The sequence below is a fragment of the Pantoea sp. C8B4 genome, from assembly GCF_051336905.1.
Lineage (GTDB): Bacteria > Pseudomonadota > Gammaproteobacteria > Enterobacterales > Enterobacteriaceae > Pantoea > Pantoea rwandensis_B.
Map to the genome: position 1 here is coordinate 1 of NZ_JBGMNK010000013.1, position 56,524 is coordinate 56,524.

Below are 56,524 nucleotides of genomic sequence, written 5' to 3' on the forward strand. Positions count from 1 at the left end.
GAGAAGGATTCGAACCTTCGAAGTCGATGACGGCAGATTTACAGTCTGCTCCCTTTGGCCGCTCGGGAATCCCGCCAGGGATATAAAGCTCTTAACGATTCAGGCGGGGAGATTATTCAGATGGTGGCGGGAGAAGGATTCGAACCTTCGAAGTCGATGACGGCAGATTTACAGTCTGCTCCCTTTGGCCGCTCGGGAATCCCGCCACTGGCCTGAATAATGTGCCTGAAAGCGGGGCGCATCATACCAAATGCGCTCTGACTGTAAAGTGCTGAAAACAAAAATATGAATCGTTTGTCCACTTTTCATCCGTGGCGCTGAAGAGTTGCACAATTCAGCGCCAGGAAGCTTACAGAATGATGGTGCGGTTACCGTAAACGAACACGCGCTGGCCAAGCACTTTATACAGCGCACGGCTCAGGACATTCTTCTCGACATCACGCCCGGCACGCATCATCTCTTCTGCGGTGTAGCTATGGTCGACGTTGATCACGTCCTGCATGATGATTGGACCTTCATCCAGGTTGTCATTCACGTAGTGCGCGGTGGCACCGATAATTTTAACGCCACGCTCGTAAGCCTGATGGTAAGGGCGCGCGCCGATAAAGGCAGGCAGGAACGAGTGGTGAATGTTGATGATTTGATTAGGGTAACGCTGCACGAAGGCCGGTGTCAGCACACGCATGTATTTTGCCAAAACCACATAATCCGGCTGGTAACGATCAATTTCGTCACCCATGCGATTGTCATGCTCTTCGCGCGTCAGGCCTTCATGGCTGACCAGCACAAATGGAATATCGAAACGTTCAACCAGCGAGCGCAGTGTTTCATGGTTACCGATGACGGCAGCAATCTCCATATCGAGACCACCAAACGCGCATTTCATCAGTAAATCGCCCAGGCAGTGCGCCTCTTTAGTCACCAAAATCACCACGCGACGACGGCCGGCACTCTGCAATTCACGGACCGAACCTACTGGCAATGCGCTGTCGAGATCAGCCAGCAGGGTATTGTCGTTGAAAATTCCCTCCAGCTCTGTGCGCATGAAAAAGCGCCCGGTACGGTGATCGACAAACTCGTTGTTTTGCACAATGTTGAGTTCATGCTTGTAGCAAATGTTGGTGATCTTGGCGATCAGACCTTTCGCGTCTGGGCAAATGGTCCGTAAAACTTTTCGTTGCGTGTTTTGCGCTTGCATCTCGATCAGAGTCCTGTCAAAGCGATGAATGGTAAAGCCGTTGTGCATCTGTCCAGATTAACCACAACATTTTTTGTATTTTTTATCGGAGCCACAAGGACAGCGATCGTTGCGCCCCAGCTCGGGCACCGTTCCGTCGATATAGTACCAGCGTTGATCCTCACGAAGAAAGCGTGAACATTCATAGATGGCCGAAGTGCGCTCTTTTTCGCGGTAACGCGCAAAAAAGGTCACAAAGGCTTCATTCTCGTGGCTTCCATGATTACAACGGGTTACATTCAAGCCCAGCCATTCAGTGCCGGAAAAACTTTCAGATAATAACGTCTCAAGGTCGGCCACACGCTTACTGGAGTGCCAGGTCGCAGCCAGATAGTCCGCGTTCTTTTCAACATAGGCGGTATAGCGTGAACGCATTAATTGTTCAGCGCTGGCAGGGAATGCCTGACCGCTCAGAAAGGGCTGGCAACATAAGCTATACTGCTTTCCGCTGCAGCAGGGGCACTTTTCAGACACGTCATCTCCTGTGAGTGATTAAAGTTAATTAAAGTGTGCGCTATGGTAGCCGACTGCTGAGCGGGATGCTACGTACCAGACTAATCACGAGGTGCGATGAGAAAGGTGAGGATTGGGCTGGCCCTGGGTTCAGGTGCCGCCAAAGGTTGGGCGCACATTGGTGTGATTAATGCGCTGGAGCGTGCCGGCATTGAAATTGATGTGGTTGCAGGCTGCTCAGTCGGCGCGCTGGTGGGATCGGCGTACGTCAATGGGCGGCTGGGCGTAATGGAAAAGTGGGTGAGCGCATTTCGCTATTGGGACGTGATCCGCCTCATGGATCTGTCGTGGCAGCGTGGTGGTCTGCTTCGCGGTGATCGCGTGTTCAGCCACATCCGTCAGTTGATCCCCAATGAATTTATTGAGGGGTGCAATAAACCTTTTGGCGTGGTGGCCTCGAATTTAAGTACCGGCCGTGAGTTGTGGTTAACCGAAGGTGATTTGCATCAGGCAGTACGCGCGTCCTGTAGTATGCCAGGCTTATTACCACCTGTTGGCTACAATGGTTACTGGCTGGTGGATGGTGCCGTGGTCAATCCGGTACCGATATCTCTGACACGCGCCCTTGGCGCCGACATTGTCATCGCGGTGGACTTACAGCATGACGCGCATTTAATGCAGCAGGATTTATTGTCGGTGACACCACAGAGCGGCGAAGAAGAGGCCGCGGCTGAAGCATTAAGCTGGGGCAAAAAATTGCGCCAGCGCATACTGGGTCTGACGCACCGCCGGGCCAATCAAACGCCGGGCGCCATGGAGATCATGTCCACATCCATCCAGATTCTGGAAAACCGCCTTAAACGTAATCGTATGGCGGGCGATCCACCGGATGTGCTGATTCAACCGTTTTGTCCGCAGATATCCACACTGGATTTTCATCGTGCAGAAGAAGCCATTGCGGCAGGTAAAGCCGCCGTCGAGAAAAAAATGGATGAACTATTACCGCTGGTCCGTGGCAGATAATCAGGTTGTTCATTCACAGGCAGTGCGACTTCAGTCAATTCTGAAAGGCGCAACTGCGTTTTATGAACCACTATTGAAATATCTGGTACGCAGGGGGAGAGAATGGAAAAACCACTAATCGGCAAAAAGATACTCATTGTCGAAGATGAGGTCGTTTTCCGTTCGATGTTAGACACTATGTTGGTAGGGCTGGGAGCCAGCACGCTGGAAGCGGGAGATGGCCTCGATGGCTTAACCTTACTGTCGGCTCAAGCCGTGGATCTGGTGATTTGCGATCTGGAGATGCCGCGCATGGGGGGGCTTCAGTTCGTCGAACGTATTCGCAGTCGCGGCAATAGCGTGCCAATTTTGATCATCTCCGCCACGCAGAACATGGCAGATATTGCGCATGTCCTGCGCCTTGGGGTTCAGGATGTTCTGCTTAAGCCGCTCAGAAACCTCGAGCGTTTTCGTGAAGCTGTATATGAGTGTCTTTATCCTTCGATGTTCACTTCTAAAGTTGAGGAAGATGAACAGCTGTTTCAGGACTGGGATGCACTGGTTCGCGATCCTTTAGCTGCGTCTAAGCTATTGAAGCAGTTGCAACCGCCGGTTCAGCAAACCATCGCCAATTGCCGCATTAACTATCGCCAACTGACCATGGCTGAACAGCCGGGGCTGGTGCTGGATATTGCCGCGTTGTCCGACAAGGATTTGGCCTTCTACTGTCTTGATGTGACCCGAGCAGGCGATAATGGCGTGTTGGCCGCCTTACTGTTGCGCGCGCTGTTCAACGGCCTGTTACAGGAACAACTTTCCGGACAGAAACAACGCTTGCCTGAGTTAAACGGCCTGCTGCGCCAGGTCAATATGCTGTTACGCCAGGCCAATCTCAGTGGCCAGTTCCCCTTGCTGGTGGGGTACTACCATCGTCAGTTGAAAAACCTGATTCTGGTCTCCGCTGGCCTCAACGCCACATTGCACATTAACACCCATCAGATTCAACTCAGTAATGGCGTGCCGCTTGGTACTATGGGCAGTACGCACCTCAATCAGATCAGTCAACGCGCGGATGCCTGGCAGTGCCATGTGTGGGGCGCGGGTGGCAGGCTACGGCTGATGTTATCGGCTGAAGAATAAGCGATTGGATTTATATTTTTTGCGGGCTGGAGACAGGACCAGGGGTAAGCTTTACACTTGGGTAATAGTCTTAAATTCCGCGGATTAGCTCCATCCAGGATAAATCCGTCTGATAGTAACTGATATACTCATTTCGTTTTTAAACCGACATATCAAGTATTAACTTGAACGGCCTATTAAGAGAGGTATTTAGATGTCTGCCTATAAGTCTAAAGTAAAAAAAGCGGTAATCCCGGTTGCAGGTCTGGGTACGCGTATGCTGCCTGCTACTAAAGCTATTCCAAAAGAGATGTTACCGCTGGTCGATAAGCCGCTGATCCAATATGTCGTGAATGAGTGTATCGCTGCGGGCATTAACGAAATCGTGTTGGTTACACACTCTTCTAAAAACGCCATCGAAAACCATTTTGATACCAGTTTTGAACTGGAATCCATGCTGGAAAAACGCGTTAAGCGTCAGCTGTTGGACGAAATCCAGTCTATCTGTCCTCCACACGTGACCATCATGCAGGTGCGTCAGGGTATTGCGAAAGGCCTTGGCCACGCAGTGATGTGTGCACATCCACTGGTCGGTGATGAGCCGGTTGCCGTGATTCTGCCGGATGTGATCATCGACGAGTACGAATCTGATCCGACCAAAGACAACCTGGCAGAAATGCTGGCGCGTTACGAAGAAAGCGGCCGCAGCCAGATTATGGTAGAGCCGGTTGCTGATGTGACCGCTTACGGTGTCGTTGACTGCAAAGGTGCTGACCTGGCGCCAGGCCAGAGCGCGCCGATGGTGGGTGTGGTTGAGAAGCCTAAAGCTTCTGAAGCGCCATCTAACCTCGCGGTTGTGGGTCGTTACGTGCTGTCTGCTGACATCTGGCCTCTGCTGGCGAAAACCCCTCCAGGTGCTGGCGGCGAAGTTCAGCTGACTGACTCCATCGCCATGCTGATGGAAAAAGAGACCGTTGAAGCCTATCACCTGACCGGTGTAAGCCATGACTGCGGTAACAAACTGGGTTATATGCAGGCTTTCGTTGAGTATGGCGTTCGTCATCCAGTACTGGGTAAAGACTTTACTCAATGGCTGGAAGGCGCTGTAGGCAACAAAAAGTAATTCATTAAACACAGGATAATTCAATGAAAGTCACTGTATTTGGTATCGGCTATGTCGGTCTGGTTCAGGCTGCGGTGTTAGCCGAAGTCGGACATGACGTTCTCTGTATTGATGTCGATGAAAAGAAAGTCGAAAACCTGAAAAAAGGCCATATTCCGATTTTCGAACCGGGTTTGACGCCGCTGGTGATGTCTAACTATGAAGCGGGTCGCCTGAAGTTCAGCACCAATGCAGAAGAGGGTGTTAACCACGGTGTAATGCAATTTATTGCTGTGGGTACGCCGCCGGATGAAGACGGTTCTGCCGATCTGAAATATGTGACTGCGGTTGCGCGGACAATTGCAGCGCACATGAACGATCATAAAGTGGTGATCGATAAATCTACCGTCCCTGTGGGAACGGCTGATCGTGTGCGTGCAGTAATGGCCGAGACGCTGCAAAAACGTGATGTGAACATCCCGTTTGATGTGGTTTCTAACCCTGAATTCCTCAAGGAAGGGGCTGCAGTAAGCGACTGTATGCGTCCTGAGCGCATCGTAGTGGGTACCGATAACGACGAAGTGGTTGAGTTGTTGCGTGAGCTTTATGAGCCATTCAATCGCAATCACGATCGTATGATTCTGATGGATATTCGCAGTGCAGAGCTGACCAAGTACGCAGCGAACTGCATGCTGGCGACCAAAATCAGCTTCATGAACGAAATCTCTAACCTGGCAGAACGTTTGGGAGCCGACGTTGAGAAAGTCCGCCAGGGGATTGGTTCAGATTCACGTATTGGTTATCACTTCATCTACCCTGGCTGTGGCTACGGTGGTTCGTGCTTCCCGAAAGACGTGCAGGCGCTGATTCGCACTGCTGAGTCGATTGGTTACACGCCGCGTCTGTTGCAGGCGGTAGAAGATGTGAATGATTCACAGAAGAACAAACTGCCGAGCTTCATCAAGCGTCATTTTGGCGACGATCTGCGTGGCAAAACCTTTGCTCTCTGGGGCCTGGCGTTTAAACCTAATACCGACGATATGCGTGAAGCCTCCAGCCGTGTGCTGATGGAAACGCTGTGGGAAGCGGGTGCGACCATTCAGGCATTTGACCCGGAAGCAATGGAAGAAGCGCAGCGTATTTATGGCCACCGCGACGATCTGAAGCTGACCGGTACCAAAGAAGCGGCGTTGCAGGGTGCTGATGGCCTGGTCATTTGTACTGAATGGCAGAACTTCCGTGCGCCAGATTTCGACGTTATCAAAACCGCGTTAAAACAACCCGTGATTTTTGATGGTCGTAACCTGTATGATCCGGAACGTATCAGCAAACGCGGCTTTACGTATTACGCTATCGGCCGCGGAGCATCAATTCAAATTGTGTAATAAATGAGGGATGTATGAAGTTTTTGGTTACCGGTGCGGCAGGTTTTATTGGATTTCACGTGAGTCAGCGTTTGCTGGCCGCCGGTCACCAGGTCGTCGGTATCGATAACCTGAATGACTATTACGATGTCAGCCTGAAACAAGCGCGCTTAGACCAGATCCTTCAGCATCCCGAGTTTATTTTCCTGAAAATGGACCTGGCAGATCGCCAGGCCATTTCTTCATTATTTGATGATCATGCATTTGATCGCGTGATCCATCTGGGTGCGCAAGCGGGCGTTCGTTATTCAATTGATAACCCACACGCTTACGCCGATGCCAATCTCATTGGCCACCTCAATATTCTCGAAGGGTGCCGCCATCATAAAGTTGGCCACCTGCTGTATGCGTCATCCAGCTCAGTGTATGGGCTTAACCGCAAAATGCCTTTCTCAACGGATGATTCTGTTGACCATCCTATTTCTCTGTATGCGGCCACCAAAAAAGCCAACGAATTGATGTCGCATACTTATTCCCATTTGTACCAGTTGCCCACCACCGGTCTGCGCTTCTTTACTGTTTACGGTCCGTGGGGACGTCCGGATATGGCGTTGTTCAAATTCACCCGCGCAATGCTGGCTGGTGAGCAAATTGACGTCTATAACCGTGGGCAAATGACCCGAGATTTCACTTACATTGATGATATTGCTGAAGCTATCGTGCGCATGCAGGATGTGATTCCGCAGGCTGATGAAAACTGGACCGTGGAAGCAGGATCGCCGGCCACCAGTTCTGCGCCATACCGTGTTTACAATATCGGCAACAGCCAGCCGACCAGCCTGATGACCTATATCGAGTCACTGGAAAAAGCGTTGGGCATTGAAGCGAAGAAAAATATGCTGCCGATGCAGCCGGGAGATGTGCTCAATACCAGTGCGGATACCCAGCCGTTATATGACGCGATTCAGTTCCGTCCGCATACCCGGGTTGAGCAGGGCGTGCAGAACTTTGTTGATTGGTATCGTCGCTTCTATCAGCAATAACGACGCATTAAAAAAGGAAGCCAGCGGCTTCCTTTTTCTTACCCGGTGTAAAGTGAACTCACGTTAGCGTTATTCACAATTCGAAGCACTGGAAAATTACAGCAGGAAATCGTCCAGTTGTTTACCTTGTTCTTCAATCGCTTTTTTAATCACTGCTGGTGTACGACCCTGACCTGTCCAGGTACGATTTTCACCATTTTCATCAACGTAAGAATACTTGGCAGGACGTGCAGCACGCTTGGTTTTACCCGGTGCTTTGGTCTCAGAAAGTGCCTGTAACAGTTCGTTTGGATCGATACCATCCGCAATCAGCATTTCACGGTATTGTTCCAGTTTGCGGTTACGTTCAGCATTTTCAGCCTGCGCGTGAGTTTCTTCTTCACGACGCTCATTGACGACAACCTCGAGTTTTTCCAGCATCTCTTCCAGTGTTTCCAGAGTGCATTCCCGAGCTTGCGCGCGCAATGTACGGATATTATTAAGAATTTTAAGTGCTTCGCTCATTGTCCTAATCTCAAAATATAATAAATGGGAGTTGTTCTGCCGACTCATAATAGTGGGGCTAAAAAATAACTGCAATAGTCAGATTAAAAAGTAAAACGTAAAGTAAAAACCAGAAATCACATTGTATAACGGTTTACAAATATATTTACCATTAGCGCTTAGATCTGAAGCCTTGATTATCCGCGTGTGCCACCGTGACGTTGTGCTAATCCTTACACTTTGGCGGTAATAATGCTGAATAAATTCTCAGCATAGATTGTTCTTTGCCAAAAAGTGCTGTTTTAACTTCGATGATGAATCACGTACCTGCCATTGTCGTTAATTTGAGCAAATGATAAAAATAATGCATCGCTACAGGTTTACTTGTTTATGGTAAACTGCGCGCCATCAGATTTGTGCTGCGATGAGATTCTGCATATGGCCCAACTTTATTTTTATTACTCCGCGATGAACGCGGGTAAATCCACTGCTTTGCTTCAGTCCTCCTATAACTATCAGGAGCGCGGCATGCGCACTCTGGTGTATACCGCCGAGATTGATGATCGCTTTGGTGCGGGCAAGGTAAGCTCGCGGATTGGTCTTTCGTCTCCTGCTTTTTTATATAACGCTGCGACACAATTAAATCAGGAAATAGCCAGGGAGCATGCGAAGCAACCGGTTCATTGTGTGCTGGTGGATGAGAGTCAGTTCCTGACACGTGAGCAAGTCAGAGCGTTATCGGATGTGGTCGACAATATGGATATTCCCGTATTGTGTTATGGATTACGCACTGATTTTCGCGGCGAGCTCTTTACCGGCAGTCAATATTTGCTGGCATGGGCAGATAAACTGGTCGAGCTTAAAACCATCTGCCATTGTGGCCGTAAAGCCAGCATGGTATTGCGCCTTGATGCCAACGGTAAACCGTTCAGCGAAGGAGAGCAGGTGGTGATTGGCGGCAATGAGCGATATATTTCTGTCTGCCGTAAACACTATAAACAGGCGATTGATGAAGGATCGTTAAAAGCTATCTATGGTGCGCAATCTCCGCACGCTTGATTATTTAGTGATAAAAAAACCCGCCGCAGCGGGTTTTTTGTTTTTTAGCCGGTTAGGCTTTTTTGGTCTTTTTCTCGATTTTCACCGTTTTATCATCGGCGGCTTCAGCAACTGGGCCTTCAGCTTCAGAGAATTCGCGGCCGTAGAAGGTATCCAGCATGATTTGCTTCAATTCAGCAATCAGCGGATAACGTGGGTTCGCACCGGTACACTGGTCATCAAACGCGTCGTCTGCCAGCTTATCGACTTTCGCCAGGAAATCGGCTTCCTGCACGCCTGCTTCACGGATAGAGGTTGGGATGCCCAGCTGAGTTTTCATCTCTTCCAGCCATGCCAGCAGTTTTTCAATTTTCTGGGCAGTGCGGTCACCCTGTGCACTCAATCCAAGATGGTCGGCAATTTCAGCGTAGCGACGACGTGCCTGTGGGCGATCGTACTGGCTGAAAGCCGTCTGCTTGGTTGGGTTATCATTCGCGTTGTAACGGATGACGTTGCAAATCAGCAGGGCGTTGGCTAAACCGTGCGGAATGTGGAACTCCGAGCCCAGCTTATGCGCCATGGAGTGACACACACCGAGGAAGGCGTTGGCGAAGGCGATACCGGCGATGGTTGCCGCATTATGCACACGTTCACGCGCCACGGGATTCTTCGCACCCTCACGATAGCTGGCAGGCAGGTTCTCTTTCAGCAGTTTCAGTGCCTGCAGCGCCTGGCCATCAGAGTACTCATTTGCAAGGACAGAGACATAGGCTTCCAGAGAGTGAGTCACCGCATCCAGACCACCAAATGCACAGAGCGAGCGTGGCATATCCATCACCAGATTGGCATCCACAATCGCCATATCAGGCGTCAGTGCATAGTCCGCTAACGGATATTTCTGGCCGGTCGCATCGTCAGTGACCACCGCAAACGGCGTGACTTCAGAACCGGTACCGGAAGTGGTGGTGATGGCCACCATACGCGCTTTCACACCCATTTTCGGGAACTTGTAGATACGTTTACGGATATCCATGAAACGCAGCGCCAGCTCTTCGAAGTGAGTTTCAGGATGTTCGTACATTACCCACATGATTTTCGCGGCATCCATTGGCGAACCGCCACCAAGGGCGATAATCACATCAGGTTTGAAGCTATTCATCTGCTCAGCACCTTTACGTACGATGCTCAGCGTTGGGTCCGCTTCAACTTCAAAGAACACTTCGGTTTCAATGCCGTGGGCTTTCAGCACGCGAGTGACTTGATCGGCGTAGCCATTGTTAAACAGGAAACGGTCGGTGACGATAAAGGCGCGTTTAGCTCCGTCGGTGGCGACTTCCTCCAGGGCAATCGGCAGTGAACCACGACGGAAGTAGATAGACTTCGGAAGTTTATGCCACAACATATTTTCTGCTCGCTTGGCCACGGTTTTCTTGTTGATCAGGTGTTTAGGTCCGACGTTCTCAGAAATTGAGTTACCGCCCCAGGAACCACAACCCAGCGTCAACGATGGCGCAAGTTTGAAGTTATACAGGTCGCCAATACCGCCTTGCGAAGCGGGTGTGTTAATCAGAATACGGGCGGTCTTCATTTTGTCGCCAAAGAAGTGCACGCGCTCGTGTTGGTTATCCTGGTCAGTGTAGAGACAAGAGGTATGGCCGATACCGCCCATAGCCACCAGTTTTTCTGCTTTATCTACCGCGTCGTAATAATCTTTTGCACGATACATCGCCAGGGTTGGCGACAGTTTTTCGTGGGCAAACGGTTCAGACTCATCCACCAGCTTCACTTCGCCGATGAGAATTTTAGTGGTCGCAGGGACGCTGATACCGGCCAGTTCAGCAATTTTTGCCGCAGGCTGACCAACGATAGCGGCATTCAGCGCGCCATTTTTCAGGATGATATCCTGAATGGCTTTCAACTCTTTGCCCTGCAGCAGATAGCCGCCGTGGCTGGCGAAGCGTTCGCGAACCGCATCGTACACCGAGTCCACCACGATGACTGACTGCTCGGACGCACAAATGACGCCGTTATCGAAGGTTTTGGACATCAGGATAGAAGCGACTGCGCGTTTGATATCGGCGGTTTCATCGATAACCACAGGCGTATTACCGGCACCGACACCAATCGCCGGTTTACCGGAACTGTATGCGGCTTTTACCATGCCTGGGCCACCGGTGGCCAGTATCAGGTTGATATCAGGGTGATGCATTAACTGGTTAGACAGTTCTACTGAAGGGACATCGATCCAGCCAATAATGTCTTTCGGCGCACCGGCAGCAATGGCGGCCTGCAACACAATGTCGGCTGCTTTGTTGGTGGCATCTTTGGCGCGTGGATGTGGTGAGAAGATGATGCCGTTACGGGTTTTAAGGCTGATCAATGCTTTAAAAATGGCGGTTGAGGTCGGGTTAGTGGTCGGGACGATACCGCAAATCAGGCCAATCGGCTCAGCGATGGTGATAGTACCGAAGGTGTCATCCGTATCCAGCACACCGCAGGTTTTCTCATCTTTATAGGCGTTGTAGATATATTCAGAAGCGAAGTGGTTTTTGATCACTTTATCTTCAACGATACCCATGCCCGATTCGGCGACGGCCATTTTGGCGAGGGGGATACGGGCATCAGCAGCGGCGAGTGCAGCAGCGCGGAAAATGGTATCAACTTGTTCCTGACTAAAGTTGGCGTATTCACGCTGTGCCTTTTTAACACGCTCTACCAGTGCATTAAGTTCGGCAACATTTGTAACGGCCATAGTGCTCTCCTGAAGGAAGTTAAACTCTTTTAGTAAGCAAGCCTGAGTCCGAAAGTATAGTCGCGCTATGCTTATACGTTGTTCAGAGTGGCGAGTAGATTGCCGTTGCTTACTAAAAGGGTTTCCAGGATAAGATGCTTACGCCTATTTCAATAGTTTCGATGGGGTAAGATTACCCCTGATGAGGTAGGCAAATTTTGATGTGGATCAATCTGGCGCCAAGCTGACACCTTTCAGCACCGACTTTAGCAACTAAAGTAACTCATTAAGCGGTTTTGGCTGGTTGAGATGACGTGAGGTGGGTGACGACCCCTTGTTCGCAGAGGAATAAACTGGAAGTAAGTGGAAATAGCAGCATATATTTCCGCTTACCCCACTGGTTTTCCGTCCGGCTTATGCACTACATTAAGCGCGATTTGAAACACTACCTTCGTGGAGCTCACCGTGAACCCCGTGCTACTTGATTTTTCCGGCTACGTTAAGTTTTTTGTCGGTTTATTTGCCCTGGTTAATCCCGTAGGGATCATCCCCGTGTTTATCAGCATGACCAGCTACCAGGCGGTCGCTGAGCGGAATAAAACCAACTTTACGGCAAATCTTGCTGTGGCGATCATTCTCTGGACCTCACTGTTCCTGGGGGATGCCATTCTCCATTTGTTTGGCATTTCCATTGACTCATTCCGTATCGCCGGGGGCATTCTGGTGGTAACAATCGCGATGTCGATGATCAGCGGCAAGCTGGGCGAGGATAAGCAAAACAAGCAAGAAAAGTCAGAAACCGCGATTCGTGAAAGTATTGGTGTGGTGCCACTGGCCTTGCCCTTGATGGCCGGCCCGGGTGCGATCAGTTCGACCATCGTCTGGAGCACGCGTTACCACAGCTGGATAAACCTGATCGGTTTCACTATCGCCATTGCGATTTTCGCTTTCTGCTGTTGGTTGCTGTTTCGGGCTGCCCCTTTAATGGTGCGCGTTTTAGGGCAAACAGGCATTAACGTGATTACCCGAATCATGGGATTACTATTAATGGCACTGGGGATTGAGTTTGTTGTCACCGGAATGAAAGCGATATTTCCGGGTTTGCTGAATTAAATTGTCGGTGTTTTCAGTTAAAAAATAACTTTCGTGATCCATGTTGGTGCAATAGGCCAGTATTTTGCACCAATAGGGTGAAATTATTCGGCTGGCTTAATATGATTTGCCTATTATCACTTTTGCTACTACTTTTCCTTCCTGCGCCAGTTCATCAATAAATATATGTGATAATTATCACAGTATATTTCACTGCCATATTCATTTTAATTAGTCACTATTCGGATGTTTTATCGTCTCAAATAACGTTTCATATTGTTAGTCGAGGGTTTGGCAGCGTTAACAGTAAAATGGCGGGTTGCAGAGCTTTATTGGCGAGAAAATCGACTGAATGATGGCTTATTGCTTATAAAACATTTACTTAAACAATATTTCAGGGTAAAAATTAACACTTCTCCTGTCGCGGACTCCATGATAAAAGAGAATTAGCTAACATTTTTGCTGTTTAGCTTTGGCGTGCGGGCATCGGTTCTGATAATTTTCGGCTCATCACAAATTTTTTCCCTGTTCGCGACAAATGTGTACGCTTCTTGCTTACTCGCTATCAGGTTTTTATTTAAGGTTGATATTTGTTGATGAAAAGCATGGTAGCGAAAAAGGTTGCGCGCACGTCTTTGGCGCTTTGTCTGGCAGGTGCAGGTTTTGTCTCTCACAGTCAGGCAGCTGACATCCCGGCTGGGACGCAATTATCCGCAACACAGCGCATCGTCATCAACAACGGCAGTGAAGTGTCTTCTCTCGATCCGCAAAAAACGGAAGGGGTGCCTGAATCCAACGTTATCCGCAATTTGCTCGAAGGGCTGGTTGAGACCGATAACAACGGTCAGATTGTGCCCGGCGTTGCAACGCAGTGGAGCAACCAGCAAGGGCGTATCTGGACCTTCACCCTGCGTCAAGATGCGCGCTGGAGCAACGGTGAACCCGTCACCGCGCAAGATTTCGTCTACAGCTGGCAGCGTCTGGCCGATCCGAAAACAGCTTCACCCTATGCCAGTTATTTGCAAGCCGCCCATATCGCCAACATCGACGCCATTTTGGCGGGCAAAGCCTCGCCGGATTCACTGGGCGTGAAAGCGATTGATGCGCATCACCTCGAAGTGACACTCACTGAGCCTGTTCCCTATTTTGTCGATATGCTGGCCCACACCGCGATGAAGCCGGTGTATCGCGCGGCGATTGAAAAATTCGGCGAGCAGTGGACCCAACCGCAGAACTATGTGGGAAATGGTGCCTACACGCTGGCTGACTGGGTAGTGAATGAAAAGATTGTCCTGAAGCGTAATCCGCAATATTGGGATAACGCGCACAGCGTGATTGATGAGGGCGTTTTTCTGCCGCTCTCTTCCGAAAACAGTGACATCAACCGCTATCGCAGCGGCGGCACGGACATGACCAATAGCGTGGTGCCTCCTGATTTGTTCAAGAAGTTGCAGCAGGATTTGGGCGATCAAGTCAAAGTCAGCCCTGTGCTCTGCACCTTCTACTATGAGATGAATAACAAAAAAGCCCCGTTCGATGATGCCAGGGTACGAACAGCGCTGAAGCTGACGCTCGATCGTGACATCATCGCCGACAAGATCATGGGGCAAGGTCAGATCCCCGCCTATGCGCTGACGCCGCCATTTACGCACGGCATCTCGCCTGAAGCGCCGGCATGGTCGAAGCAAACTCAGGCCGAGCGCAACGCCAGTGCGAAGCAACTGCTGGCAGAAGCAGGCTTCAATGCTCAGCATCCGCTGCGTTTCACGCTGCTCTATAACACCTCTGAACAGAACAAACGGCAGGCCATCGCTGCCGCCTCAATGTGGCAAAAGAATCTCGGTGCCGAAGTGACGCTACAAAACCAGGAGTGGAAAACGCTGCTGGAGACACGCCATCAGGCACAATACGATGTGGTGCGTGCGACATGGTGCTCGGATTATAACGAGCCCTCAACCTTCCTTAACATGCTGTTGAGCGGATCGTCCATTAACACCGCATTTTATCACAGCGATGCTTTCGATAAATTGATGGCGCAAACCCTGACGGTTGCCGATAACACTCAACGGGCATCTTTGTATCAGCAGGCCGAAGCGCAGCTGGATAAGGACTCGCCCATCGTGCCGGTTTACTATCGCGTCAGCGTTCGTCTGGTGAAACCCTGGGTAGGCGGTTTTACCGGCAAGGATCCGCAAGATATGCTGGCATTGAAATACTATTACATAAAGAAACATTGAGTAATATGTGGAACCGGCGCTACAGTCGGACGGCACATTAACGTGGTAAACCCTGAAGGGTGATAGTGGTCTCTGTTCAGACAGGCAGAGATCTCCCGGAAACGGGGTACGCCGGGCAGTTCACTGACCCGGTGACGATAATAAAACTGGAGCTAAGTAATGAACAACATCACGAAAAAAAGCCTGATTGCCGCAGGCGTTCTTGCAGCAATCGGCGCACTGGCAGGGAATGCCGCTTTGGCCGCAGTGCCAGCAGGCGTTGAATTGGCAGCAAAACAGGAGCTGGTACGTGGTAACGGTGATGAAGTGCAATCACTCGACCCACATAAAATTGAAGGCGTGCCGGAAGATAACATCGCACGCGATCTGTACGAAGGTCTGATCATCAGCGACAGCGATGGCAAACCGGTTCCGGGCGTAGCGGAAAGCTGGGAAAACAAAGATTTTAAAGTCTGGACTTTCCATCTGCGTAAAAATGCCAAATGGTCCAATGGTGAGCCGGTAACGGCACAAGATTTCGTGTACAGCTGGGAGCGTTTAGTCGATCCTAAAACTGCATCTCCTTACGCCAGCTATCCACAGTACGGCCACATCCTGAATGTCGATGACATCATTGCCGGTAAAAAACCGATCACCGATCTCGGTGTGAAAGCCATTGACGATCATACGCTGGAAGTGACCCTCAGCGAGCCGGTTCCTTACTTCTACAAGCTGCTGATCAACTCCGTGATGTCTCCGGTGTATAAACCAGCCATCGATAAGTTTGGCGATCAGTGGACGCAGCCGCAAAACTGGGTCGGCAACGGTGCCTTCAAGCTGGAATCACACGTCATCAACGAACGTGTCACCATCGTGCGTAACCCAGAATACTGGGATAACGCGCATACCGTGCTGAATAAGGTGACCTTCCTGCCAATTAACTCAGAAGTCAGTGACGTGAACCGTTACTTCTCTGAAAATGGCAGCGACATCACTTATAACAACATGCCGATCGAGCTGTTCAAAAAACTGCAGCGTGATAACGGCAAAGAGTTGATGGTGAAGCCGTATCTCTGCACCTATTACTATGAAATCAACAACCAGAAAGCGCCATTCACCGATCCGCGCGTGCGTACTGCGCTGAAACTGGGTCTGGATCGCGACATCATGGTGAACAAGGTGCTGGCGCAGGGTCAGTTACCCGCCTACAGCTTCACCCCACCAGCCACCGATGGTATGGAATTGCTGCCGCCAGACTGGTTCAAGTGGGATCAGAACAAGCGTAACGAAGAAGCGAAAAAACTGCTGGCTGAAGCCGGTTATACCGCTGATAAGCCATTGACCTTCAACCTGCTGTATAACACCTCGGATCTGCATAAGAAACTGGCTATCGCCGCTTCTTCGATCTGGAAAAAGAACATCGGCGTCAACATCAAGCTGGAAAACCAGGAGTGGAAAACCTTCCTGGATACCCGCCATCAGGGCAACTTCGATGTTTCCCGTGCGGCCTGGTGTGCAGACTATAACGAGCCAACCTCGTTCCTGAACATCATGCTGTCTGACAGCAGCAGTAACACCTCGCACTATAAGAGCGCGGACTTCGATAAAGTGATCCACGATGCGGTGAAAGCGGTTGACGATAAAGCCCGTGTCGCGGATTACCAGAAAGCTGAGCAGATTCTGGATAAAGACAGCACCATCGTGCCGGTTTACTACTACGTGAATGCGCGTCTGGTGAAACCGTACGTTGGCGGTTACACCGGCAATGACCCGCTGGATAAAACCCTCGATAAAAACCTGTATATCATTAAACATTAATAGCACTCAGGCTATCGACAGTGGCGGCGCTGTAGCGCCGCCTTTTTGACTTTGTGAAGCAACAGCCTGGTAGGTACGGCAATGTTAAAATTCATCCTGCGTCGGCTTCTGGAAGCGATCCCGACGCTCTTCATCCTGATCACCATCTCCTTCTTTATGATGCGACTGGCACCCGGCAGTCCGTTTACCGGCGAACGTACGCTCTCGCCTGAAGTGATGGCGAACATCGAAGCCAAATATCACCTGAACGATCCGATCGGCAAACAGTACGTCAGTTATTTAGTGCAACTGGCGCACGGCGACTTTGGTCCATCGTTTAAGTACAAAGATTACTCCGTAAACTATCTGGTCGGCCACGCCTTCCCGGTTTCGGCCAAACTCGGCCTCGCCGCCTTCTTCCTTGCTGTCATCCTCGGCGTGACGGCCGGCGTTATTGCCGCGCTTAAGCAAAACAGTTTGTGGGATTACGCGGTGATGGGGGTCGCCATGACGGGCGTCGTGATACCCAGCTTTGTCGTTGCGCCGCTGCTGGTGCTGGTCTTCGCCATCACCTTGCGCTGGTTGCCGGGCGGTGGCTGGAACGGCGGGCAGTGGAATTACATGCTGCTGCCGATGGTGGCGCTGTCTCTGGCCTATATCGCCAGCATCGCACGTATCACCCGTGGCTCGATGATTGAAGTGATGCACTCCAACTTTATCCGCACTGCGCGCGCCAAAGGGTTGCCGCTGCGTCGTATCGTACTGCGCCATGCATTGAAACCTGCCATGTTACCCGTGCTCTCGTATATGGGGCCGGCATTCGTCGGCATCATCACCGGTTCAATGGTGATCGAATCGATTTACGGTCTGCCGGGTATTGGCCAACTGTTTGTCAACGGCGCCCTGAACCGTGACTATTCTTTGGTGATGAGTCTGACCATTTTGGTCGGCGTGTTGACCATTCTGTTTAACGCGATTGTTGATGTGCTGTATGCCGTCATCGATCCGAAAATTCGTTACTGATTCTGGAGTTCGCCCATGATGTTAAGTAAGAAAAACAGCGAAGCTCTGGATGCCTTCAGTGAAAAACTGGAAGTCGAAGGGCGCAGCCTGTGGCAGGATGCGCGTCGCCGCTTCATCCATAACCGCGCTGCGCTGATCAGTTTGCTGGTGTTGTTAGCGATTACCTTGTTCGTGATCTTTGCGCCGGTATTGTCGCAGTTTAAATTTGATGATACCGACTGGGGCATGATGTCTGCGGCACCGGATACGGTATCAGGACACTGGTTTGGTACCGACTCATCGGGACGTGACTTGCTGGTGCGCGTGGCGATTGGCGGTCGTATCTCATTAATGGTCGGCATTGCCTCCGCGTTGATCGCGGTGCTGGTGGGCACGCTGTATGGTTCGCTGGCGGGCTATCTCGGCGGCAAAATCGACTCCGTGATGATGCGTATTCTGGAAATCCTCAACTCCTTCCCGTTCATGTTCTTCGTGATCCTGCTGGTGACCTTCTTCGGCCGTAATATCCTGCTGATCTTTGTGGCGATCGGCATGGTGTCGTGGCTGGATATGGCGCGTATCGTGCGTGGCCAGACGCTGGGCCTGAAGCGCAAAGAGTTTATTGAAGCGGCTCAGGTGGGTGGGGTGTCGACCTTCAACATCGTGCTGCGTCACATCGTGCCAAACGTGCTGGGTGTGGTCGTGGTCTATGCCTCATTGCTGGTACCCAGCATGATTCTGTTTGAATCCTTCCTCAGTTTCCTTGGGTTGGGTACGCAAGAGCCGCTAAGCAGTTGGGGCGCACTCCTGAGTGACGGCGCCAACTCCATGGAAGTCTCGCCCTGGTTGCTGATGTTCCCGGCGGGTTTCCTCGTGGTTACGCTGTTCTGTTTCAACTTTATCGGCGATGGCCTGCGTGATGCCCTCGACCCGAAAGATCGTTAAGGAGTTTCCCGATGACCATACATGAATTTCAGCCAGCAATGGCTGCACGTGCGGGAAACAGTAACCTGCTGCTGGATGTTAAAGACCTGCGCGTGACCTTTGGCACCCACGATGGTGATGTCACCGCAGTCAACGACCTGAACTTTTCACTGCGTGCCGGCGAAACCTTGGGTATCGTCGGTGAATCGGGATCGGGCAAGTCGCAAACCGCTTTCGCCCTGATGGGCCTGTTGGCAAAAAACGGACGCATTGGCGGTTCGGCAAAATTCAATGGCGATGAGATTCTCAATCTGCCGGAGAACAAACTGAACAAGCTGCGCGCCGAGCAGATTGCGATGATTTTCCAGGACCCGATGACCTCGCTTAATCCGTACATGCGCGTCGGCGAGCAGCTGATGGAAGTGCTGAAACTGCATAAAGGGATGAGCAGCGCGCAGGCGTTTGAAGAGTCCGTACGCATGCTGGATGCGGTGAAAATGCCTGAAGCACGCAAGCGCATGAAAATGTTCCCGCATGAGTTCTCTGGCGGCATGCGTCAGCGTGTGATGATTGCCATGGCACTGCTGTGCCGTCCTAAATTGCTGATTGCCGATGAACCAACCACGGCACTGGATGTGACGGTGCAGGCACAAATCATGACGCTGCTGAACGAGCTGAAACGCGAATTCAACACTGCGATCATCATGATCACGCACGATCTCGGCGTGGTTGCCGGTATCTGTGACAAAGTGCTGGTGATGTACGCTGGTCGTACCATGGAGTATGGCCGCGCACGCGATGTGTTTTATCAGCCTGCACATCCTTACTCCATTGGCTTGCTAAGTGCGGTGCCGCGCCTGGATGCGGAAGAGGGGGATTCACTCACCACGATTCCTGGCAACCCGCCTAACCTGTTGCGCTTGCCGCAGGGCTGCCCGTTCCAGCCACGTTGCGCCTTTGCGATGGACGTCTGTGCCAAGTCACCGCCGCTGGAGCCTTTCGCGGAAGGGCGTTTGCGTGCCTGCTTCAAACCGGTAGAGGAATTAGCATGAGCACCGTCATCGAAGAGAAGAAAGTCTTACTGGAAATCGCCGATCTTAAGGTGCATTTCGATATTAAAGACGGCAAACAGTGGTTCTGGCAGCCGCCAAAAACATTGAAAGCAGTGGATGGCGTCAGCCTGCGCTTGTATGAGGGGGAAACCCTCGGCGTAGTGGGCGAATCGGGCTGTGGTAAATCAACCCTGGCACGCGCCATCATCGGCCTGGTGAAAGCCACCGATGGTCGTGTGGCCTGGCTGGGACGTGATTTATTGGGACAGAGTCAGGATGAGTGGCGCCAGGCGCGCAGCGATATCCAGATGATTTTCCAGGATCCGCTGGCCTCGCTGAACCCGCGCATGACCATTGGCGACATCATTGCCGAGCCGCTGCGCACCTACTATCCGAAGATGCCAAAGCAGGAAGTGAAGGATAAGGTGAAGAACATGATGATGAAGGTTGGGCTGCTGCCAAACCTCATCAACCGTTATCCACACGAGTTTTCCGGTGGTCAGTGTCAGCGTATCGGTATTGCGCGTGCGCTTATCCTCGAACCCAAGCTGATTATTTGCGATGAACCGGTTTCGGCGCTGGATGTGTCGATTCAGGCGCAGGTAGTGAATTTGCTGCAGCAGCTGCAAAGTGAAATGGGATTATCGCTCATCTTTATTGCGCACGATCTGGCGGTGGTGAAGCACATCTCTGACCGTGTGCTGGTGATGTATCTCGGTCATGCGGTCGAGTTGGGCACCTATGACTCGGTGTACAACAATCCGCAGCATCCTTATACCCGTGCACTGATGTCTGCGGTGCCGATCCCGGATCCGGATCTGGAAAAAAACAAACAGATCCAGCTGCTGGAGGGTGAACTGCCTTCACCGATCAATCCGCCATCGGGCTGCGTATTCCGCACCCGTTGTCCGATTGCCGGACCTGAGTGTGCGAAAACGCGTCCGTTGCTGGAGGGCAGTTTCCGCCATGCAGTATCCTGTTTGAAGGTCGATCCTTTATAAGGTCGAAAAGAAAACGCCGGGCAATTGCCCGGCGTTGTTTTATGCATCAGCGATTATTCACGCCAGAGAATGTGGCACAGCTTATGGTCTTTCTCGCGGCACAGTAGCACGCGGGCAAACACATCGGTAATCGGCTCGCCGTCCGCTTCACCCAAACCAATCACCACTTCCGCAAAGAAGTCCGGGTTGAGATCGAAATCGACGTGCTCCTGCCAGTCTTCCGACGGGTCAAACAACTCTGCACCGCCGCGCTCTTCAAACTGCAGATTGAACAGAATGATGTCAGCCGGATCGAGGTTATCACCTGCCAGTTCTAGAAAAATGTCGTAGGCCTGTTCCAGCGTTTCATCTTCGGTAAGGCGATTATTTAAATCCATGGTCATTCCTGCTTACTCTGAGGCGGTAATCTTGTCGCTCGTTTTACAGTAAAGGGCTAAAGAAGTAAAACAGTCGTTCAACGATGCGTTGCCACCACGCACGTTTAGCCCAGCGCGCACCATCCAGTAAGCGTGAGCGGGCGATATAGTCATCCTGCACCGTGGCCAAATCGCTGCCAAATCCATCATCATCCACCACCAGCGTGATTTCAAAATTAAGCCACAGGCTGCGCATATCAAGGTTTACGGTTCCGACCAGACTCAGCTGTCCATCGACCAGCACGCTTTTGGTATGCAGCAAACCGTCTTCAAACTGATAAATTTTTACGCCTGCTTCCAGCAACTCGGTGAAGAACGCGCGGCTGGCCCAACCCACCAACAGCGAATCATTGTGGCGTGGCACCACAATACTGACTTCCACACCGCGTTGCGCAGCGGTGCAGATGGCGTGCAGCAGGTCGTCACTGGGGACGAAATAGGGCGTCGTCATGATCAGCTGTTCACGTGCGGAATAGACCGCCGTCAACAGCGCCTGGTGAATCATATCTTCCGGGAAGCCCGGCCCCGAAGCGATCACCTGGATGATATGACCGCTTTCCTGCTCAAAGGGCATGATGTTGGCATCCGGCGCGGGCGGCAGAATGCGTTTGCCGGTTTCGATCTCCCAGTCACAGGCATAAACGATGCCCATCGTGGTCGCGACCGGCCCTTCCATACGCGCCATCAGATCGATCCATTGACCCACGCCTGCATCCTGCTTGAAGTAGCGAGGATCGACCAGGTTCATGCTGCCGGTGTAGGCAATATAGTTATCGATGAGCACCACTTTACGATGCTGTCGCAAATCCATCCGGCGCAGGAATACACGCAGCAGGCTCACTTGTAACGCCTCAACCACGTCGATACCGGCATTGCGCATCATATTCGCCCAGGGGCTGCGGAAAAATGCCACGCTGCCCGCGGAGTCCAGCATCAAGCGACAATGCACACCCCGGCGTGAAGCCGCCATCAGCGACTCCGCGACCTCATCCGCCAGGCCGCCCGGATGCCAGATGTAAAACACCATCTCGATGTTGTGACGAGCCAGTTGGATATCACGGATCAACGCATGCATCACATCATCAGAGTTAGTGAGCAGCTGCAGCTGATTGCCTTTTACACCCGGAATGCCCTGACGATGGTGACAGAGTTCAAATAATGAACGTGCCACGTCACTGTGCTCGGTGGCAAAGATATGGCGGCACTGTTTGAGGTCGTTAAGCCACTTGGCGGTGGAGGGCCACATGGTGCGTGCGCGCTCCGCCCGGCGTTTGCCCAGATGAAGTTCACCAAACGACAGATACGCGATAATACCCACCAGCGGCAGAATATAGATGATCAGCAACCAGGCCATGGCGGACGTCACTGCGCGGCGTTTCATCAGGATACGCAGCGTGACACCCGCAATCAGCAACCAGTAGCCGAACAGCAGCAACCAACTGATTAGGGTATAAAATGTAGTCATTAAGTGGACATCCTGTTCGCGCTTTGATGAGGAAAGTTTACGTGCTGAATAGCACTAGTGAAACCTTTAATCGTGAATGACAGTTCAATGAAGCTTTCGATTTGGCATTTTCAATCAGATCTTTATAATGCCTGGCGAGTTTAGCCTGTGTGATGAGGATGTGATGAGACGAAGCAGAAATGAAGTGGCACGCTGGAGAATGTTACGTCAGGTACACCGCCGTCGTGCACGTTGGCTGGAAGGACAGTCACGTCGCTATAAACGTATCCATGCTATTCGTCATCAGGTGGCGCAGCAGCATCGCCGATCCATCCTGTTCATCACGCAGAATATGTAAATGGCTTACGCGGCCGTTAAGCGCCGCGTAACACCAGAGAGACATTGACGATCTGTAATGCGGCCGCCAGCACGACTAACATCACAATGTGCTGCCGGGCCTGGCGCCAGCCTTGCTGACGCCAAATCCAGAGTGCTCTGCCAATCAGCGTTAACACCGCTACCAGCAGTAAAACAGACTGCCACATCGATTAAAATACGCGTTTAAACGGTTTGACCGCCACTTTCTCATACACGCCAGCGGCAATGTACGGATCGTCATTAGCCCAGGATTGTGCGGTTTCCAGCGAGGAAAACTCGGCAATGATCACTGAACCGGTAAAACCTGCTGGACCCGGATCGTTGCTATCGACAGCGGGCATTGGGCCAGCGGCGATCAGTCGACCTTCATCCTGCAGTAACTGCAAGCGCGCGAGATGCGCAGGGCGTACGGAATTGCGTTTTTCCAGTGAATCTGCGGTATCTTCCGCATAAATGACGTAAAGCACGATGGGGTACTCCCGTTAGACTTGCCGAAATTGCGAGACACGTTAAGTGATCGTTAATCAGAGTGCAAATGAAAGATAAATCCACCGTCATATAGCGCAATCCCCGCTAAAAAACGCCTTTCTGCGAGTGGCTTACACATCGCTTATTGAAACTGATTGCTATTTGCATTTAAAATCTGCGCTTCACTCAATGAATATGACTGATATGACGACGTTGACTACGCCTCTTCCTACACGTACCCCCGTAGCTATGATCTTGTCCGTGGTACTCCACGGCTCGCTGATTGCGGGCATTCTCTATGCATCGTTTCATCAGACCATTGAGGTTCCGAAAGCATCCCAGCCAATCAGCGTGACCATGGTGGCGCCTGAAGTGCAGCCAGAACCGGCTCCCGCCGTGGTGACTCCGCCACCGCCAGAGCCCGAACCTGAGCCGGAAGTCGCACCAGAGCCGCCTAAAGTTGAGCCCGTGCCGATTCCGAAACCTGAACCGAAGCCCAAGCCAAAACCGAAGCCCAAGGTAGAGAAAAAGGTCGAGCCGAAGCCGCGTAAAGAAGTGAAGCCGCAGGAGAATCCGGTTAAGCAGGATATCCCGACCACCCAGACGCGTCCGACCACGGCACCGAAAAGCAATCCAGCACCAACGCAGACCGTCTCTGACGGGCCGAAAGCGATGAACGTGAGCAAACCTGCCTACCCAGCGCGCGCGTTTGCGTTACGCGTGGAAGGGCGTGTACGCGTACAGTTTGATGTGGATAGCGATGGTCGTGTCGATAACGTGGAAATTCTCTCTGCCGAACCGCGCAATATGTTTGAGCGTGAAGTGAAGCAGGCCATGAAGAAGTGGCGTTATCAGCCAGGTCGTCCTGGCAAAGGCCTGACCATGAACATTGTGTTCCGCATTAACGGCGGCGCTAACATCGAGTAAGCCTGGGTTCGAGGCAAAGAAAAAGCGGTCATTGACCGCTTTTTTTATCGCTGTTAATCGGCAAGATTGGCTTTGCCAGGTGGCAGCGGACGGGATTTTCCGGTGTTATCCACGGCGACGTAAACAAAAACCGCTTCAGTGGCGCAATACGTTTGACCGATTGGCTCAGACGAAACCTTCTTGATCCACACTTCTACATTGATGGTCATCGAACTGTTGCCGGTACGTATGCAACGCGCATAGCAGCTCACGACATCGCCCACGGCTACCGGTTTCAGGAACGACATGCCATCAACACGTACGGTGACCACACGACCTTCGGCGATCTCCTTGGCCATGATGGCACCGCCCATATCCATCTGTGACATCAACCAGCCGCCAAAAATATCCCCATTGGCATTGGTATCCGCTGGCATCGCCAGGGTGCGCGACACCATTTCGCCTTGCGGCAATTTATGTTTTTCGTCCATTGCTCAGTTCTTCTGCAGGTGAAGAGAAGCCCGACAGTGTCGGGCGGAGTGGCTTATTTTTGTTCTTGTTGCGGCATCTGTCGCCAGATGTACACGCCGCTAAACAGAGTAAACAGTAGGGTCAGGCCGGTCAGACCAAACACTTTAAAGTTAACCCAAAACTCTTGTGATAACCAAAACGCAACATAGATATTTACCAGGCCGCAGACGAAGAAGAAGATGGCCCAGGCAATATTCAATCGACGCCACACAACGCCGGGCAGCTGCAGTTCTTTGCCGAGCATGCGTTGAATCAGCGGCTGTTCCATAAAGAACTGGCTATAAAGCAGGGCCAATGCGAACAGGGAATAGATCACGGTGACTTTCCATTTGATGAACTCATCGTTATGGAACACCAGCGTCAATGCGCCAAACACCGTCACCAGTGCGAAGGTGAACAGCGTCATCTTTTCCAGTTTGCGATACAGCACCCAACTGACGACCAGCGCCAGGCCCGTAGCAACAATCAGGGCGCCAGAGGCGACAAAGATGTCGTACAGCTTGTAGAAGATGAAGAAAACTACCAGGGGAAGAAAATCAAGTAACTGCTTCATAGTGTTTCCAGTTAGGGCAGGAGCATTCAATTAAGGCGCTCCGCAGAGCGCCACTGCTGTTAACGTAACAGCATATACAGTCGGTACAAATAGATAATCAGAATCGCGGAGACCAGATTACCCAGCGCATTCATCACCACCGATGCGATGTTCACCGGTAGCACCGTGAGTGATGAAATAAGGAACATCAGCACAATCTTCGCCAGTAACCACAACACGATGGCGGGGGCGATGACTTTCATGTTCTTCCATGCCAGTTTCATACTGGCGCGCATCGCGCCAATCACGCCCATTTTCTCGCTGACCAGCATCACCGGTGCCAGTGACAGCAGAATCGCCAGAATCACGCCAGGCACCATCAATACCATAAAGCCGATTTGCACCAGCAGGGTAATCAGGAAGGTCTGCAGCAGCAGTTTCGGCAGCAGTGGCGCGGAGGCACCGATCGCTCGCAGCGCACTCACACGTTGGCCATTCGAAACCAGTGGGATCAGGCACAGCATACCGCCCAGCAGCAGCGTGTTGCCGATCAGGGCAGCGAAGGTGCCGGCAGCTGAAGCACGCAGCAAGATGCGTTGCTGATCCGGTGACATATTCTGTACCAGTTCAAACAGTGAAGTTGCACTGTCGTCAGCCTGACTAAGAAGCGATAACTGGTCTTCGCCTGGGGTTAATGCATGACCGACAATCACCGTAATGAACGACGTCAGCAACGCCATCAGCACAATAGTAACCAGCTGATGACGCAGAAAATTTCCTGTGTCACGGTATAACGAGCTTGCCGTGATAGACATGTACTCTCCTTGATGGAACCGGGTTAATTAACCCGGCGATTGTACATGTTCTGTGGGCTGGCGGGCACCCGGAAGACCATAACTTTGTGTCATCTCTGGTAAAGAATAGGAAATTGTCACTCGCAACCGGTTCATAAAATGTGCAAACCCACTTGATCTGCGTTCAAGCCCTCCTCAGCGGTTTTTCTTCATGACGTGCAATGCGGGAAATTGATCTGAATCAATCCATTGTTTTTTAAGTGATTAATTTGAATTGATGCAGATGATCTTTTACCAAAAAAGGGTTAGATCTTGTGCCGCAAACCCGATTAAGACCTTACTTTTCTGCAAAGGAGTGATTATGAAACTGGCAAAATGCGCATTGCTCATGGCTCTGGCTATTCCTCAACTGGCACTGGCCCATCAGGCGGGTGATTTCTTCATGCGTGCCGGCAGCGCGACTGTTCGTCCAACCGAAGGCTCTGACAATGTGCTGGGTATGGGCGGCTTTAGCGTGAGCAACGACACCCAGCTTGGCTTGACCTTCACCTACATGGCGACGGACAACATCGGTGTTGAGCTGCTGGCGGCGACACCGTTCCGCCACAAAGTTGGCCTTGGTGCCACCGGAAATCTCGCTACCGTGCGCCAGCTGCCGCCAACGCTAATGGCACAGTACTATTTCTTCGATAGCAGAAGCCCGGTGCGTCCGTATGTTGGGGTGGGTATCAACTACACCACGTTCTACGATGCCAAATTTAATCAAACCGGCCAGGACGCAGGCTTAAGCGATCTCAGCGTCAAAGATTCATGGGGTGTGGCGGGTCAGGTGGGGATGGATTATCAAATCAACCGTGACTGGATGCTAAACGCATCCCTGTGGTACATGGACATTGATACTACCGTGAAATTTAAAGCCAACGGTGAGCAGCAGAACATTAACACGCGCATCGATCCGTGGGTGTTCTTCTTTGGTGTGGGCTACCGTTTCTGAGGCAACAACCGAAACACAACGGGCGACCCAAAGGCCGCCCGCTGAATGATGGGTTCGCTGTTACTTAATCTGCATATTGTTAACCACAGATTTAACGCCTGCCACACTGCGGGTCACCGTCACTGCACGGTTCGCCATCTGCGGAGAACTGACAAAGCCGCTTAACTGCACTTTTCCTTTAAAGGTTTCGACGTTGATCTCGGTGGATTTCAGCGAGTCGTCATTCAACAACTGTGCCTTAACCTTGGTGGTGATCACCGTATCATCGATATAGCCCCCGGTCCCTTCCTTTGTTGCTGTTGGTGCACAGGCGCTCAGTGTGATCGCCATTACCGCAGCCATTAATAATCCTGCAACGACTTTGAAAAAATTCATTGGTTATCTCCCTGTCTTAGATGGTGTTTCACCGCAACGAGACGGTGCGATTAATTGTGGTATGCGCTTTTCAAATCGGCAAATCGCCTGGGGTGAAAAAGATGGAAATACGCGATTTTTACCACTTATTGATCCAATGAAGGCAGCAAGGCAAACGGTAAGCTGGAAGAGCAGGGCAAAACTAATAATAAAACAACAAGACGATAAGCCGACAGGTGCAAATTGAAGCATCAGGCAGGGAAAAAAATAATGAAAAAGTGTGCCATTCTGGCGATAGCGACGATCAGCTATCTGTCCTACCTCCAGCTATTTGCTTCACAAATTTTGCCGGTGCCCAGCGCACAGGCAGAACCGTTGATCAATCCACACCTTGGTACCCTGTGCAAGGCGGCTACCGCGCTGAGTTTTGGCCGCAACTTCAAAATTATGCAGCTGGACAAGGTGGATGAGCAGGGCGTGGCGTGGGTGCACTATATCCGGCCGTCCGACCAATCACGCTGGGCCGTGCGCTGCCGGATCCAGGGCGAGAGAGTTATCTTGATGTCAGATAATCCAGATAGCAGCGGACGCTGGCGTGAGGGGCCAGAAGACGAGAAGCTGACGTGGCAAATCAGAAACGACATGCTGACGATGAAGCTGAGATATCCTGATGGTTCGGGAGATGAGCAAACGTTCAGGCTGGAATAATCAAGAGAAGACCTTATTCGCAACCGCGAATAAGGTCTTAAAGATTTAGCGCGTACCGGCTTTCAGATCACTGACAAACGCTTTGAGTTCAGCTAACAGCGTGTCGGGATCGTTCTGGTTACGTTCGATGATCTTCACAATCGCTGATCCCGAAATTGCACCCGCCGCGCCCGCCGCGATGGCTTCTCTCACCTGACTTGCTTCTGAGATACCAAATCCCTGCAACGAGGGGGCAGCGTGATATTCGCTCAGCTTCTCAATCAAATGATTCAGCGGTTGGCTGGCACGATTCTCTGCACCCGTCACGCCCGCGCGCGACAACAGATAGGTATAACCGCGGCCGTGTGAGGCAATCTCCCGCAGCAAATCATCATCTGCATTCGGCGGGCAGATGAAGATTGGCGCAACGTTATGACGCATCGCAGCCTGACGGAACGGCGCAGACTCTTCAACCGGTACATCCGCCACCAGCACGGAATCAACGCCGACGGCTTCACACTGCGCGTAGAAGTTGTCGATACCTTTACTGAACACCAGATTAGCGTACATCAACAGCCCAATCGGCAGTTCAGGATACTTCTGGCGCACGGCGGCAAGGATCTCGAAACACTGCGCGACAGTGGTACCCGCCGCAAAGGCACGTAAGGTTGCCCCCTGAATTGTTGGGCCGTCCGCCAGCGGATCGGAGAATGGAATGCCCAGCTCTAACGCATCGGCGCCACCTGCTACCAGGGTATCGATGATCTTCAGTGACAGTTCAGGGGTCGGATCGCCAAGGGTGACGAAAGGAACAAAAGCGCCTTCTTTCTTCGCCGACAGACGTTGAAACAGCTGATTATAACGTTCCATCAAATCTCTCCCTTAGCTTTCAAAATATCGTGAACGGTGAAGATGTCTTTGTCGCCGCGACCGGACAAGTTAACCACCAGCAACTGCTCTTTCTCCGGATTCTCGCGGATCATTTTCAGCGCGTGCGCCAGAGCATGAGAGGATTCCAGAGCCGGAATAATGCCTTCTGCACGACACAACTCTTTGAACGCTGACAGCGCTTCATCATCGGTAATTGACACATACTCGGCGCGACCAATGCTGTTGAGATGGGCGTGCTGTGGGCCGACAGAAGGGAAGTCGAGGCCAGCAGAAATGGAATAGGACTCCTCTATCTGGCCTTCCTCGGTCTGCATCATTGGCGCTTTCATGCCGAAGTAGATACCGACGCGACCGTGCTTAAGTGGCGCGCCGTGTTCGCCGGTTTCGATGCCGTGACCCGCGGGCTCAACGCCGATCAGACCGACGTTGGTGTCATCAATAAAGTCAGCGAACATGCCGATGGCATTGGAACCGCCACCCACACAGGCCAGCACCGCATCCGGCAGACGGCCTTCACGCTCCAGAATCTGCGCTTTGGTCTCTTCGCCAATCATGCGCTGGAATTCACGCACAATGGTCGGGAAGGGATGCGGACCGGCTGCTGTGCCGAGCATGTAGTGCGCGGTTTCATAGCTACCAGACCAGTCGCGCAGCGCTTCATTACAGGCATCTTTCAACGTAGCCGAACCACTGTGCACCGGAATCACTTCTGCGCCCATTAAACGCATACGGAACACGTTGGGTGACTGGCGCTCAACATCTTTTGCGCCCATGTAAATGCGACACTTCATGCCCAGCAGCGCGCACGCCAGCGCTGAAGCCACGCCATGCTGACCGGCGCCGGTCTCAGCGATAATTTCATTTTTGCCCATGCGCTTAGCGAGTAGCGCCTGGCCCAACACCTGGTTGGTTTTGTGTGCACCACCGTGCAGCAAATCTTCACGCTTCAGATACAGGCGGGTTTTCGTGCCTTTGGTCAGATTGCTGCAAAGCGTTAATGCGGTGGGACGGCCAGCATAGTTTTTCAACAGATCGGTAAATTCAGCCTGAAATTCGGGATCGCGCTGCGCCTCAACAAAGGCGCTTTCTAACTGGCGCAGAGCGGGCATTAAAATCTGTGGAACATATTGACCGCCAAACTCGCCAAAGTAGGGATTCAATAACGTAGTCATCTTTCATCTTCCTTATGCGGCCCGCACATCGGCGGGCGAGCGAAATTAATAGGCGCGCAGCGTGCGGAATACCGCCGCGACTTTACTGGCATCTTTGATGCCGGGCGCGGATTCTACGCCAGAGTTAAAGTCCAGTCCGGCGCAGCCCAGTTGTGCAGCCTCTACACAGTTGTCGGCGCTTAATCCGCCGGCCAGCAGCACGTTGCTCAGGTCTTCACCCTGCAGCAGTGACCAGTCAAATCGCTGTCCGCTGCCGCCCTGGCCGTTATCGAACACGTAACGATCCACATGCGGCCAATCGCGGGCTGGAAGGCTGCCGCTAATACTCAGCGCCTTCCAAATTTTTACCTCTTCTGGCAGGGCGCTGCGCAGTTCTGCGACGAACGCCTGATCTTCATCGCCATGCAATTGCACAGCAGAAAGTTTAAGTGACGTGGCGTGCGTGACAACGTCACTTACAGTGTTATTGCGGAATACGCCGACATACTTCAGTGGTGCAGCCGCTATCACATTTTGCGCTTGTTCGGCGCTGACTTTACGCGGTGAACCCTCAGCAAAGATCACCCCGCCATAAATCGCTCCCGCTTCGTGCGCAATACGCGCATCTTCAGGTCGGGTCAGGCCGCAGACTTTGTTGTCACCGAGCAATACGCGACGCACGCCAGCATTTAGATCGGCTTCTTCCATCAGCGCGGAACCAATCAGGAAACCGTTGGCGAAGTGGCTCAGCTCACGCACTTGTGCGTAGTTATGAATGCCCGATTCGCTGATGACCGTGACACCGTGGCTTAAACGTGGTGCCAGTTGGCGGGTGCGATTCAAATCGATGGACAGATCGCGCAAGTCGCGGTTGTTGATGCCCACGACCTTCGCCTCCAGCGCAATGGCACGCTCCAGTTCTTCTTCATTGCTGACTTCAGTCAGTACGCCCATTTTCAGGCTATGCGCCACGGCGGCGAGCTGACGATATTGCTCATCATCCAGCACGGACAGCATCAGCAGGATGGCATCGGCCTGATAGTGGCGCGCCAGATAGATTTGATAGGGGTCGATAATGAAGTCTTTGCACAGCACCGGTTGAGTAATCGCGGCGCTGACGATGGGCAGAAAGTCAAAATCACCCTGGAAATACTTCTCGTCAGTTAAGACGGAAACAGCCGAGGCGTGATGACGATAAACCCCGGCAATGGTCGCAGGATCAAAATCTTCACGGATCAAACCCTTCGACGGTGACGCTTTTTTGCATTCCAGGATGAACACCGTGCGCGTGCCGCGCAGCGCATCGTAAAAGTGGCGTCCTGCAGGCTGCAAGCTGTTCTGGAAGGTCGCCAGCGGCTGCTGTACCTTGCGCGCTTCAACCCAGACGGCTTTATCCTGAACAATTTTCTCTAAAACGGTGCCCTTGATACTCATCTCATCCTCTCGCTGCCAGAGCAACAACGCGCTCGTAAGCCTGACCACTGCGAATTGCGGTGATGGCGCGCTGAGCGTTGTCGCGCAAATCTTCATTTCCGAATACTTTCAGCAACATTGCGACGTTCACCGCAACGGCCTGCTCATGGGCCGGCTGGCCTTTACCCTGGAGTAAACGCGCCAGAATGTCACGGTTTTCTTCCGGCGTGCCGCCCGCCAGTGCTTCTTTATCATGGAAGCCAAAGCCGAAGTCTTCTGGTGTTAACTGATAACCGGTGATTTCACCGTCACGAAGCTCAGCAACCTGGGTCGGACTGTGTAGCGCCACTTCATCCATCCCGCCGCCATGCACCACCGCCGCACGCTGATAACCGAGCACTTTCAACGTTTGAGCAATCGGCAGCACCAGTTCCGGGCTGTAAACGCCGATGACCGCGAGAGGAGGCCGTGCCGGGTTAATTAAAGGGCCCAGCACGTTAAATAAGGTGCGGGTTTTTAACTGTTGACGCACCGGCATCGCATGGCGGAATCCGCTGTGATATTGCGGGGCGAACAGGAAGCAGACGTTCAGATCGTCCAGTGCCTTACGCGCTTTTTCCGCCGGCATATCCAGATCGATCCCAAAAGCGGCCAGCAGATCGGAAGAGCCGGATTTGCTCGAGACGCTGCGATTGCCGTGTTTTGCCACTTTCAAGCCGCAAGTTGCCGCGACAAAGGCGCTGGCGGTGGAGATGTTAATGCTGTTGCTGCCGTCACCGCCGGTGCCAACGATATCGGCAAAGGTGTAATTCGGACGCGGGAACGGTTTCGCGTCTTCCAGCAGTGCCGTAGCGGCACCCGCAATCTCTTCCGGGCGCTCGCCACGGACTTTCATGGCAATCAGCGCGGCGGCTAATTGGGTTGGCTCCAGCTGCCCTTTAATAATGGCGCTAAAAAGCTGGTGGCTTTCCGCCTGGCTCAGGGTTTGTGCCTGATAGAGTTTTTCCAGAATAGTTTGCATCATAATCTCCCTATTATTTCGCCAGCGCCCAGGCCAGCGTTTGCTCTAACAAACGTGCACCCTGGGTGGTGAGAATCGATTCGGGGTGGAACTGGAAGCCACACACACGGTCGGCATCATGGCGAACGGCCATGACCATGCCGTTGTAGCTGGCGTTAACGGTCAATTCGGCAGGCGTATTGCTGCCCACTAGCGAGTGGTAACGGGCCACCGGCAACGGATTGCTCAGTCCGCTAAACATCGCTTCACCATCATGATTAATCGAAGAGGCTTTGCCGTGCAGAATCTCACCGGCCTGGCCTACATGACCACCATAAGCCTCAACAATCGCCTGATGACCGAGGCAAATGCCAATAATCGGCAGGCGACCTCGCAGGGCTTGCAGCAGCGCAGGCATGCAGCCGGCATCTTTCGGTGCACCGGGGCCAGGGGACAGCATCAGCACAGGGTTCTCCATCTGCTGCAGGCGTTCAATCAGTACGTCAGCAGGGACGTTATTGCGGTAAATCATCACGTTGTGGCCAAAGGTACGCAGCTGATCAACGAGGTTATAGGTAAAGGAGTCGATATTATCGAGCAACAGGATATCGGCCATCAGAAAATCTCCTTGCAATGATGGGCTGTGGCGATGGCACGTAATACCGCGCGCGCTTTATTGCGGCTTTCATCCGCTTCAGCCTGAGGCTGAGAATCCAGCACCACACCGGCACCGGCCTGCACGGTGGCAACACCGTCTTCTACCCACGCGGAGCGAATCACGATGCAGGTATCCAAATCGCCGTGTGCGGTGAAATAGCCGACCGCACCGCCATAGCTGCCACGACGCGTACCTTCTTTCTCAGCGATTAACTGCATGGCACGCACTTTGGGTGCGCCGCTTAAGGTGCCCATGTTCATGCAGGCGCGATAGGCGTGCAGGACGTCAAGATCGTTACGCAGCGTGCCGACCACGCGAGAGACCAGATGCATCACGAAAGAGTAACGGTCGACTTTGGTCAGGTCTGCCACATAGCGGCTACCGGGAACGCAGATGCGAGCCAGATCATTACGCGCCAGATCCACCAGCATGAGATGTTCTGCCAGCTCTTTATGGTCGGTGCGCATTTCCAGTTCGATACGGCTGTCGAGATCGCGATCCAGTGAACCATCGGCATGACGGCCACGTGGACGTGTACCGGCAATCGGGTAGATCTCAATCTGACGTGAAGTAGCGTCATACTTGAGTGAGCTTTCTGGTGAAGCGCCAAACAGCGCAAAGTCCTGATCCTGCATAAAGAACATATATGGGCTGGGATTGCTGTGCTTCAGCGTGTCATAAGCGGCCAGTGGAGAAGGGCACGGCAGCGAGAAGCGGCGCGATGGCACCACCTGGAAGATTTCGCCGATGCGAATCGCTTCCTGCATTTCACGCACCACGTTGCAATACTCTTCATCGCTCTGGTTGGTGCTCAGTGCCATTTGCTCAACGCGCTGAACTGGCAAGGCCGGGGCAGGCTGCGTCATTTGACCGCGCAGTTGCTCAACACGACTCTGCAAGCGCTGGAATTCGCTGGTGGACGGGCTGAACAAACTCGCCTGCAGACGAGCGCTGCGCGTCTGGTGATCAATCACCAGCAGGGTTTCAGCCAGGTAGAAGCAGTAATCCGGGCAGCTATGCTCGTTACGCAGTTCAGGTAAATCTTCGAAACCGGCCACCAGGTCATAAGCAAAAAGGCCGCCGAGGAACATCGCCTCACGCTCTTCCTCCGGGCTGTTCACCAACTGCGGAATCAGGCGCAGTGCGTCGAAAACAGATAATGCTTTCAGACGTGAATCTTCATCATGCAGGCCCTGAGGCAGCGGGAAATGCAGCACGCGGCCATCCGGGCGCGCTTCAATTCTGACATCCTGCGGCAGTGCTTCATCCAGCAGTGGCAGAATGGTGCGGCCGTTTTCTGACAGCGCCTGTAATGTCACCACGTTGCCCAGTGCGCTGATGCGCAGGGCGCTATCCACAATCAGTAAGCTTTTCAGATTCTTTTTGCTGTCGATATCGGCCGATTCAAGCAGCAGAGTTGCCGGACGTGCGCCGCAAATTTGATGGAACACTGCGGCCGGATCTTCGCGGTAGGGCGCGGTACCGGTAATCAACTTCAATGTAGGTTTCGCATTAGCCATTATTGTCATCTCTGAATTTCGCTCAAAAAAAAGCCCGCTCGGTGGCGGGCTCAGGTATCTGCACAGTGGTTACGCATGTTGTGCACGACGACGTCGCCCCTTTAAAGGATTATCGCGCCACCAACCTTTTGCATGCGTACCAAAATTAGCCATGATGAGATACCCGTTACGTGTGAACTTGTGTACTAGTTAACTGGTTCAGGTGAAAAAAGTCAATACCCTTTTTCAGTCAGGGTCAAAATCGTTATCATGCCAGCCGAGTTAAGTTGCTGCTGGAGTTACCTTGTCGGATATTGCCCGTTTTCCCCTTTACGATTTACACAGCCATACCCAGGCGTCTGACGGTTTGCTGACCCCTACCGAGTTGGTGCAACGTGCCGTCGAAATGAAAGTAGGGGTACTGGCGATTACCGATCACGACACCATTGCTGGCGTGGCAGAAGCGCAAGCCGCCGTGCTGCAACAGAATCTACCGATTCGTATTCTGGCCGGATTAGAAGCCTCTACATTGTGGGAAAACCACGAAATTCATATCGTAGGTTTGAATGTGGATTGCCAGCACCCGGCGCTGACTTCGTTTCTTGAGCAACAGCATCAATGCCGTGTTGAACGGGCGCAGCTGATCGCAGAACGCCTCGAACGTGCCCGCATTCCTGACGCGTGGGTTGGCGCGCAACGCCTGGCGCAGGGCGGTGTCATCACCCGTGGTCATTTCGCCCGTTATCTGGTCGAGATCGGTAAAGCCGATAACATGGCGCAAGTGTTCAAGAACTATCTTGCCCGTGGGAAAACCGGCTATGTGCCGCCGCAATGGTGTACAATTAAACAAGCTATTGATGCCATTCATCATTCTGGCGGCGTTGCGGTACTCGCACATCCGGGTCGCTATGGATTGTCTGCAAAGTGGCTTAAACGACTGATTGCACATTTCGCCGAGGTCGGTGGTGATGCAATGGAAGTGGCGCAGTGTCAGCAGGCACCCAACGAGCGCACGCAGCTCGCGACATATGCGCGCGACAATAAGCTGGCGGGATCGCAGGGATCAGATTTTCACCAACCCTGTCCGTGGATAGAACTGGGGCGCAAATTATGGTTGCCAGGCGGCGTTGAACCCATCTGGGAGCGCTTTCCTGCGCTAGCGCCCGCCGTAACTCTTGCAGACAGGTGACATGAGGTTTTTATGAGTCAATTTTTTCACATTCATCCAGATAACCCGCAACCGCGCCTCGTCAATCAGGCGGTCGATTATCTCAATAAAGGTGGCGTGATTGTCTATCCCACTGATTCGGGTTATGCGCTGGGCTGCCGACTGGAAGAGAAGAACGCCATGGAGCGTATCTGCCGTATCCGGCAGTTAGATGGCAACCACAACTTTACTTTGATGTGTCGCGATCTGTCTGAGCTCTCGACGTATTCGCAGGTGGACAATACCGCGTTTCGTATTCTGAAAAATAATACGCCGGGCAGTTACACCTTCATTCTTAAAGCGACCAAAGAAGTGCCGCGTCGTTTGATGAATGACAAGCGTAAAACCATTGGTTTGCGCGTACCTTCTAACCCGGTGGCGCTGGCGTTACTGGAGAGATTGAATGAGCCGATGATGTCTACTTCGCTGATGTTGCCCGGTAATGACTTCACGGAATCGGATCCGGAAGAGATTCAGCACAGCATCGGTAAGCTGGTGGATCTGATCATTGATGGCGGCACGTTAGGGCAGCAGCCGACGACGGTGATCGATCTCACCAGCGATGTCCCGGTTGTGGTTCGTGAAGGGGTCGGCGACACGCGCCCGTTCCTCTAATCACGCGTGGTCAGGCGGCGTTAACGTCGTCTGGCCAATATTTTTTTCTAACCAATGTTTAAAATCACCGTACGGAATATACAGTGAAACATCTTTGAGGATGACTTGTTTGCTGCGCACATTGGAAATTTCATGGCTGTAGCCCACAATCACTCCGCCAATTGTCTGGTCAGCATTATATACCGCGCCCCCCGACATTCCCTGCACAACGCCAGCATTTGATGCCATTGCCATGCACGGTTTTTTATTCCATTTATTGGTAATCGCTGTGCGCGCTAAATTAACGCCACTTGATTCCACGGGCATAGCAGAAATAAAGCTGTAACCGTACATCTTAATGGGCTCACCCACTTTACTGGTGCGGAATTTTGCCAGCGTTTCCGGGCTATTCTTATGATAAATAATCGCGACGTCGCAATAAGGATGATAAGCCTTAACACGCTGCACGGCAGTGGTGGCGACGTGCGCAGCTGTCAGGCTGTACTCTGGCGTTAAAGGGATGGTTGTACCAAGGATACCCAGACCCAGTACCGTCGGGATGCCTGTCACGCTCATATCCACATGATCAAGCGCCGCGCGACTATACTCAGTATGGCCCACGGAACAGCCGCTCAGTGCCAGCGCCGCGAGGGCAGGCCAAAGCAGAGAGGTTTTCATGATAGTCATCTTCTTTTAAGCATGTCAGGAAAATCCCTGGTGAAGACTTTCGACATGCAAATTAAATTCATTCCGTGAATGAATAAACGCGCCAATTCCTGCGTGCGCCGGTTTATATTATCAACAATGCCACAGTGATTTCGTTAATGGCTTGTTAGAGAAACGAGTGTAAATAGTAAAGGTTACGCTTTTATAAATACGGCACACTCTGTTTCAGGCTTAAATTTTACACAATTTTTTAATCAGAACAATTCATCAAATTTAATCTGAATCAAATAATGCGAAAATACAGACTTAATCCAACCTGCAGTGCCAATTAACTGGTAATTTAAATTTACTGGATTAATGAGCCTAATTTATCCCGGTTAATTGGTGTTTTATCCCGTTTTACAGTTTGGGTTTAGATTTTATGTTTGGGATTATCCTTAAGCGTGGTGCGCAATGCTAGCAGACCAGTCTTGAAAAGCGCTAATGTATCACGGGTCTAAAGTGGGGGTAATAACCAGGCTTATAGTGCCAGCAGCAAATGATAAAAATTCAGTCACTTGGCGCATGAAGAAGAGAAGTGCGGTTGGTGTATCTATCAGCAGCGTAAATGTATAGGCATATGGCACTAAACGAGTGACGCAGCCTTTGGCCTTTATTATCGGCAGCAAAGGAAAAGGTGTTAACGAAACTTGCGTTAGTGTAAAATCGCGGGCCGCCTGAGATGGCATGCGCTATGCTCAGCGGTAACAGATTCTGATATGGGAACTGGTAATCCCCGTATCGTACCTCTTCTTACCACGACGCCTGGGAAGGCGACAACGAGGCATCTCCATGAGTGAGAAACTACAAAAAGTATTAGCGCGCGCCGGTCACGGTTCACGCCGCGAAATCGAAACGATGATTTCAGCCGGACGCGTCAGCGTCGATGGCAAACTGGCGACGCTGGGCGATCGCATTGAAAATGATAAATCCCTGAAAATTCGTATTGATGGCCATCTGGTTTCGATTGCTGAATCCGCAACCGAAGTCTGCCGGGTGCTGGCGTATTACAAACCAGAAGGCGAACTCTGTACCCGTAACGATCCTGAAGGGCGCCCAACGGTATTCGACCGCCTGCCACGTCTGCGCGGTTCACGCTGGATCGCTGTGGGTCGTCTGGACGTTAACACCTGTGGTCTGATGTTATTCACCACCGATGGTGAACTGGCGAATCGTCTGATGCACCCAAGCCGTGAAGTTGAGCGTGAATATGCGGTGCGTGTATTCGGCGAAGTGGATGACGATAAAATTCGTCAGCTCAGTAAAGGTGTGCAGTTAGAAGATGGCCCGGCATCGTTCAAAACCATTAAGTTTGCTGGCGGTGAAGGCATCAACCAGTGGTACAACGTCACCCTGACTGAAGGACGTAACCGTGAAGTCCGCCGTCTGTGGGAAGCCGTAGGTGTGCAGGTTAGCCGTCTGATGCGCGTCCGTTATGGCGATATTCAGCTGCCAAAAGGCTTACCACGCGGTGGCTGGATGGAGATGGAATTACCGGCGGTTAACTATCTTCGTACGCTGGTGGATATGCCGGAAGAGACGGTGACGAAAGTCGCGGTTGAAAAAGACCGTCGTCGTACTAAAGCCAATCAGATTCGTCGTGCGGTAAAACGTCATAGCAATGTGAGCGGCAGCCCACGTCGCGGTGGCAGCAGTAGCAGCTGCAACAGCAGCACGCGGACCAGTGGAACCAACAAACGCGGTTCCTGATATGCCCGTGACGCCGCATGAAGCGGCGTCACTGTTTTACCAATCTATTCCCTGCTGAGCCTGAATGCCTGCATCAAACGCATGCTTAACCGGGCGCATCTCGGTCACGGTATCCGCCATCTCGAGCAAGGTTCGATGGCAGCCTCGACCGGTGATAATCACACTTTGCTGAACCGGACGTTGTCCCAGCACGCGCACCAGTTCATCCAGATCCAGATAATCCATGCTGACCATATAGGTGATTTCATCCAGGATCACTAAATCCACATGCTCATCGGCAAGCATACGTTTTGCCTGTTGCCAAACCTGTTGGCAGGCGGCGGTATCGGTCTCCCGATTCTGGGTATCCCAGGTAAAGCCGGTGGCCATCACCTGAAATTCCACGCCATGCTGCTCCAGCAAATTGCGCTCACCATTTGGCCATTCACCTTTAATAAACTGCACGGCGGCAACGTTTTTACCGTGTCCGCAAGCGCGTAAAGCCGTACCAAAGGCGGCGGTGGTTTTGCCTTTGCCATTGCCGGTGAACACCATCAAAATGCCGCGCGCTTCTGTCGCGGCGGCAATGCGCGCATCAACCTGTTCTTTTAAACGCTGCTGTCGCTGCTGATGACGATCACTCATGCGCTGGCAGGTCCCGGTTTGCGTCCCGGCTGCGCATCAAAGCTGATGCCGGTTTTGCGACGGCTATCATCGCCCATTAAATAAAGATAAAGCGGCATCAAATCGGCAGGCGTTTTCAGTAAGCTAGCATTTTCTTCCGGGAAAGCGCTGGCACGCATTTTAGTGCGGGTGCCACCAGGATTGATGCAATTTACCCGAAGATGGCGATTTTTATACTCATCGGCCAGCACCTGCATCATGCCTTCGGTGGCGAACTTCGACACCGCATAGGCTCCCCATCCCGCACGGCCGGTGCGACCCACGCTGGACGTGGTAAACACCAGTGAACCGGCGTCTGATTTTAGTAGTAGCGGCAGCAATGCCTGGGTTAAATAGAAGGTGGCGTCAAGATTGATCTGCATCACCTGGCGCCAGACCTGAGGATCGAGTTCCGCCAGCGGGACGATTTCACCCAGAATCCCGGCATTGTGCAGCACACCATCGAGCCTTGGCACCAAAGCGGCAATCTGATCGGCCACCTCGGCACAGTTTTCTGGTGTGGCATGCGACAGGTCCAGCAGCAAATGTGATGCGAGCTGCTTATTCAGTTGATTGATGGCATGTTCCGTTTGTTGCAGCGTCTCGGCATTGCGGCCCAGCAAAATGACGCGTGCGCCGTAACGCGCATAAGTCAGTGCCGCTTCACGGCCAATGCCGTCTGAAGCGCCGGTCACGAGGATAATGCGATTTTCCAGTAGATCGCTTTTCGGTTGATAATGCACAGCGATGTCCTTTGGCAGGTCAGAGGGTTTTTGGCTTTATGCCTCAATTTGGCGTCAGGTGCAATCATCGCGCCTCGCATTCTGTGCCGCCTGCGGGCATTTCAGGCGACGAAAGTCGCTAAAGCGGGTAAACTCAGCCCTTGTTTGTAATTCACTGTTTAATAAGGCGGCAGAATGGATTTACTCTCCAGTTATGGATTATTTCTGGCCAAGGCCGTCACCGTGGTGGTGGCGTTCGCAGCTATTGTTCTGATTGTGCTCAATGCCGCGATGCGTAAACGCCACAGCGGTGGTCAACTGCGCTTGACTCATCTCGACGATGATTATCGTGAAATGAAGGAAGACCTGCAGTTGGCGAAGATGAAGCCACAGGCGCAAAAAGTGTGGCTGAAGCAGCATAAAAAAGAAGAGAAGCAAAAAGCCAAAATCGAGAAGCGCAATGCCAAAGCCGGAGTAAGCGAAGCCACTAAATCCACTCTCTACGTGCTGGAGTTTAAAGGTAGCATGGATGCGGGTGAAGTCAGTTCTTTGCGTGAGGAAATTTCCGCTGTGCTGGCGGTGGCAGTGCCGGGAGATGAAGTCTTGCTGCGTCTGGAAAGTCCGGGTGGCGTGGTGCACGGTTATGGCCTGGCCGCATCTCAGTTGCAGCGCCTGCGTGACGCGGGCCTGCAGTTGACCGCAGTCGTCGATAAAGTGGCGGCGAGCGGTGGCTATATGATGGCTTGTGTTGCGGACCGTATTGTTGCGGCGCCTTTCTCCATTATTGGCTCAATTGGTGTGGTCGCGCAGATCCCCAACTTCAACCGCCTGCTGAAGCGTAATGATATTGACGTTGAACTACACACCGCGGGTCAATATAAGCGCACGCTGACCTTGTTTGGTGAAAACACCGACGAAGGCCGTGAGAAGTTCCAGGAAGATCTCAACGAAACTCATCTGCTGTTCAAAGAGTTCGTTCAGCAGATGCGCCCAACACTGGATTTGGAAAAAGTGGCCACTGGTGAACACTGGTATGGACGCCAGGCGCTGGATTTGGGCCTAATTGATGAAATCGGCACCAGCGATGCGTTAATTATCAAACAGATGGACCGGTTCAATGTGTTGGGCGTGCATTATGCACGGAAGAAGAAAATGATGGACCGTTTCACCAACAGCGCCAGTCTGGCGGCCGAGCGGTTAATTCTGAAAATATGGCAGCGCGGTGATAAGCCGCTGTTGTAAGCGAGCCCGGCAAATGCCGGGCTTTTTTATGCCAGGTGATAGCGTGAGGAGAGTTCAACGGCAAGGGATTTAAACACGTTAAACACGGCGGTGGTTTTCGCGCTCGGCAGGCCTTCATCATCCAGGAACCAGGGGCCACGAAACACCAAAACGTTGCCCTGCTGTATCACGTCATTGGCTTCCATCCCGGCTAAATAATCGTCGTGCTGCTTGATCATTTGATTGGCTATTTCCAGTAACGCCTGGCGTGAAATGGATTCCGTTTCTACTGACATTGTTCACCTCTTTTTTGACAGCAATCGTTCTCCTTCTATATTACTAGCGAGTTGGGCTGTTCATCAAATCAACGTCCGTCAGCAAAACTGGCGCAAAATTAATCAGAATGCTAATTAAGTTGCGTAACGGATTTTATCAGGTAGAGTGTGGGCGATTCAGCTTTCAGGGAGATCACACCCGGATGTGTGGTGCTGTCAGATGGAAAACCCGCTTCTAATCATAAAGTTGCATAAGTCGATGCAATCTGACCTGAGATTATCCCCGCTGCCTTGAAATGTGAAAAGTTGGCAGCAATATTGAACCCGTTGGGTTTTGGGGCACCGAATCCTCTCCCGTTTATCAGGACGTTTCAATTAGGTAAAGGTACATATGGGTAAAGCACTCGTAATCGTTGAGTCCCCGGCAAAGGCCAAAACAATCAATAAATACCTCGGTAATGACTACGTGGTGAAATCCAGCGTCGGTCATATCCGTGATTTGCCGACCAGCGGTTCAACTGCCCGTAAAACTACCGACGGGGAAAAGGCGAAAACAGGAAAAAAGGTTAAGAAGGATGAGAAGGCCGCATTGGTCAGTCGCATGGGTGTCGATCCCTGGCATGGCTGGGAAGCGGACTATCAGATTCTGCCGGGTAAAGAAAAAGTCGTAGCCGAACTAAAAAGCCTCGCCGCCGATGCTGACCACATCTACCTCGCAACGGACCTTGACCGCGAAGGGGAGGCCATTGCCTGGCACCTGCGGGAAGTGATCGGTGGCGATGACAAGCGGTTTAGCCGCGTGGTGTTCAACGAAATCACCAAAAATGCGATTCGCCAGGCGTTTGAAAAACCGGGCGAACTGAATATTGAGCGAGTTAATGCACAGCAGGCGCGTCGCTTTATGGACCGCGTGGTGGGCTACATGGTTTCCCCGCTGCTGTGGAAGAAAATTGCCCGTGGTTTGTCTGCGGGTCGTGTTCAGTCTGTGGCTGTGCGACTGGTGGTCGAGCGCGAGCACGAAATTAAAGCGTTCGTGCCGGAAGAGTATTGGGAAATCGATGCAGATTTCTCTACGCCGAAAGGCGACGCGCTGGCGATGCAAGTCACGCATCAGGGCGATAAAGCGTTCCGTCCGGTTAATCGCGAGCAAACTTATGCTACGGTATCCGTGCTGGAAAACGCGCGTTACGAAGTGCTGGATCGTGAAGACAAACCGACCAGCAGTAAACCGTCTGCGCCTTTTATTACCTCGACATTGCAACAAGCGGCGAGTACACGTCTCGGTTTTGGCGTGAAGAAAACCATGATGATGGCGCAACGTCTCTACGAAGCGGGTCACATCACCTATATGCGTACTGACTCCACCAACCTGAGTCAGGATGCGGTGGCGATGGCGCGCGGCTTTGTCGAGAAGAGTTTTGGTAAAAAGTATCTGCCAGAATCACCGATCACCTACGCCAGTAAAGAGAATTCGCAGGAAGCACACGAAGCGATCCGTCCTTCGGATGTCAATATTCAGGCAGAACAGCTGAAAGATATGGAAGCTGATGCGCAGAAACTGTACCAGCTGATCTGGCGTCAGTTTGTAGCTTGCCAGATGGTGCCTGCGCAGTATGACTCCACCACCCTGACGGTGGGTGCAGCAGACTTTAAACTGAAAGCGAAAGGCCGCACCTTGCGTTTCGATGGCTGGACAAAAGTGATGCCAGCCCTGCGTAAAAACGATGAAGACTTGACGCTGCCACCGGTCAATGTCGGCGATATGCTTGACCTGAAGGAGCTGATGCCAAGCCAGCACTTCACCAAGCCGCCAGCCCGCTTCAGCGAAGCTTCCTTAGTCCGTGAGTTGGAAAAACGAGGTATCGGCCGTCCATCGACCTATGCCTCAATTATTTCCACCATTCAGGATCGCGGTTACGTGCGGGTTGAAAACCGCCGTTTCTATGCTGAAAAGATGGGTGAAATCGTCACCGATCGTCTGGAACAGAATTTCCGTGAGCTGATGAACTATGACTTCACCGCGCGCATGGAAGACAGCCTTGACCAGGTCGCCAATAATGAAGCGCAGTGGAAAGCGGTGCTGGATTCTTTCTTCAGCGATTTCAGCCAGCAGTTAGGTCAGGCCGAGAAAGAGCCAGAAGAGGGCGGCATGCAGCCGAACCAGATGGTGCTGACCTCGATCGACTGCCCGACCTGTAGCCGCCAAATGGGTATCCGTACCGCCAGTACCGGTGTGTTCCTCGGCTGCTCCGGTTATGCGCTGCCACCCAAAGAACGCTGCAAACAGACCATCAATCTGATTCCGGAAAACGAAGTTCTTAACGTACTGGAAGGCGATGATGCTGAAACCAATGCGTTACGTGCCCGTCGTCGTTGCCAGAAGTGTGGCACCGCGATGGACAGCTACCTGATCGACAATCAGCGTAAGCTGCACGTCTGTGGTAACAACCCGGAATGTGACGGCTACGAAATCGAACAGGGCGAATTCCGCATCAAAGGTTATGACGGCCCGATCGTGGAGTGTGAAAAGTGTGGTTCTGAAATGCACCTGAAAATGGGGCGCTTCGGTAAATACATGGCCTGCACCAACGACGAGTGTAAAAACACTCGCAAGATTCTGCGCAATGGTGAAGTTGCACCACCGAAGGAAGATCCGGTGCCGTTGCCTGAGCTGGCGTGTGAAAAATCAGATGCCTACTTTGTGTTGCGTGACGGTGCGGCAGGGGTATTCCTGGCGGCCAACACCTTCCCGAAATCGCGTGAAACGCGTGCGCCGCTGGTGGAAGAGCTGCAACGTTTTGCTGACCGTCTGCCTGAGAAGCTGAAATACCTGGCGGAAGCGCCAGCGGCGGATCCGGAAGGCAATAAAACGTTAGTGCGTTTTAGCCGTAAAACTAAGCAGCAGTATGTTTCCTCCGAGAAGGAGGGCAAAGCGACTGGCTGGTCGATGTTCTATATCGACGGTAAGTGGCAGGAAGCGAAGAAGTAATTCCCCCTCAAGGCCAGCTTCTGCTGGCCTTTACCTCATCCTTATAGCTAATCGTTCTACATTCTTTCGTTAACTGATATAGTGGTTATAGCTTTTTTCGTTTCGCTGACATGCTTTCCCTCCCTATACCTTAATTAAGGCGGAAACACGCCTGCAGGGATGGCCCCTCTGTCGCTACCGGGAAGATATAACTATGAAATTGCAGCAGTTGCGTTACATCGTCGAGGTGGTTAATCACAACCTCAACGTCTCCTCCACCGCTGAAGGTCTCTATACCTCACAACCGGGCATCAGTAAGCAAGTGCGTATGCTGGAAGATGAACTCGGCGTGCAGATTTTTGCGCGTAGTGGGAAGCATCTCACTCAGGTTACGCCAGCGGGTGAAGAGATCATCCGAATTGCTCGCGAAGTATTATCCAAAGTGGATGCGATTAAGTCTGTCGCGGGTGAGCACACCTGGCCTGATAAAGGCTCGCTGTATGTGGCGACCACACATACTCAGGCGCGTTATGCCTTGCCCGGTGTGATCAAAGGGTTTATCGAGCGTTACCCGCGCGTATCGCTGCATATGCATCAGGGCTCGCCGACGCAAATTGCTGAAGCCGTGTCGAAGGGGAATGCTGATTTTGCGATTGCGACTGAAGCGCTGCATTTGTACGACGACCTGATTATGTTGCCTTGCTATCACTGGAACCGCGCGATTGTCGTCACGCCAGATCACCCGCTGGCAGGCAAATCGAATGTGACGATTGAAGAGTTGGCCGACTTCCCGCTCGTGACCTATACCTTTGGCTTTACTGGCCGCTCAGAACTGGATACTGCGTTCAATCGTGCAGGATTAACACCACGTATCGTCTTTACCGCCACCGACGCTGATGTAATCAAAACGTATGTGCGTCTGGGCTTAGGCGTGGGTGTGATTGCCAGTATGGCGGTGGACCCGGTATCCGATCCGGATCTGGTGCGAATCGAAGCATCAGAAATTTTTACCAATAGTACAACCAAAATTGGCTTTAGGCGCAGTACGTTCCTTCGAAGCTATATGTATGATTTTATTCAACGTTTCGCACCGCATTTAACCCGTGATGTCGTGGATGCAGCGGTCGCATTGCGTTCAAATGAAGATATCGAAGCGATGTTCCGCGATATCAAATTACCCTTCAAATAATCACTTAACTCATTATTTTCACAAGGTGTCCAGTGGGCATCTTGTGAATTCCTTCCTGGTTAGCGCCACAAGAATCTCAAAAAATTTCATTATTTTTTTGTAAATGAAACATCGATCACATGTTTTTTCATTGTTAGTTCTTAAATGAGAAACAGTACACAAAATTTACGCTGCCGCTTTGCGGACCTCCAGGAATATTCCCATACTCCAGTTATCAACTGATGAGAAAGGCCTTTTAGTCAGGCTCTCTAAATTAAACTCAAATTTAGAGTGGTACTAAATTAGTTTTAACCCAAATTTACAATGTATCTATTTGTTGAATAGTTTGATCAGTAATTAAATTTATCTCATCAATATTTTGGGTTTTGATAAATAGCGTTAATCGTTGTGCTCAATAAAAATAACTGGATTTTCGGACTTAACAAGTTTAGGATTCGTCCTAAATCTTAATCGTTATCAACAATCGTTTTATTGAGAGTGATTATCAAAAACTATGAACACTAGACTGACTGTACAACAAGATTTTCGTACTAAAACCGCCAAGGTTGAGCGCTCTGGTAATGTGCGTCGCAAGGCTTGGTTGACCGTCTTCGCTGCTTCAGCACTGTTCTGGGTAGTGGTGGCATTGATGATTTGGCGTATGTGGGGTTAAGCCATGTGGGCAAATACACTCAGCCGTAAGTCTCCGGTTTCTGCGCGTCAGCCGAACACGTCAGCGTGCAAAGCGAAAGAAGTAAAGAGCGTTGAACAGCCTGTGGCGATTCCTGCGTCGTGGGAACTGAGTGAAAACCAGCGTAACTTTATCGAATCGTTCATGGATCCGAAGTCGAAATAACGCAGTCTGCGTTCTGTTCTATATATAGACATCCATACCTCTCTTTACCGGATTATCCGGTGGGCATTTTAAAAGCCCGTCCTTTAACACTCAGCATTAAAAAAACGGTGTCATCAGTACAACGCTGAAGACGTTGGACTTTTTTTGCCCGGAATCCGGGAGGGAGTGACTCGATGAATACAACGACTTTTTCATGGTTTGGCGTTTATGCCTTTTCATTTGCATTTTGGGCCGCGGCCGTGTGGGCAATGATCTAATCCAATAACTCAAATTGTACTGACTTCTATTAATGCCCTGACAAACGTCGGGGCATTTTTCTTTGTGCCTTTATGTGTCATTTCGTGTTGTTATCAAATCGTTAACGAAATTGTGGTCTATCTTTAAGCTAAACCTTGTGGTTATTGAGGTTTAAAAGAGAGGCCCATAAAAGGAGGAGCTATGTCGTTAACGTTACGGGAGCACAGTCAGGATACGCTGGACGTTCGGGCAAAAAAATATCATTACTACAGCCTGCCAAAAGCTGCCCAGCAATTGGGTAATATCGATCGCTTACCCAAATCAATGAAGGTGTTGCTGGAAAACCTCCTGCGCTGGCAGGATGAGGATTCCGTGACAGCTGAAGATATTCATGCTCTGGTTGGCTGGCAGAAAGATGCTCATGCTGATCGGGAAATTGCCTATCGCCCCGCGCGCGTGTTGATGCAGGACTTCACCGGCGTGCCAGCGGTAGTCGATTTAGCGGCGATGCGTGAAGCGGTAAAACGCCTCGGTGGTGATGTGGCCAAAGTTAACCCCTTATCGCCGGTCGATTTGGTTATTGACCACTCGGTGACCGTTGACCATTTTGGGGATGAAGACGCCTTCGAAGAAAACGTGCGTCTGGAGATGGAGCGCAACCACGAACGCTACGTTTTCCTGCGCTGGGGGCAAAAAGCGTTCAATCGTTTCCGCGTAGTGCCGCCCGGCACCGGTATTTGCCATCAGGTTAACCTGGAATATCTGGGTAAATCCGTTTGGCACGAAACGCTAGAAGGCAAAGAGGTCGCTTATCCTGATACCTTAGTCGGCACAGACTCCCATACCACGATGATCAACGCGCTGGGTGTATTAGGCTGGGGTGTCGGCGGTATTGAAGCCGAAGCCGCCATGTTAGGGCAGCCCGTGTCTATGTTGATCCCCGACGTTGTCGGTTTCAAACTCACCGGCAAACTGCGTCCTGGCATCACCGCGACCGACCTGGTTTTAACTGTGACGCAAATGCTGCGCAAGCATGGTGTGGTGGGCAAATTCGTTGAATTTTACGGTGATGGCCTGGCCGATTTGCCGCTGGCCGATCGCGCAACTATCGCCAATATGGCTCCGGAATATGGTGCCACCTGCGGTTTCTTCCCCATTGATGAAATCACTCTGAGCTACATGACCCTGACCGGGCGTGATGCCGAACAAGTCGAGTTAGTCGAAGCTTATGCTAAGCAACAAGGGATGTGGCGAAATCCGGGCGACGAACCACGGTTTACCAGCTCACTGGCGCTGGACATGGCAAACGTTGAATCCAGCCTTGCGGGACCAAAACGTCCGCAGGATCGTGTCTCCTTAGGCGATGTGCCCGCCGCTTTTGATGCCAGCAACGAACTCGAAGTCAATCATGCGCAGAAAGCGCACAAGACCGTAACCTATTGTGACAGCGAGACCGGCGATAACTATCAGCTGGAAGACGGCGCGGTGGTTATTTCAGCCATCACCTCTTGTACCAACACATCCAACCCCAGCGTCTTAATGGCGGCGGGTCTGCTGGCGAAAAATGCGGTTGAGCGCGGATTGATGCGCAAACCCTGGGTGAAAGCGTCGCTGGCACCGGGATCAAAAGTGGTGTCGGATTACCTCGCGGTGGCCCAGCTGACGCCATATCTGGATGAATTAGGCTTCAATCTGGTGGGGTATGGTTGCACCACCTGCATTGGTAATTCGGGCCCATTGCCAGATGAAATCGAGAGTGCCATCAAAGAAGGCGATCTGACCGTGGGTGCCGTGCTATCGGGTAACCGTAACTTCGAAGGGCGCATCCATCCGCTGGTGAAAACTAACTGGCTTGCATCGCCGCCGCTGGTGGTGGCTTATGCGTTGGCCGGTAACATGAAGCTCAACCTGCAGAACGATCCCATCGGGCAGGATAGACAAGGTAACGATGTCTACCTGCAGGATATCTGGCCATCACCTGAAGAGATTGCCGCCGCAGTGCAGAAAGTGACCAGCGATATGTTCCATAAAGAGTATGCGGAGGTCTTTGACGGTACGCCGGAATGGCAGCAAATCAAAGTGAGTGAAGCCGCAACCTATGACTGGGATGAGGGATCGACATACATCCGCCTGTCGCCGTTCTTTGACGATATGGGCAAAACGCCGGAACCGGTCAAGGATATTAAAGGCGCGCGTATTCTGGCAATGTTGGGTGATTCTGTCACCACTGACCACATCTCACCGGCGGGCAGTATTAAAGCGGAAAGTCCTGCTGGACGCTATTTGTTGTCGCATGGTGTTGAGCGTACCGATTTCAACTCCTACGGTTCGCGTCGTGGTAACCACGAAGTGATGATGCGCGGGACCTTTGCAAATATTCGTATTCGAAATGAAATGGTGCCGGGCGTGGAAGGGGGATACACCAAACACTTCCCCAGCAATGAACAGCTGGCGATTTACGATGCGGCCATGAAATATCAGGCAGAAGGTGTGCCACTGGCAGTGATCGCCGGGAAGGAGTATGGCTCAGGTTCCAGCCGCGACTGGGCTGCGAAAGGCCCACGTTTGCAAGGTGTGCGCGTGGTCATTTCTGAGTCGTTCGAGCGCATCCACCGCTCTAACCTGATCGGCATGGGGATCCTGCCGCTGGAATTCCCCGCTGGCGTCACGCGCAAAACATTGGGACTAACCGGGGAGGAGTTTATTGATGTCGAAAACCTTTCACAGTTGAAACCCGGTTGTACTGTGAATGTCACCCTGACGCGCGTCGATGGTAAAAAAGAGACGCTGGAAACCCGGTGTCGTATCGATACCGGCAATGAGCTGACCTATTACCAGAACGACGGCATATTGCATTATGTGATACGTAATATGCTGAACTAAAGAAAAAGCCGGGAGATTTCCCGGCTTTTGCTATCTGCATTAAGCTTTTGGCAGCAGATGGCCCATTTTTTCTGCCTTGGTATCAAGGTAGTGAGCATTTTTGGGGTTGCGCCCAACCACTAACGGCACGCGTTCTACAATATTAATTCCCGCTTCGCTCAGGATCTCGACTTTGCGTGGATTGTTCGTCAGCAGGCGGACTTCATTGACGCCCAACAGTTTGAACATATCTGCACACAGGGTGAAATCGCGCTCATCGGCGGCAAAGCCCAACTGATGATTCGCTTCCACGGTGTCGTAACCTTTGTCTTGCAAAGCGTAGGCGCGGATCTTGTTCAACAGACCGATATTACGGCCTTCCTGGCGGTGATATAACAGCACGCCACGGCCTTCTTCAGCGATAGCGGTGAGCGCCGCTTCCAGCTGAAAACCACAGTCGCAGCGCAGGCTGAACAGCGCATCACCGGTTAGACACTCAGAGTGAACGCGCGCCAGCACTGGATTGTGGTCACTAACATCACCGTAAACCAGCGCGACATGATCCTGGCCAGTTGCCAGTTCTTCAAAACCAACCATCAGGAAATCTCCCCATGGCGTGGGCAGTTTGGCTTCTGCTACCCGTTTAAGCTGCATGTGACTCTCCAGAACCTTCAGAGGATGCGCTATCATCATGATAACGCACGGGCCCGACTGGCCCGACAAAACTGACAATATTGTGCCACAACCTGTACCCGGGCCGTTAATCAGTCAGAGTTATTGTAGTGATAAAGCACAATTATCTAAGCCGCAACGGGTATGTTATTCTTTTTTCAGCTAAAGTTATGCCAGCCACGTGAATACCCGCGGATCTAAAAGGAAACGGATGTTAAAAATTGCGCAGCGCACCACCCTGGGAATGCTTTTGTTATTAGTCATGCCCGTTGCTGTCTGGCTCTCTGGCTGGCAATGGCAGCCAGGTGAGAGTAGCGCGTTTTTGCGGGTGCTTTTCTGGATGACAGAAACCGTCACCAGCCCCTGGGGTATATTGACCAGCATGATCCTCAGCACCTGGGTTTTATGGTGCTTACGCTTCCGGCTTAAACCCGCCATATTACTGATTATCTTCATGAATGGCGCTATTCTTGTCGGTCAGTACACCAAATCTTTCATTAAAGAGCAGGTACAGGAACCGCGTCCTTATGTCGTTTGGCTGGAGAAGAGCCACGGTATTGATGAAGCGGCGTTTTATCAGCAGAACCGTCAGGGGCGCAGCCAGTTAGTGTCGACATTATTGGCTAACGATACTCAACTGCCGCAATGGCTGAAAAACCATTGGGCGTATGAAACGGGCTTTGCCTTTCCTTCCGGACATACCATGTTTGCAGCCAGTTGGGCATTGTTGGTGATTGGCTTACTCTGGCCACGGCGGCACATAGTGACCGTGGTGGTGCTGTTTGCCTGGGCCACGATGGTCATGGGCAGTCGTTTGCTGCTGGGCATGCATTGGCCGCGCGATTTGGTGGTGGCCACCCTGATCTCCTGGCTGCTGGTTACGGTTGCCACATGGCTGGCGCAGCGTTTTTGTGGTCCACTTACGGTGCCGCGCGAAGAGCAGCAGGAGATCGCACAGCGTGATGATGCATTGTAATTTTCGCGCGCGACCCCATATGATTGATTGCGCTTACGGAAAATGCGCTAAGTGATGTGCTGATAAGCAGCATCGACGGCACTTTTTTGGCATACTTCTACTGGATAACCTCACGACAGGACGCATTGTGAAATATTTGCTGATTTTTCTCGTGGTTTTGGTCATTTTTATCATCTCCGTCACGCTTGGAGCGCATAACGACCAAATCGTCACTTTTAACTATCTGCTGGCGCAGGGTGAATTCCGCATCTCCACATTGCTGGCGAGCCTGTTTGGTGCCGGATTCCTGCTCGGATGGGCAATTTGCGGTCTTTTCTGGTTGCGGATACGTGTTTCTCTCGCTCACGCGCAGCGCAAGCTGAAACGCATGCAAGCGCAGAATGAACAATCAACGGCTGTGACAAATTCTTCCACTGCTGGTCGTCGGGATTAAGTTTCGATGCTTGAATTGCTGTTTTTGCTTCTTCCTGTTGCTGCGGCATATGGCTGGTACATGGGCCGCCGAAGTGCACATCAGGATAAGCAACAGGAAGCGAATCGCCTGTCACGTGAATACGTTGCCGGTGTAAACTTTCTGCTTTCCAATCAACAGGACAAAGCTGTCGATCTCTTTCTGGATATGCTGAAGGAGGACAGCGGCACAGTCGAAGCTCACCTGACGCTCGGCAATCTTTTCCGTTCACGCGGCGAAGTTGACCGCGCCATTCGTATCCACCAATCACTGATGGAAAGCGCTTCCCTGAGCTATGAACAACGCCTGCTGGCGATTCAGCAGTTGGGACGCGATTACATGGCAGCAGGGTTGTACGACCGCGCTGAAGACATGTTTAGCCAGCTGATTGATGAAACCGACTTCCGCATCGGAGCATTACAGCAACTTCTACTGATACATCAGGCAACCAGTGACTGGCAGAAAGCAATCGAAGTGGCGGAAAGATTGGTCAAGCTGGGCAAAGACAAGCAGAAGGGTGAAATTGCCCATTTTTACTGTGAGCTTGCGCTACAGGCGTTGAGCAGTGACGATCTGGATCGCGCCATGACGTTGCTGAAGAAAGGCGAATCGGCCGATCACCAGAGTGCACGCGTTTCCATCATGATGGGACGCATCTTTATGGAGCAGGGGGAATACGCCAAAGCGACGGCTCGCCTGCAGCGCGTACTGGATCAAGATAAAGAGCTGGTGAGCGAAACCTTATCGATGCTCGAAACCTGCTATCAGCGACTGAATCAGCCCGAAGATTGGGCTCAGTTTTTACAGCGCTGCGTCGAAGAGAATACCGGCGCGGCCGCTGAACTGTACCTTTCTGATATCCTTGAACAGCAGCAGGGCCCGGAAGCGGCGCAGCTGTATATCAACCGCCAGTTGCAGCGCCATCCGACCATGCGCGTGTTCCATCGCTTAATGGATTTCCACCTGCACGAAGCAGAAGACGGTCGTGCCAAAGAGAGCCTGATGGTGCTGCGTGATATGGTAGGCGAACAGATTCGCACTAAGCCGCGCTATCGCTGCCAGAAATGTGGATTTACCGCACATGCGCTTTATTGGCATTGCCCATCCTGTCGCGCATGGTCTTCGGTGAAACCGATTCGCGGACTCGACGGCCAGTAACGGCCGTTTTTTTATTTATTCTTCCAAATAGTTACAACATACTATTGGGCTGATTCATCAACCGAAACTGCAGCATTGTGCAGCGTTCAGTCTATCATCGGTATTAACCGCGCTGTGAGATTGTCGGGAAGGGCACGCACGGGTAGAATGCTTGCCGTTTGTCCATTGCGCCTGCGGGTGCCTGCCTTTGAGGAAACGTTATGCCTGTAACCACTTCACCGATTCTGGTGGCACTCGACTATCATAATCTCGACAGCGCACTGCAGTTTGTGGACCGCATTGACCCGAGCCAGTGCCGCCTGAAAGTCGGCAAAGAGATGTTTACGCTATTTGGCCCGTCGCTGGTGAAAACACTGCAGTCGCGAGGTTTTGACGTTTTTCTCGATCTGAAGTTTCATGATATTCCCAATACTACCGCGCACGCGGTAGCCGCGGCTGCCGATCTCGGTGTGTGGATGGTCAACGTTCACGCTAGTGGCGGGGCGCGGATGATGAATGCGGCTCGTGAAGCGCTGCTGCCTTTTGGTAGCGATGCGCCGTTGCTGATCGCGGTAACTGTGCTGACCAGCATGGATGAAGACGATCTCAGAGGTCTCGGCATTACGCTTTCTCCCGCAGAGCAGGCAGAACGTCTCGCTCGCCTGACGCGTGAGTGTGGCCTGGATGGCGTGGTCTGTTCCGCTCAGGAAGCTGTGCACTTTAAACAGGTGTTGGGTCAGGATTTCGCGCTGGTGACGCCAGGTATTCGTCCGGCAGGCAGTGATGCGGGCGATCAACGCCGTATCATGACGCCGCAGCAGGCAAAACTGGCTGGCGTGGATTACATGGTGATTGGGCGTCCGATCACCCAATCAAATGATCCGGCTGCAACGCTGCACACTATCCTGCAAAGTTTACAGGAGGCCTAATGGCTCAGGACAACCGACTGGTTTACTCCACTGAAACTGGCCGTATCGCACAGGAAGAAGAAAAAGCGCCGCGCCCGCAAGGGGATGGCATAGTGCGTATTCAACGCCAGACCAGCGGCCGCAAAGGCAAAGGTGTTTGCCTGATTACGGGTATTGATCTGGATGATGATGCGCTCACTAAACTGGCGGCAGAACTGAAGAAGAAGTGTGGCTGCGGTGGGTCACTCAAAGATGGCGTCATCGAGATTCAAGGCGATAAACGCGATCTCTTGAAAGCGCTACTTGAAGCCAAAGGCATGAAGGTCAAATTAGCCGGCGGTTAATAAAAACGGACCGCACACTGTGCGGCCCGTGATGCTGTAGATGCGCTGCGTAGCCTGAATCTTTATCGTTATTTAGAAACCTGATGGCCGATAATACCGCCAACGGCTGCACCACCCACGGTACCTAGTGCACTTCCGTTAGTCAGAACAGAACCACCGATTGCACCCGCACCCGCGCCAATGGCGGTATTACGGTCGCGTTTTGACCAGTTCGAACAACCACTCAAGGCAACAACCAGGGTGGCAGCTAATACCGCAACGGTCATACGTTTCATTGTTGTCGTCATCTCTTTCTCCTTGATTGTATGTACAGAGGCAACCTTGTAAGTATAGATGTTGCGCAACGAAGTACGTCATCCCAGCGTGTCATTCATTGTTCACTTTGATGCCTGTATACAGCGCTTTAATGGGCGAATTAACCGGTGGAAACCGTACCGCTCCTGACTTTAGCCACCTGAAACAAAGCTAAATGCCGCGAAGATAGAAAATTCTGAATTCACGCCACACTTCTCCGGTCTCAGCGACTTTCCGCTGCTTTTACAGCGATTCGCTCCATAACGTTTTCTCTGCTCGTTCAGCACAATTCAGCTATCACAGTTCGCAGGAGAAATAATTATGCTGGAATTGCTCAAGCAGCAGGTGCTGGAAGCCAACCTTGACTTACCGCGCTATAACCTGGTCACTTTTACCTGGGGTAACGTCAGCGCCATTGATCGCGACCATGGCCTGCTGGTGATCAAACCTTCGGGCGTGAAATACGAGAATATGCAGCGTGACGATATGGTGGTTGTGGAGTTAGCGAGCGGCAAGGTGGTGGAAGGGGCGCTTCGCCCATCATCCGATACGGCCACCCATCGCGCGCTGTATCTCGCCTGGCCGGAGATTGGTGGCATCGTACATACCCATTCACGCCACGCCACAATTTGGGCGCAGGCCGGGCGCGACATTATGGCGCTGGGGACAACACACGCGGATGATTTCTACGGCACCATTCCCTGTACGCGTGCGATGAAGCGTGAAGAGATACAGCAAGAGTATGAATGGAACACCGGGCAGGTGATTATTGAAAGCTTTGCTCAACGCCGCATTAAGCCAGCCGACATCCCTGCTGCGCTGGTCAACTCGCACGGCCCCTTTGCCTGGGGTAAAGATGCAGCTGCAGCTGTGCACAGTGCGGTGGTGCTGGAAGAAGTGGCTTACATGGCACTTCACACGGAACAACTGCGCAGCGAACTGCCTCCGATTTCGCAGAATTTACTCGATCTGCATTATCTACGTAAGCATGGCAAGAATGCCTGGTACGGGCAGAATTGAACATTGAAACTTTATTGAGGCGCCTGAGGGCGCCTTAATTTTTTGCCATTTAGCGCTGGTATGGCGATGCAAATCATAAAAAAGAAATGCCTAACCTATAAAAATAAAACGCCGTTTCATTAATATCGATTCGATCACTTTTTTCCTGACTGTCAGTGGTTATCTTGCCTGCCATGCCATCCGGCGAACGATAACGCACCTCCTTCTGGCTCAGTAAAGGTGACACAACTATGCATATCAAACGTGCAATCGATAAGATTCCAGGCGGTATGATGTTAATTCCGCTGTTTTTGGGCGCGCTTTGCCACACATTTTCACCCGGCGCAGGAAAATACTTTGGCTCTTTTACTAACGGCCTGATGACGGGCACTGTGCCGATTCTGGCGGTATGGTTCTTCTGTATGGGTGCATCGATCAAACTCAGCGCAACCGGAACCGTGCTGCGTAAATCCGGCACCCTGGTATTAACCAAAATCGCGGTTGCCTGGGTCGTGGCTGCCGTGGCATCCCGCATGATGCCGGAAAATGGCGTAGAAGTCGGTATGTTCGCTGGTTTATCCACTCTGGCATTGGTTGCTGCCATGGACATGACCAATGGCGGACTTTATGCCTCCATCATGCAGCAATACGGTTCAAAAGAAGAAGCCGGCGCGTTTGTACTGATGTCGCTGGAATCGGGACCGCTGATGACCATGGTGATCCTGGGGACTGCAGGCATTGCTTCGTTTGAGCCACACGTGTTTGTTGGCGCGGTGTTGCCCTTTATTATCGGTTTCGCGCTTG

56 protein-coding genes, 1 tRNA gene, 1 pseudogene and 1 other annotated feature (1 of these 59 cut by a window edge) are annotated in these 56,524 nt (G+C 52.0%); of the genes and pseudogenes, 34 read left to right on the forward strand and 24 right to left on the reverse strand.

All coding sequences use genetic code 11. The annotated features are described in order from the left end of the window. Nucleotides 1-121 precede the first annotated feature (121 nt). The 3 genes from ACCW76_RS15720 to ACCW76_RS15730 all read right to left on the reverse strand — a co-directional run bounded on the left by ACCW76_RS15720 (nt 122) and on the right by ACCW76_RS15730 (nt 1,711). A tRNA-Tyr gene (locus tag ACCW76_RS15720) sits at nt 122-206 on the reverse strand. A 143-nt stretch (nt 207-349) separates the two neighbouring features. Further along, nucleotides 350-1,198 carry a formyltetrahydrofolate deformylase gene (purU, locus tag ACCW76_RS15725; RefSeq protein ID WP_034828882.1) on the reverse strand — a complete coding sequence of 283 codons (849 nt, stop codon included), beginning with the start codon at nt 1,196-1,198 and terminating at the stop codon, nt 350-352. Between the two features lie 57 nt (nt 1,199-1,255). Further along, nucleotides 1,256-1,711 (reverse strand): YchJ family protein, encoded by a 456-nt coding sequence (locus tag ACCW76_RS15730; protein WP_436339105.1) that lies wholly within the window; start codon nt 1,709-1,711, stop codon nt 1,256-1,258. Between the two features lie 96 nt (nt 1,712-1,807). Between ACCW76_RS15730 and rssA the strand changes: the two genes are divergently transcribed. The 5 genes from rssA (at nt 1,808) to ACCW76_RS15755 (ending at nt 7,320) form a co-directional block, all read left to right on the forward strand. Further along, nucleotides 1,808-2,713, forward strand: a complete 906-nt coding sequence (rssA, locus tag ACCW76_RS15735) for a patatin-like phospholipase RssA (protein WP_200536823.1) — start codon at nt 1,808-1,810, stop codon at nt 2,711-2,713. Between the two features lie 102 nt (nt 2,714-2,815). Next, a complete protein-coding gene (gene rssB, locus ACCW76_RS15740) occupies nt 2,816-3,832 on the forward strand; it encodes a two-component system response regulator RssB (protein ID WP_034828815.1) in 1,017 nt (338 codons plus the stop codon). 193 nt (nt 3,833-4,025) lie between these two features. Continuing rightward, nucleotides 4,026-4,934: a UTP--glucose-1-phosphate uridylyltransferase GalU gene (gene galU / locus ACCW76_RS15745; RefSeq protein ID WP_034828817.1), complete on the forward strand. Its 909-nt coding sequence runs from the start codon at nt 4,026-4,028 to the stop codon at nt 4,932-4,934. Nucleotides 4,935-4,957: 23 nt separating this feature from the next. Then, the gene (locus tag ACCW76_RS15750) at nt 4,958-6,298 is read left to right on the forward strand and encodes a UDP-glucose dehydrogenase family protein (protein ID WP_436339108.1); all 1,341 of its coding nucleotides are present in this window, start codon (nt 4,958-4,960) and stop codon (nt 6,296-6,298) included. 14 nt (nt 6,299-6,312) lie between these two features. After that, nucleotides 6,313-7,320 (forward strand): NAD-dependent epimerase, encoded by a 1,008-nt coding sequence (locus ACCW76_RS15755; RefSeq protein ID WP_436339109.1) that lies wholly within the window; start codon nt 6,313-6,315, stop codon nt 7,318-7,320. A 96-nt stretch (nt 7,321-7,416) separates the two neighbouring features. Here ACCW76_RS15755 and hns read toward each other — a convergent pair whose 3' ends face one another. Beyond that, complete coding sequence (hns, locus tag ACCW76_RS15760) at nt 7,417-7,824, reverse strand: histone-like nucleoid-structuring protein H-NS (protein ID WP_034828823.1); 408 nt, start codon at nt 7,822-7,824, stop codon at nt 7,417-7,419. A 417-nt stretch (nt 7,825-8,241) separates the two neighbouring features. On the opposite strand from hns, the gene tdk reads away from it, so the two are divergent. Beyond that, on the forward strand, nt 8,242-8,862 hold the full coding sequence (tdk, locus tag ACCW76_RS15765; protein ID WP_034828884.1) for a thymidine kinase: 621 nt from the start codon (nt 8,242-8,244) through the stop codon (nt 8,860-8,862). Nucleotides 8,863-8,914: 52 nt separating this feature from the next. On the opposite strand, the gene adhE is transcribed toward tdk, so the two are convergent. Continuing rightward, a complete protein-coding gene (adhE, locus tag ACCW76_RS15770; protein ID WP_034828825.1) occupies nt 8,915-11,593 on the reverse strand; it encodes a bifunctional acetaldehyde-CoA/alcohol dehydrogenase in 2,679 nt (892 codons plus the stop codon). Nucleotides 11,594-12,037: 444 nt separating this feature from the next. On the opposite strand from adhE, the gene ACCW76_RS15775 reads away from it, so the two are divergent. The 7 genes from ACCW76_RS15775 to oppF all read left to right on the forward strand — a co-directional run bounded on the left by ACCW76_RS15775 (nt 12,038) and on the right by oppF (nt 20,656). Beyond that, on the forward strand, nt 12,038-12,685 hold the full coding sequence (locus tag ACCW76_RS15775) for a YchE family NAAT transporter (RefSeq protein ID WP_045816095.1): 648 nt from the start codon (nt 12,038-12,040) through the stop codon (nt 12,683-12,685). Nucleotides 12,686-13,260: 575 nt separating this feature from the next. Beyond that, entirely contained in the window at nt 13,261-14,901 is a 1,641-nt protein-coding gene (locus ACCW76_RS15780; RefSeq protein ID WP_436339111.1) for an ABC transporter substrate-binding protein, read from the forward strand. Nucleotides 14,902-15,060: 159 nt separating this feature from the next. Next, nucleotides 15,061-16,698, forward strand: a complete 1,638-nt coding sequence (gene oppA, locus ACCW76_RS15785; RefSeq protein ID WP_045816097.1) for an oligopeptide ABC transporter substrate-binding protein OppA — start codon at nt 15,061-15,063, stop codon at nt 16,696-16,698. A gap of 81 nt (nt 16,699-16,779) precedes the next feature. Beyond that, nucleotides 16,780-17,700: an oligopeptide ABC transporter permease OppB gene (oppB, locus tag ACCW76_RS15790; protein WP_038646657.1), complete on the forward strand. Its 921-nt coding sequence runs from the start codon at nt 16,780-16,782 to the stop codon at nt 17,698-17,700. A 15-nt stretch (nt 17,701-17,715) separates the two neighbouring features. Further along, complete coding sequence (gene oppC, locus ACCW76_RS15795) at nt 17,716-18,624, forward strand: oligopeptide ABC transporter permease OppC (RefSeq protein WP_045816098.1); 909 nt, start codon at nt 17,716-17,718, stop codon at nt 18,622-18,624. 11 nt (nt 18,625-18,635) lie between these two features. Continuing rightward, nucleotides 18,636-19,655 carry an ABC transporter ATP-binding protein gene (locus tag ACCW76_RS15800; protein ID WP_038646659.1) on the forward strand — a complete coding sequence of 340 codons (1,020 nt, stop codon included), beginning with the start codon at nt 18,636-18,638 and terminating at the stop codon, nt 19,653-19,655. Continuing rightward, nucleotides 19,652-20,656: a murein tripeptide/oligopeptide ABC transporter ATP binding protein OppF gene (gene oppF / locus ACCW76_RS15805; protein ID WP_436339112.1), complete on the forward strand. Its 1,005-nt coding sequence runs from the start codon at nt 19,652-19,654 to the stop codon at nt 20,654-20,656. Before ACCW76_RS15800 ends, oppF begins: the two co-directional genes overlap by 4 nt. A gap of 53 nt (nt 20,657-20,709) precedes the next feature. Here oppF and ACCW76_RS15810 read toward each other — a convergent pair whose 3' ends face one another. Next, entirely contained in the window at nt 20,710-21,039 is a 330-nt protein-coding gene (locus ACCW76_RS15810) for an HI1450 family dsDNA-mimic protein (protein ID WP_196250121.1), read from the reverse strand. 37 nt (nt 21,040-21,076) lie between these two features. Continuing rightward, nucleotides 21,077-22,537 carry a cardiolipin synthase gene (gene cls, locus ACCW76_RS15815; RefSeq protein ID WP_436339114.1) on the reverse strand — a complete coding sequence of 487 codons (1,461 nt, stop codon included), beginning with the start codon at nt 22,535-22,537 and terminating at the stop codon, nt 21,077-21,079. Nucleotides 22,538-22,700: 163 nt separating this feature from the next. On the opposite strand from cls, the gene ACCW76_RS15820 reads away from it, so the two are divergent. After that, the gene (locus ACCW76_RS15820) at nt 22,701-22,874 is read left to right on the forward strand and encodes a YciY family protein (RefSeq protein WP_097117257.1); all 174 of its coding nucleotides are present in this window, start codon (nt 22,701-22,703) and stop codon (nt 22,872-22,874) included. 16 nt (nt 22,875-22,890) lie between these two features. Here the strand turns inward: ACCW76_RS15820 and ACCW76_RS15825 are convergent, their stop codons facing one another. Both ACCW76_RS15825 and ACCW76_RS15830 read right to left on the reverse strand, forming a co-directional pair. Then, the gene (locus tag ACCW76_RS15825; RefSeq protein ID WP_166936081.1) at nt 22,891-23,061 is read right to left on the reverse strand and encodes a hypothetical protein; all 171 of its coding nucleotides are present in this window, start codon (nt 23,059-23,061) and stop codon (nt 22,891-22,893) included. Between the two features lie 3 nt (nt 23,062-23,064). After that, nucleotides 23,065-23,361 (reverse strand): YciI family protein, encoded by a 297-nt coding sequence (locus ACCW76_RS15830; protein ID WP_034828845.1) that lies wholly within the window; start codon nt 23,359-23,361, stop codon nt 23,065-23,067. 205 nt (nt 23,362-23,566) lie between these two features. Between ACCW76_RS15830 and tonB the strand changes: the two genes are divergently transcribed. Further along, nucleotides 23,567-24,289: a TonB system transport protein TonB gene (tonB, locus tag ACCW76_RS15835; RefSeq protein WP_176505717.1), complete on the forward strand. Its 723-nt coding sequence runs from the start codon at nt 23,567-23,569 to the stop codon at nt 24,287-24,289. Nucleotides 24,290-24,342: 53 nt separating this feature from the next. On the opposite strand, the gene yciA is transcribed toward tonB, so the two are convergent. From yciA to ACCW76_RS15850, 3 genes are read right to left on the reverse strand one after another with little or no spacing between them, the layout of a single operon-like run. Further along, nucleotides 24,343-24,759, reverse strand: coding sequence for an acyl-CoA thioester hydrolase YciA (gene yciA, locus ACCW76_RS15840; protein WP_038646664.1), 417 nt, complete (start codon nt 24,757-24,759; stop codon nt 24,343-24,345). A 53-nt stretch (nt 24,760-24,812) separates the two neighbouring features. Then, nucleotides 24,813-25,352 carry a septation protein A gene (locus ACCW76_RS15845; RefSeq protein WP_436339116.1) on the reverse strand — a complete coding sequence of 180 codons (540 nt, stop codon included), beginning with the start codon at nt 25,350-25,352 and terminating at the stop codon, nt 24,813-24,815. A gap of 59 nt (nt 25,353-25,411) precedes the next feature. Next, nucleotides 25,412-26,146: a YciC family protein gene (locus tag ACCW76_RS15850; protein ID WP_034828852.1), complete on the reverse strand. Its 735-nt coding sequence runs from the start codon at nt 26,144-26,146 to the stop codon at nt 25,412-25,414. A 340-nt stretch (nt 26,147-26,486) separates the two neighbouring features. Between ACCW76_RS15850 and ompW the strand changes: the two genes are divergently transcribed. Continuing rightward, on the forward strand, nt 26,487-27,119 hold the full coding sequence (gene ompW, locus ACCW76_RS15855) for an outer membrane protein OmpW (protein WP_038646668.1): 633 nt from the start codon (nt 26,487-26,489) through the stop codon (nt 27,117-27,119). Nucleotides 27,120-27,179: 60 nt separating this feature from the next. Here ompW and ACCW76_RS15860 read toward each other — a convergent pair whose 3' ends face one another. Then, on the reverse strand, nt 27,180-27,494 hold the full coding sequence (locus ACCW76_RS15860; RefSeq protein ID WP_034828856.1) for a BON domain-containing protein: 315 nt from the start codon (nt 27,492-27,494) through the stop codon (nt 27,180-27,182). On the opposite strand from ACCW76_RS15860, the gene ACCW76_RS15865 reads away from it, so the two are divergent. Together ACCW76_RS15865 and ACCW76_RS15870 are read left to right on the forward strand one after the other, a co-directional pair. After that, a complete protein-coding gene (locus ACCW76_RS15865; RefSeq protein WP_167540439.1) occupies nt 27,439-27,720 on the forward strand; it encodes a hypothetical protein in 282 nt (93 codons plus the stop codon). The two genes, ACCW76_RS15860 and ACCW76_RS15865, sit on opposite strands and share 56 nt — an antisense overlap. Before the next feature lie 23 nt (nt 27,721-27,743). After that, complete coding sequence (locus ACCW76_RS15870) at nt 27,744-28,181, forward strand: hypothetical protein (RefSeq protein WP_436339118.1); 438 nt, start codon at nt 27,744-27,746, stop codon at nt 28,179-28,181. Between the two features lie 45 nt (nt 28,182-28,226). Here the strand turns inward: ACCW76_RS15870 and trpA are convergent, their stop codons facing one another. The 5 genes and pseudogenes from trpA to ACCW76_RS15895 all read right to left on the reverse strand — a co-directional run bounded on the left by trpA (nt 28,227) and on the right by ACCW76_RS15895 (nt 34,793). Beyond that, entirely contained in the window at nt 28,227-29,030 is an 804-nt protein-coding gene (trpA, locus tag ACCW76_RS15875) for a tryptophan synthase subunit alpha (RefSeq protein ID WP_436339120.1), read from the reverse strand. Next, the gene (gene trpB, locus ACCW76_RS15880; RefSeq protein WP_436339122.1) at nt 29,030-30,223 is read right to left on the reverse strand and encodes a tryptophan synthase subunit beta; all 1,194 of its coding nucleotides are present in this window, start codon (nt 30,221-30,223) and stop codon (nt 29,030-29,032) included. The genes trpA and trpB overlap by 1 nt, the downstream gene beginning before the upstream one ends. Before the next feature lie 45 nt (nt 30,224-30,268). Next, nucleotides 30,269-31,636 (reverse strand): bifunctional indole-3-glycerol-phosphate synthase TrpC/phosphoribosylanthranilate isomerase TrpF, encoded by a 1,368-nt coding sequence (gene trpCF, locus ACCW76_RS15885; protein WP_436339124.1) that lies wholly within the window; start codon nt 31,634-31,636, stop codon nt 30,269-30,271. Nucleotide 31,637: 1 nt separating this feature from the next. After that, nucleotides 31,638-33,231: pseudogene (trpD, locus tag ACCW76_RS15890) on the reverse strand (bifunctional anthranilate synthase glutamate amidotransferase component TrpG/anthranilate phosphoribosyltransferase TrpD). Beyond that, entirely contained in the window at nt 33,231-34,793 is a 1,563-nt protein-coding gene (locus ACCW76_RS15895; RefSeq protein ID WP_436339126.1) for an anthranilate synthase component 1, read from the reverse strand. The pseudogene trpD and the gene ACCW76_RS15895 overlap by 1 nt, the downstream one beginning before the upstream one ends. A 24-nt stretch (nt 34,794-34,817) precedes the next feature. Further along, nucleotides 34,818-34,922: a sequence feature (Trp leader region), on the reverse strand. Nucleotides 34,923-35,076: 154 nt separating this feature from the next. Here ACCW76_RS15895 and rnm point away from each other — a divergent pair. Beyond that, nucleotides 35,077-35,961: an RNase RNM gene (gene rnm, locus ACCW76_RS15900; protein ID WP_045814394.1), complete on the forward strand. Its 885-nt coding sequence runs from the start codon at nt 35,077-35,079 to the stop codon at nt 35,959-35,961. Nucleotides 35,962-35,973: 12 nt separating this feature from the next. Further along, a complete protein-coding gene (locus ACCW76_RS15905) occupies nt 35,974-36,594 on the forward strand; it encodes an L-threonylcarbamoyladenylate synthase (RefSeq protein ID WP_045814395.1) in 621 nt (206 codons plus the stop codon). On the opposite strand, the gene ACCW76_RS15910 is transcribed toward ACCW76_RS15905, so the two are convergent. After that, nucleotides 36,595-37,251 carry a serine protease gene (locus tag ACCW76_RS15910; protein WP_436339129.1) on the reverse strand — a complete coding sequence of 219 codons (657 nt, stop codon included), beginning with the start codon at nt 37,249-37,251 and terminating at the stop codon, nt 36,595-36,597. 819 nt (nt 37,252-38,070) lie between these two features. On the opposite strand from ACCW76_RS15910, the gene rluB reads away from it, so the two are divergent. Continuing rightward, nucleotides 38,071-38,988, forward strand: a complete 918-nt coding sequence (gene rluB, locus ACCW76_RS15915) for a 23S rRNA pseudouridine(2605) synthase RluB (RefSeq protein ID WP_436339130.1) — start codon at nt 38,071-38,073, stop codon at nt 38,986-38,988. Nucleotides 38,989-39,024: 36 nt separating this feature from the next. Here the strand turns inward: rluB and cobO are convergent, their stop codons facing one another. Beyond that, nucleotides 39,025-39,612: a cob(I)yrinic acid a,c-diamide adenosyltransferase gene (cobO, locus tag ACCW76_RS15920; RefSeq protein ID WP_045832150.1), complete on the reverse strand. Its 588-nt coding sequence runs from the start codon at nt 39,610-39,612 to the stop codon at nt 39,025-39,027. After that, the gene (locus ACCW76_RS15925) at nt 39,609-40,373 is read right to left on the reverse strand and encodes a YciK family oxidoreductase (RefSeq protein ID WP_436339132.1); all 765 of its coding nucleotides are present in this window, start codon (nt 40,371-40,373) and stop codon (nt 39,609-39,611) included. The genes cobO and ACCW76_RS15925 overlap by 4 nt, the downstream gene beginning before the upstream one ends. Nucleotides 40,374-40,547: 174 nt before the next feature. On the opposite strand from ACCW76_RS15925, the gene sohB reads away from it, so the two are divergent. Continuing rightward, nucleotides 40,548-41,594, forward strand: coding sequence for a protease SohB (gene sohB / locus ACCW76_RS15930; RefSeq protein ID WP_200679409.1), 1,047 nt, complete (start codon nt 40,548-40,550; stop codon nt 41,592-41,594). 26 nt (nt 41,595-41,620) lie between these two features. Here sohB and ACCW76_RS15935 read toward each other — a convergent pair whose 3' ends face one another. Beyond that, nucleotides 41,621-41,869: a YciN family protein gene (locus ACCW76_RS15935; RefSeq protein WP_045832148.1), complete on the reverse strand. Its 249-nt coding sequence runs from the start codon at nt 41,867-41,869 to the stop codon at nt 41,621-41,623. Between the two features lie 370 nt (nt 41,870-42,239). Between ACCW76_RS15935 and topA the strand changes: the two genes are divergently transcribed. The 5 genes from topA (at nt 42,240) to acnA (ending at nt 49,960) form a co-directional block, all read left to right on the forward strand. Beyond that, nucleotides 42,240-44,837, forward strand: coding sequence for a type I DNA topoisomerase (gene topA / locus ACCW76_RS15940; protein WP_436339134.1), 2,598 nt, complete (start codon nt 42,240-42,242; stop codon nt 44,835-44,837). Between the two features lie 193 nt (nt 44,838-45,030). After that, nucleotides 45,031-46,005 (forward strand): HTH-type transcriptional regulator CysB, encoded by a 975-nt coding sequence (gene cysB, locus ACCW76_RS15945; RefSeq protein WP_034821485.1) that lies wholly within the window; start codon nt 45,031-45,033, stop codon nt 46,003-46,005. Between the two features lie 493 nt (nt 46,006-46,498). Continuing rightward, nucleotides 46,499-46,657 carry a YmiA family putative membrane protein gene (locus ACCW76_RS15950; RefSeq protein WP_071845610.1) on the forward strand — a complete coding sequence of 53 codons (159 nt, stop codon included), beginning with the start codon at nt 46,499-46,501 and terminating at the stop codon, nt 46,655-46,657. Between the two features lie 3 nt (nt 46,658-46,660). Beyond that, nucleotides 46,661-46,840 carry a hypothetical protein gene (locus ACCW76_RS15955; RefSeq protein ID WP_034821480.1) on the forward strand — a complete coding sequence of 60 codons (180 nt, stop codon included), beginning with the start codon at nt 46,661-46,663 and terminating at the stop codon, nt 46,838-46,840. A gap of 438 nt (nt 46,841-47,278) precedes the next feature. Then, nucleotides 47,279-49,960, forward strand: a complete 2,682-nt coding sequence (acnA, locus tag ACCW76_RS15960; RefSeq protein ID WP_436339137.1) for an aconitate hydratase AcnA — start codon at nt 47,279-47,281, stop codon at nt 49,958-49,960. A 39-nt stretch (nt 49,961-49,999) separates the two neighbouring features. Here acnA and ribA read toward each other — a convergent pair whose 3' ends face one another. After that, nucleotides 50,000-50,593, reverse strand: coding sequence for a GTP cyclohydrolase II (gene ribA, locus ACCW76_RS15965; protein WP_034821474.1), 594 nt, complete (start codon nt 50,591-50,593; stop codon nt 50,000-50,002). A gap of 229 nt (nt 50,594-50,822) precedes the next feature. Between ribA and pgpB the strand changes: the two genes are divergently transcribed. The 5 genes from pgpB (at nt 50,823) to yciH (ending at nt 54,427) form a co-directional block, all read left to right on the forward strand. Then, the gene (pgpB, locus tag ACCW76_RS15970; protein ID WP_436339139.1) at nt 50,823-51,587 is read left to right on the forward strand and encodes a phosphatidylglycerophosphatase B; all 765 of its coding nucleotides are present in this window, start codon (nt 50,823-50,825) and stop codon (nt 51,585-51,587) included. A gap of 127 nt (nt 51,588-51,714) precedes the next feature. After that, nucleotides 51,715-52,020, forward strand: a complete 306-nt coding sequence (locus ACCW76_RS15975) for a LapA family protein (protein WP_038646699.1) — start codon at nt 51,715-51,717, stop codon at nt 52,018-52,020. A 6-nt stretch (nt 52,021-52,026) separates the two neighbouring features. Continuing rightward, nucleotides 52,027-53,196: a lipopolysaccharide assembly protein LapB gene (lapB, locus tag ACCW76_RS15980; protein ID WP_038646700.1), complete on the forward strand. Its 1,170-nt coding sequence runs from the start codon at nt 52,027-52,029 to the stop codon at nt 53,194-53,196. A 200-nt stretch (nt 53,197-53,396) separates the two neighbouring features. Then, complete coding sequence (gene pyrF, locus ACCW76_RS15985; protein ID WP_436339140.1) at nt 53,397-54,104, forward strand: orotidine-5'-phosphate decarboxylase; 708 nt, start codon at nt 53,397-53,399, stop codon at nt 54,102-54,104. After that, nucleotides 54,104-54,427, forward strand: coding sequence for a stress response translation initiation inhibitor YciH (gene yciH, locus ACCW76_RS15990; protein WP_045832142.1), 324 nt, complete (start codon nt 54,104-54,106; stop codon nt 54,425-54,427). The genes pyrF and yciH overlap by 1 nt, the downstream gene beginning before the upstream one ends. A gap of 68 nt (nt 54,428-54,495) precedes the next feature. Here the strand turns inward: yciH and osmB are convergent, their stop codons facing one another. Next, nucleotides 54,496-54,714 (reverse strand): osmotically-inducible lipoprotein OsmB, encoded by a 219-nt coding sequence (gene osmB / locus ACCW76_RS15995; protein WP_034821457.1) that lies wholly within the window; start codon nt 54,712-54,714, stop codon nt 54,496-54,498. 328 nt (nt 54,715-55,042) lie between these two features. Between osmB and araD the strand changes: the two genes are divergently transcribed. Both araD and kdgT read left to right on the forward strand, forming a co-directional pair. Then, nucleotides 55,043-55,741: an L-ribulose-5-phosphate 4-epimerase gene (araD, locus tag ACCW76_RS16000; RefSeq protein ID WP_038646707.1), complete on the forward strand. Its 699-nt coding sequence runs from the start codon at nt 55,043-55,045 to the stop codon at nt 55,739-55,741. 230 nt (nt 55,742-55,971) lie between these two features. Then, nucleotides 55,972-56,524: the 5' portion of a 2-keto-3-deoxygluconate transporter gene (gene kdgT, locus ACCW76_RS16005; RefSeq protein WP_436339142.1), read on the forward strand. Its footprint extends 431 nt past the window's final position; only the first 553 of its 984 coding nucleotides appear in the window; the start codon lies at nt 55,972-55,974; the stop codon falls past the right edge of the window.

Excerpts from the sequence above, each read along its gene's own strand:
- purU (WP_034828882.1), bottom strand. The coding sequence starts at position 1,198 with ATGCAAGCGCAAAACACGCAACGAAAAGTTTTACGGACCATTTGCCCA.
- rssA (WP_200536823.1), top strand. The coding sequence starts at position 1,808 with ATGAGAAAGGTGAGGATTGGGCTGGCCCTGGGTTCAGGTGCCGCCAAA.
- rssB (WP_034828815.1), top strand. The coding sequence starts at position 2,816 with ATGGAAAAACCACTAATCGGCAAAAAGATACTCATTGTCGAAGATGAG.
- galU (WP_034828817.1), top strand. The coding sequence starts at position 4,026 with ATGTCTGCCTATAAGTCTAAAGTAAAAAAAGCGGTAATCCCGGTTGCA.
- ACCW76_RS15750 (WP_436339108.1), top strand. The coding sequence starts at position 4,958 with ATGAAAGTCACTGTATTTGGTATCGGCTATGTCGGTCTGGTTCAGGCT.
- ACCW76_RS15755 (WP_436339109.1), top strand. The coding sequence starts at position 6,313 with ATGAAGTTTTTGGTTACCGGTGCGGCAGGTTTTATTGGATTTCACGTG.
- hns (WP_034828823.1), bottom strand. The coding sequence starts at position 7,824 with ATGAGCGAAGCACTTAAAATTCTTAATAATATCCGTACATTGCGCGCG.
- tdk (WP_034828884.1), top strand. The coding sequence starts at position 8,242 with ATGGCCCAACTTTATTTTTATTACTCCGCGATGAACGCGGGTAAATCC.
- adhE (WP_034828825.1), bottom strand. The coding sequence starts at position 11,593 with ATGGCCGTTACAAATGTTGCCGAACTTAATGCACTGGTAGAGCGTGTT.
- ACCW76_RS15780 (WP_436339111.1), top strand. The coding sequence starts at position 13,261 with ATGAAAAGCATGGTAGCGAAAAAGGTTGCGCGCACGTCTTTGGCGCTT.
- oppA (WP_045816097.1), top strand. The coding sequence starts at position 15,061 with ATGAACAACATCACGAAAAAAAGCCTGATTGCCGCAGGCGTTCTTGCA.
- oppB (WP_038646657.1), top strand. The coding sequence starts at position 16,780 with ATGTTAAAATTCATCCTGCGTCGGCTTCTGGAAGCGATCCCGACGCTC.
- oppC (WP_045816098.1), top strand. The coding sequence starts at position 17,716 with ATGATGTTAAGTAAGAAAAACAGCGAAGCTCTGGATGCCTTCAGTGAA.
- ACCW76_RS15800 (WP_038646659.1), top strand. The coding sequence starts at position 18,636 with ATGACCATACATGAATTTCAGCCAGCAATGGCTGCACGTGCGGGAAAC.
- oppF (WP_436339112.1), top strand. The coding sequence starts at position 19,652 with ATGAGCACCGTCATCGAAGAGAAGAAAGTCTTACTGGAAATCGCCGAT.
- ACCW76_RS15810 (WP_196250121.1), bottom strand. The coding sequence starts at position 21,039 with ATGACCATGGATTTAAATAATCGCCTTACCGAAGATGAAACGCTGGAA.
- cls (WP_436339114.1), bottom strand. The coding sequence starts at position 22,537 with ATGACTACATTTTATACCCTAATCAGTTGGTTGCTGCTGTTCGGCTAC.
- ACCW76_RS15820 (WP_097117257.1), top strand. The coding sequence starts at position 22,701 with ATGAGACGAAGCAGAAATGAAGTGGCACGCTGGAGAATGTTACGTCAG.
- ACCW76_RS15825 (WP_166936081.1), bottom strand. The coding sequence starts at position 23,061 with ATGTGGCAGTCTGTTTTACTGCTGGTAGCGGTGTTAACGCTGATTGGC.
- tonB (WP_176505717.1), top strand. The coding sequence starts at position 23,567 with ATGACGACGTTGACTACGCCTCTTCCTACACGTACCCCCGTAGCTATG.
- yciA (WP_038646664.1), bottom strand. The coding sequence starts at position 24,759 with ATGGACGAAAAACATAAATTGCCGCAAGGCGAAATGGTGTCGCGCACC.
- ACCW76_RS15845 (WP_436339116.1), bottom strand. The coding sequence starts at position 25,352 with ATGAAGCAGTTACTTGATTTTCTTCCCCTGGTAGTTTTCTTCATCTTC.
- ACCW76_RS15850 (WP_034828852.1), bottom strand. The coding sequence starts at position 26,146 with ATGTCTATCACGGCAAGCTCGTTATACCGTGACACAGGAAATTTTCTG.
- ompW (WP_038646668.1), top strand. The coding sequence starts at position 26,487 with ATGAAACTGGCAAAATGCGCATTGCTCATGGCTCTGGCTATTCCTCAA.
- ACCW76_RS15860 (WP_034828856.1), bottom strand. The coding sequence starts at position 27,494 with ATGAATTTTTTCAAAGTCGTTGCAGGATTATTAATGGCTGCGGTAATG.
- ACCW76_RS15870 (WP_436339118.1), top strand. The coding sequence starts at position 27,744 with ATGAAAAAGTGTGCCATTCTGGCGATAGCGACGATCAGCTATCTGTCC.
- trpA (WP_436339120.1), bottom strand. The coding sequence starts at position 29,030 with ATGGAACGTTATAATCAGCTGTTTCAACGTCTGTCGGCGAAGAAAGAA.
- trpB (WP_436339122.1), bottom strand. The coding sequence starts at position 30,223 with ATGACTACGTTATTGAATCCCTACTTTGGCGAGTTTGGCGGTCAATAT.
- trpCF (WP_436339124.1), bottom strand. The coding sequence starts at position 31,636 with ATGAGTATCAAGGGCACCGTTTTAGAGAAAATTGTTCAGGATAAAGCC.
- ACCW76_RS15895 (WP_436339126.1), bottom strand. The coding sequence starts at position 34,793 with ATGGCTAATGCGAAACCTACATTGAAGTTGATTACCGGTACCGCGCCC.
- ACCW76_RS15905 (WP_045814395.1), top strand. The coding sequence starts at position 35,974 with ATGAGTCAATTTTTTCACATTCATCCAGATAACCCGCAACCGCGCCTC.
- ACCW76_RS15910 (WP_436339129.1), bottom strand. The coding sequence starts at position 37,251 with ATGAAAACCTCTCTGCTTTGGCCTGCCCTCGCGGCGCTGGCACTGAGC.
- rluB (WP_436339130.1), top strand. The coding sequence starts at position 38,071 with ATGAGTGAGAAACTACAAAAAGTATTAGCGCGCGCCGGTCACGGTTCA.
- cobO (WP_045832150.1), bottom strand. The coding sequence starts at position 39,612 with ATGAGTGATCGTCATCAGCAGCGACAGCAGCGTTTAAAAGAACAGGTT.
- sohB (WP_200679409.1), top strand. The coding sequence starts at position 40,548 with ATGGATTTACTCTCCAGTTATGGATTATTTCTGGCCAAGGCCGTCACC.
- ACCW76_RS15935 (WP_045832148.1), bottom strand. The coding sequence starts at position 41,869 with ATGTCAGTAGAAACGGAATCCATTTCACGCCAGGCGTTACTGGAAATA.
- topA (WP_436339134.1), top strand. The coding sequence starts at position 42,240 with ATGGGTAAAGCACTCGTAATCGTTGAGTCCCCGGCAAAGGCCAAAACA.
- cysB (WP_034821485.1), top strand. The coding sequence starts at position 45,031 with ATGAAATTGCAGCAGTTGCGTTACATCGTCGAGGTGGTTAATCACAAC.
- ACCW76_RS15950 (WP_071845610.1), top strand. The coding sequence starts at position 46,499 with ATGAACACTAGACTGACTGTACAACAAGATTTTCGTACTAAAACCGCC.
- ACCW76_RS15955 (WP_034821480.1), top strand. The coding sequence starts at position 46,661 with ATGTGGGCAAATACACTCAGCCGTAAGTCTCCGGTTTCTGCGCGTCAG.
- acnA (WP_436339137.1), top strand. The coding sequence starts at position 47,279 with ATGTCGTTAACGTTACGGGAGCACAGTCAGGATACGCTGGACGTTCGG.
- ribA (WP_034821474.1), bottom strand. The coding sequence starts at position 50,593 with ATGCAGCTTAAACGGGTAGCAGAAGCCAAACTGCCCACGCCATGGGGA.
- pgpB (WP_436339139.1), top strand. The coding sequence starts at position 50,823 with ATGTTAAAAATTGCGCAGCGCACCACCCTGGGAATGCTTTTGTTATTA.
- lapB (WP_038646700.1), top strand. The coding sequence starts at position 52,027 with ATGCTTGAATTGCTGTTTTTGCTTCTTCCTGTTGCTGCGGCATATGGC.
- pyrF (WP_436339140.1), top strand. The coding sequence starts at position 53,397 with ATGCCTGTAACCACTTCACCGATTCTGGTGGCACTCGACTATCATAAT.
- yciH (WP_045832142.1), top strand. The coding sequence starts at position 54,104 with ATGGCTCAGGACAACCGACTGGTTTACTCCACTGAAACTGGCCGTATC.
- osmB (WP_034821457.1), bottom strand. The coding sequence starts at position 54,714 with ATGACGACAACAATGAAACGTATGACCGTTGCGGTATTAGCTGCCACC.
- araD (WP_038646707.1), top strand. The coding sequence starts at position 55,043 with ATGCTGGAATTGCTCAAGCAGCAGGTGCTGGAAGCCAACCTTGACTTA.